53 protein-coding genes, 1 riboswitch and 1 other annotated feature (2 of these 55 cut by a window edge) are annotated in these 57,671 nt (G+C 37.3%); of the genes, 34 read left to right on the top strand and 19 right to left on the bottom strand.

Translation table 11 applies throughout. The features are described 5' to 3' along the window. The 3 genes from ACM5BR_RS16735 to ACM5BR_RS16725 all read right to left on the bottom strand — a co-directional run. Nucleotides 1-59, bottom strand: partial view of an alpha-helical endospore appendage domain-containing protein gene (locus ACM5BR_RS16735; RefSeq protein ID WP_416829170.1) — the 5' portion only. It extends 316 nt beyond the left edge of the window; only the first 59 of its 375 coding nucleotides appear in the window; the start codon lies at nt 57-59; its stop codon lies beyond the left edge, outside the window. Between the two features lie 350 nt (nt 60-409). Then, the gene (locus tag ACM5BR_RS16730) at nt 410-718 is read right to left on the bottom strand and encodes an alpha-helical endospore appendage domain-containing protein (protein ID WP_416829169.1); all 309 of its coding nucleotides are present in this window, start codon (nt 716-718) and stop codon (nt 410-412) included. A gap of 82 nt (nt 719-800) precedes the next feature. Next, nucleotides 801-2,003: a glycosyltransferase gene (locus ACM5BR_RS16725; RefSeq protein ID WP_416829168.1), complete on the bottom strand. Its 1,203-nt coding sequence runs from the start codon at nt 2,001-2,003 to the stop codon at nt 801-803. A gap of 152 nt (nt 2,004-2,155) precedes the next feature. On the opposite strand from ACM5BR_RS16725, the gene ACM5BR_RS16720 reads away from it, so the two are divergent. Further along, nucleotides 2,156-3,556: a glycosyltransferase gene (locus ACM5BR_RS16720; RefSeq protein WP_416829167.1), complete on the top strand. Its 1,401-nt coding sequence runs from the start codon at nt 2,156-2,158 to the stop codon at nt 3,554-3,556. Between the two features lie 57 nt (nt 3,557-3,613). Here ACM5BR_RS16720 and ACM5BR_RS16715 read toward each other — a convergent pair whose 3' ends face one another. The 3 genes from ACM5BR_RS16715 to ACM5BR_RS16705 form a co-directional block, all read right to left on the bottom strand. Continuing rightward, nucleotides 3,614-4,420, bottom strand: coding sequence for an AlbA family DNA-binding domain-containing protein (locus ACM5BR_RS16715; RefSeq protein WP_416829166.1), 807 nt, complete (start codon nt 4,418-4,420; stop codon nt 3,614-3,616). A 47-nt stretch (nt 4,421-4,467) separates the two neighbouring features. Beyond that, nucleotides 4,468-5,637 carry a MalY/PatB family protein gene (locus ACM5BR_RS16710; RefSeq protein WP_416829165.1) on the bottom strand — a complete coding sequence of 390 codons (1,170 nt, stop codon included), beginning with the start codon at nt 5,635-5,637 and terminating at the stop codon, nt 4,468-4,470. Nucleotides 5,638-5,936: 299 nt separating this feature from the next. After that, complete coding sequence (locus ACM5BR_RS16705; RefSeq protein ID WP_416829164.1) at nt 5,937-6,485, bottom strand: DUF420 domain-containing protein; 549 nt, start codon at nt 6,483-6,485, stop codon at nt 5,937-5,939. Between the two features lie 403 nt (nt 6,486-6,888). On the opposite strand from ACM5BR_RS16705, the gene ACM5BR_RS16700 reads away from it, so the two are divergent. The 8 genes from ACM5BR_RS16700 (at nt 6,889) to ACM5BR_RS16665 (ending at nt 17,639) form a co-directional block, all read left to right on the top strand. Then, a complete protein-coding gene (locus ACM5BR_RS16700) occupies nt 6,889-9,126 on the top strand; it encodes a PhoX family protein (protein ID WP_416829163.1) in 2,238 nt (745 codons plus the stop codon). A 198-nt stretch (nt 9,127-9,324) separates the two neighbouring features. Continuing rightward, nucleotides 9,325-9,975 carry a DsbA family protein gene (locus ACM5BR_RS16695; protein WP_416829162.1) on the top strand — a complete coding sequence of 217 codons (651 nt, stop codon included), beginning with the start codon at nt 9,325-9,327 and terminating at the stop codon, nt 9,973-9,975. A 485-nt stretch (nt 9,976-10,460) separates the two neighbouring features. Beyond that, nucleotides 10,461-11,594: a tRNA epoxyqueuosine(34) reductase QueG gene (gene queG, locus ACM5BR_RS16690; protein WP_416829161.1), complete on the top strand. Its 1,134-nt coding sequence runs from the start codon at nt 10,461-10,463 to the stop codon at nt 11,592-11,594. 57 nt (nt 11,595-11,651) lie between these two features. Beyond that, nucleotides 11,652-12,536, top strand: coding sequence for an amidase domain-containing protein (locus ACM5BR_RS16685; protein WP_416829160.1), 885 nt, complete (start codon nt 11,652-11,654; stop codon nt 12,534-12,536). A 76-nt stretch (nt 12,537-12,612) separates the two neighbouring features. Then, nucleotides 12,613-13,101, top strand: coding sequence for a tRNA (uridine(34)/cytosine(34)/5-carboxymethylaminomethyluridine(34)-2'-O)-methyltransferase TrmL (gene trmL / locus ACM5BR_RS16680; protein ID WP_416829159.1), 489 nt, complete (start codon nt 12,613-12,615; stop codon nt 13,099-13,101). Between the two features lie 335 nt (nt 13,102-13,436). Next, nucleotides 13,437-15,332 (top strand): PrkA family serine protein kinase, encoded by a 1,896-nt coding sequence (locus tag ACM5BR_RS16675; RefSeq protein WP_416829158.1) that lies wholly within the window; start codon nt 13,437-13,439, stop codon nt 15,330-15,332. 328 nt (nt 15,333-15,660) lie between these two features. Continuing rightward, complete coding sequence (gene yhbH, locus ACM5BR_RS16670) at nt 15,661-16,836, top strand: sporulation protein YhbH (protein WP_416829157.1); 1,176 nt, start codon at nt 15,661-15,663, stop codon at nt 16,834-16,836. Nucleotides 16,837-17,003: 167 nt separating this feature from the next. Beyond that, on the top strand, nt 17,004-17,639 hold the full coding sequence (locus ACM5BR_RS16665; protein WP_416829156.1) for a LysE family translocator: 636 nt from the start codon (nt 17,004-17,006) through the stop codon (nt 17,637-17,639). 92 nt (nt 17,640-17,731) lie between these two features. Here ACM5BR_RS16665 and ACM5BR_RS16660 read toward each other — a convergent pair whose 3' ends face one another. Continuing rightward, a complete protein-coding gene (locus tag ACM5BR_RS16660) occupies nt 17,732-18,106 on the bottom strand; it encodes a Na-translocating system protein MpsC family protein (protein ID WP_416829155.1) in 375 nt (124 codons plus the stop codon). 240 nt (nt 18,107-18,346) lie between these two features. Beyond that, nucleotides 18,347-18,488: riboswitch (cyclic di-AMP (ydaO/yuaA leader) on the top strand. 532 nt (nt 18,489-19,020) lie between these two features. On the opposite strand from ACM5BR_RS16660, the gene kdpF reads away from it, so the two are divergent. From kdpF to ACM5BR_RS16635, 5 genes are all read left to right on the top strand, one after another. After that, entirely contained in the window at nt 19,021-19,098 is a 78-nt protein-coding gene (gene kdpF / locus ACM5BR_RS16655; protein WP_416829200.1) for a K(+)-transporting ATPase subunit F, read from the top strand. A gap of 47 nt (nt 19,099-19,145) precedes the next feature. After that, the gene (kdpA, locus tag ACM5BR_RS16650; protein ID WP_416829198.1) at nt 19,146-20,819 is read left to right on the top strand and encodes a potassium-transporting ATPase subunit KdpA; all 1,674 of its coding nucleotides are present in this window, start codon (nt 19,146-19,148) and stop codon (nt 20,817-20,819) included. Between the two features lie 18 nt (nt 20,820-20,837). After that, nucleotides 20,838-22,871 (top strand): potassium-transporting ATPase subunit KdpB, encoded by a 2,034-nt coding sequence (gene kdpB, locus ACM5BR_RS16645; RefSeq protein WP_416829154.1) that lies wholly within the window; start codon nt 20,838-20,840, stop codon nt 22,869-22,871. A 21-nt stretch (nt 22,872-22,892) separates the two neighbouring features. Beyond that, the gene (kdpC, locus tag ACM5BR_RS16640) at nt 22,893-23,453 is read left to right on the top strand and encodes a potassium-transporting ATPase subunit KdpC (RefSeq protein ID WP_416829153.1); all 561 of its coding nucleotides are present in this window, start codon (nt 22,893-22,895) and stop codon (nt 23,451-23,453) included. Nucleotides 23,454-23,568: 115 nt separating this feature from the next. Beyond that, a complete protein-coding gene (locus tag ACM5BR_RS16635; protein ID WP_416829152.1) occupies nt 23,569-25,908 on the top strand; it encodes a histidine kinase in 2,340 nt (779 codons plus the stop codon). 39 nt (nt 25,909-25,947) lie between these two features. Here the strand turns inward: ACM5BR_RS16635 and ACM5BR_RS16630 are convergent, their stop codons facing one another. From ACM5BR_RS16630 to ACM5BR_RS16620, 3 genes are all read right to left on the bottom strand, one after another. Then, nucleotides 25,948-27,240, bottom strand: a complete 1,293-nt coding sequence (locus ACM5BR_RS16630; protein ID WP_416829151.1) for an ABC transporter ATP-binding protein — start codon at nt 27,238-27,240, stop codon at nt 25,948-25,950. Nucleotides 27,241-27,254: 14 nt separating this feature from the next. Further along, entirely contained in the window at nt 27,255-28,991 is a 1,737-nt protein-coding gene (locus tag ACM5BR_RS16625) for an ABC transporter permease (protein ID WP_416829150.1), read from the bottom strand. Between the two features lie 399 nt (nt 28,992-29,390). Next, on the bottom strand, nt 29,391-30,488 hold the full coding sequence (locus tag ACM5BR_RS16620) for an AI-2E family transporter (protein WP_416829149.1): 1,098 nt from the start codon (nt 30,486-30,488) through the stop codon (nt 29,391-29,393). A 197-nt stretch (nt 30,489-30,685) separates the two neighbouring features. On the opposite strand from ACM5BR_RS16620, the gene ACM5BR_RS16615 reads away from it, so the two are divergent. From ACM5BR_RS16615 to ACM5BR_RS16605, 3 genes are read left to right on the top strand one after another with little or no spacing between them, the layout of a single operon-like run. Beyond that, nucleotides 30,686-32,242, top strand: a complete 1,557-nt coding sequence (locus ACM5BR_RS16615) for a spore germination protein (protein WP_416829148.1) — start codon at nt 30,686-30,688, stop codon at nt 32,240-32,242. Continuing rightward, entirely contained in the window at nt 32,214-33,407 is a 1,194-nt protein-coding gene (locus ACM5BR_RS16610) for a Ger(x)C family spore germination protein (RefSeq protein WP_416829147.1), read from the top strand. Before ACM5BR_RS16615 ends, ACM5BR_RS16610 begins: the two co-directional genes overlap by 29 nt. Nucleotides 33,408-33,423: 16 nt before the next feature. Further along, entirely contained in the window at nt 33,424-34,521 is a 1,098-nt protein-coding gene (locus tag ACM5BR_RS16605; RefSeq protein WP_416829146.1) for a GerAB/ArcD/ProY family transporter, read from the top strand. A 33-nt stretch (nt 34,522-34,554) separates the two neighbouring features. On the opposite strand, the gene ACM5BR_RS16600 is transcribed toward ACM5BR_RS16605, so the two are convergent. Then, nucleotides 34,555-34,758 carry a YczF family membrane protein gene (locus tag ACM5BR_RS16600; RefSeq protein WP_416829145.1) on the bottom strand — a complete coding sequence of 68 codons (204 nt, stop codon included), beginning with the start codon at nt 34,756-34,758 and terminating at the stop codon, nt 34,555-34,557. 137 nt (nt 34,759-34,895) lie between these two features. Here ACM5BR_RS16600 and ACM5BR_RS16595 point away from each other — a divergent pair, with 137 nt between their 5' ends. The 5 genes from ACM5BR_RS16595 to ACM5BR_RS16575 all read left to right on the top strand — a co-directional run bounded on the left by ACM5BR_RS16595 (nt 34,896) and on the right by ACM5BR_RS16575 (nt 38,517). Further along, on the top strand, nt 34,896-35,927 hold the full coding sequence (locus tag ACM5BR_RS16595; RefSeq protein ID WP_416829144.1) for an AI-2E family transporter: 1,032 nt from the start codon (nt 34,896-34,898) through the stop codon (nt 35,925-35,927). A gap of 105 nt (nt 35,928-36,032) precedes the next feature. Further along, nucleotides 36,033-36,698 (top strand): PspA/IM30 family protein, encoded by a 666-nt coding sequence (locus tag ACM5BR_RS16590; RefSeq protein WP_416829143.1) that lies wholly within the window; start codon nt 36,033-36,035, stop codon nt 36,696-36,698. Nucleotides 36,699-36,802: 104 nt separating this feature from the next. Then, nucleotides 36,803-37,207, top strand: a complete 405-nt coding sequence (locus ACM5BR_RS16585; protein ID WP_416829142.1) for a DUF350 domain-containing protein — start codon at nt 36,803-36,805, stop codon at nt 37,205-37,207. Nucleotides 37,208-37,228: 21 nt separating this feature from the next. Continuing rightward, nucleotides 37,229-37,735, top strand: coding sequence for a DUF4178 domain-containing protein (locus ACM5BR_RS16580; RefSeq protein WP_416829141.1), 507 nt, complete (start codon nt 37,229-37,231; stop codon nt 37,733-37,735). 11 nt (nt 37,736-37,746) lie between these two features. After that, complete coding sequence (locus ACM5BR_RS16575; RefSeq protein ID WP_416829140.1) at nt 37,747-38,517, top strand: DUF4247 domain-containing protein; 771 nt, start codon at nt 37,747-37,749, stop codon at nt 38,515-38,517. A 27-nt stretch (nt 38,518-38,544) separates the two neighbouring features. On the opposite strand, the gene ACM5BR_RS16570 is transcribed toward ACM5BR_RS16575, so the two are convergent. Then, nucleotides 38,545-39,726, bottom strand: coding sequence for an MFS transporter (locus ACM5BR_RS16570; protein WP_416829139.1), 1,182 nt, complete (start codon nt 39,724-39,726; stop codon nt 38,545-38,547). Nucleotides 39,727-39,894: 168 nt separating this feature from the next. Continuing rightward, on the bottom strand, nt 39,895-40,662 hold the full coding sequence (locus ACM5BR_RS16565; protein ID WP_416829138.1) for a DODA-type extradiol aromatic ring-opening family dioxygenase: 768 nt from the start codon (nt 40,660-40,662) through the stop codon (nt 39,895-39,897). A 331-nt stretch (nt 40,663-40,993) separates the two neighbouring features. Between ACM5BR_RS16565 and ACM5BR_RS16560 the strand changes: the two genes are divergently transcribed. The 3 genes from ACM5BR_RS16560 (at nt 40,994) to tatC (ending at nt 43,075) form a co-directional block, all read left to right on the top strand. Beyond that, nucleotides 40,994-41,836, top strand: coding sequence for a sulfite exporter TauE/SafE family protein (locus tag ACM5BR_RS16560; RefSeq protein WP_416829137.1), 843 nt, complete (start codon nt 40,994-40,996; stop codon nt 41,834-41,836). Then, nucleotides 41,833-42,201, top strand: a complete 369-nt coding sequence (locus ACM5BR_RS16555; protein WP_416829136.1) for a DUF1634 domain-containing protein — start codon at nt 41,833-41,835, stop codon at nt 42,199-42,201. Before ACM5BR_RS16560 ends, ACM5BR_RS16555 begins: the two co-directional genes overlap by 4 nt. Before the next feature lie 133 nt (nt 42,202-42,334). Then, on the top strand, nt 42,335-43,075 hold the full coding sequence (gene tatC, locus ACM5BR_RS16550; RefSeq protein WP_416829135.1) for a twin-arginine translocase subunit TatC: 741 nt from the start codon (nt 42,335-42,337) through the stop codon (nt 43,073-43,075). Between the two features lie 71 nt (nt 43,076-43,146). Here the strand turns inward: tatC and ACM5BR_RS16545 are convergent, their stop codons facing one another. The 5 genes from ACM5BR_RS16545 to ACM5BR_RS16525 all read right to left on the bottom strand — a co-directional run bounded on the left by ACM5BR_RS16545 (nt 43,147) and on the right by ACM5BR_RS16525 (nt 47,457). After that, nucleotides 43,147-43,800, bottom strand: coding sequence for a lysozyme family protein (locus tag ACM5BR_RS16545; protein ID WP_416829134.1), 654 nt, complete (start codon nt 43,798-43,800; stop codon nt 43,147-43,149). A 273-nt stretch (nt 43,801-44,073) separates the two neighbouring features. Then, a complete protein-coding gene (locus tag ACM5BR_RS16540) occupies nt 44,074-45,318 on the bottom strand; it encodes a DUF445 domain-containing protein (RefSeq protein ID WP_416829133.1) in 1,245 nt (414 codons plus the stop codon). A 266-nt stretch (nt 45,319-45,584) separates the two neighbouring features. Beyond that, complete coding sequence (locus ACM5BR_RS16535; RefSeq protein WP_416829132.1) at nt 45,585-46,109, bottom strand: ferric reductase-like transmembrane domain-containing protein; 525 nt, start codon at nt 46,107-46,109, stop codon at nt 45,585-45,587. Further along, nucleotides 46,109-46,987 (bottom strand): FAD:protein FMN transferase, encoded by an 879-nt coding sequence (locus ACM5BR_RS16530; RefSeq protein ID WP_416829131.1) that lies wholly within the window; start codon nt 46,985-46,987, stop codon nt 46,109-46,111. Before ACM5BR_RS16530 ends, ACM5BR_RS16535 begins: the two co-directional genes overlap by 1 nt. A 2-nt stretch (nt 46,988-46,989) precedes the next feature. Then, a complete protein-coding gene (locus ACM5BR_RS16525; protein ID WP_416829130.1) occupies nt 46,990-47,457 on the bottom strand; it encodes a hypothetical protein in 468 nt (155 codons plus the stop codon). A gap of 271 nt (nt 47,458-47,728) precedes the next feature. Here ACM5BR_RS16525 and ACM5BR_RS16520 point away from each other — a divergent pair, with 271 nt between their 5' ends. Then, entirely contained in the window at nt 47,729-48,055 is a 327-nt protein-coding gene (locus ACM5BR_RS16520; RefSeq protein ID WP_416829129.1) for a YnfA family protein, read from the top strand. Between the two features lie 49 nt (nt 48,056-48,104). Continuing rightward, nucleotides 48,105-48,965: a YitT family protein gene (locus tag ACM5BR_RS16515; protein ID WP_416829196.1), complete on the top strand. Its 861-nt coding sequence runs from the start codon at nt 48,105-48,107 to the stop codon at nt 48,963-48,965. A 58-nt stretch (nt 48,966-49,023) separates the two neighbouring features. Here ACM5BR_RS16515 and ACM5BR_RS16510 read toward each other — a convergent pair whose 3' ends face one another. After that, nucleotides 49,024-50,619 (bottom strand): bifunctional metallophosphatase/5'-nucleotidase, encoded by a 1,596-nt coding sequence (locus tag ACM5BR_RS16510; RefSeq protein ID WP_416829128.1) that lies wholly within the window; start codon nt 50,617-50,619, stop codon nt 49,024-49,026. Between the two features lie 202 nt (nt 50,620-50,821). Between ACM5BR_RS16510 and ACM5BR_RS16505 the strand changes: the two genes are divergently transcribed. The 7 genes from ACM5BR_RS16505 (at nt 50,822) to ACM5BR_RS16475 (ending at nt 57,432) form a co-directional block, all read left to right on the top strand. Beyond that, nucleotides 50,822-51,760, top strand: coding sequence for a phosphate/phosphite/phosphonate ABC transporter substrate-binding protein (locus ACM5BR_RS16505; RefSeq protein WP_416829127.1), 939 nt, complete (start codon nt 50,822-50,824; stop codon nt 51,758-51,760). A 134-nt stretch (nt 51,761-51,894) separates the two neighbouring features. Beyond that, on the top strand, nt 51,895-52,668 hold the full coding sequence (gene phnC / locus ACM5BR_RS16500; protein WP_416829126.1) for a phosphonate ABC transporter ATP-binding protein: 774 nt from the start codon (nt 51,895-51,897) through the stop codon (nt 52,666-52,668). Further along, entirely contained in the window at nt 52,665-53,459 is a 795-nt protein-coding gene (phnE, locus tag ACM5BR_RS16495) for a phosphonate ABC transporter, permease protein PhnE (protein WP_416829125.1), read from the top strand. Before phnC ends, phnE (ACM5BR_RS16495) begins: the two co-directional genes overlap by 4 nt. After that, a complete protein-coding gene (gene phnE, locus ACM5BR_RS16490) occupies nt 53,456-54,259 on the top strand; it encodes a phosphonate ABC transporter, permease protein PhnE (RefSeq protein WP_416829124.1) in 804 nt (267 codons plus the stop codon). The genes phnE (ACM5BR_RS16495) and phnE (ACM5BR_RS16490) overlap by 4 nt, the downstream gene beginning before the upstream one ends. A 205-nt stretch (nt 54,260-54,464) precedes the next feature. Continuing rightward, nucleotides 54,465-55,112 (top strand): TVP38/TMEM64 family protein, encoded by a 648-nt coding sequence (locus tag ACM5BR_RS16485; protein WP_416829123.1) that lies wholly within the window; start codon nt 54,465-54,467, stop codon nt 55,110-55,112. Between the two features lie 198 nt (nt 55,113-55,310). Then, entirely contained in the window at nt 55,311-56,225 is a 915-nt protein-coding gene (locus ACM5BR_RS16480; protein ID WP_416829122.1) for a ketopantoate reductase family protein, read from the top strand. A gap of 115 nt (nt 56,226-56,340) precedes the next feature. Further along, on the top strand, nt 56,341-57,432 hold the full coding sequence (locus ACM5BR_RS16475; protein WP_416829121.1) for a nitric oxide synthase oxygenase: 1,092 nt from the start codon (nt 56,341-56,343) through the stop codon (nt 57,430-57,432). Between the two features lie 232 nt (nt 57,433-57,664). Next, nucleotides 57,665-57,671 (top strand) — a binding site (T-box leader) (it continues 202 nt past the right edge of the window).

Genomic DNA, 57,671 nt, shown 5'->3' with positions numbered 1-57,671 from the left:
GTCTTTGCTGTAGAAAGGGAAATAGTTGGTGTAACATTAGGAATATTCGGGAAAGACATTATATCACCTCTCTTTCTTTTAGTATCAATTTATTTTATTACTTGTCCTCTTAGAATGAGACGGCTTGTATACCCTTTTTCTATCACTCGTTATTTTTTATTTATATAAGACTGTGGGTGATAAAGGTTTCATCATCATGGTCGTGCTTGAAAACTAGCAGCCTTTGCAACAATATTACAGCTTTATGAAATAAAGCCTCCCCATTCATCATGTTTTAGTATGATGAACAGGGAGGCTAAGGTTTTTTAATGTATTGAAAATTCGAACTTCATAGCTAGATATGACAGCAATCTTTGCAAATAACTCTAGAAACAGAGGTGATAGAAGCTACCTAAAGGTATAAGTTTCCTTAAAGCAAATCAAGGATATTTTCAAATTTAAATTGAAGTAACATTTCCTTCTTAATGACATCACGAAGAGTTGTTTGAACAGATTTATTTACATCAAGCAGATTGGATAGGGTAACGAATGTAGGAGTAAACGTGTTTCTAGTCGGAGTCAATGTTCCAAGAACAAATTGAATTTTCTCTGCTTCAGCATTAACGATATGAGCGAGAGCTAATTCTTCAAATGCAATGGAAGCTAAAAGTAATGGAATCGTCTGTGCTGTAGAAAGGGAAATAGTTGGCGTAACATTAGGGATATTTGGGAAAGACATTATATCACCTCTCTTTCTTTCAGTTTCAATTACATTGTATTGATTACCCTTAAAGAATGACACGGCTTTGAAGCTATTTTTATCATGTTTTATTTTTAGGAGTATTTCTAGATAACACTGTTGTTATTAGAGTTTCATCATCACAGTCTTCTGCTAATTCTCCGAAAAGGTCTTGATGCTCTTTTATCAGCTTGTGCAAGGCATCTACAGGTGAAACAAATGTGTTTGACAGACTAGCGGCCTTTGCATAACATATTGCAGCTTCCTCAATCTGTCCCAGTTGTTCAAGACAGCATCCTTTATAAAACAAAGCTTGAAAGCTACCTACCCCCTTTAAGGTAAGGTATTGCAAATTATCTTCACCCATTTCGAGGCAGTGATTAAACACTTTTATCGCTTCTGTGTACCATTCTTTGAAAAATAAGATTATTCCTTTATAAAAATGTAAATCTACATAATCTGGATAGAGCAACGTCACCTTTTCGATACTGGGCCATGCCCCTTCAATGCTCCCAGAACTAATTAATATGGCATACTTTAATCTATATATTAAAGCAGGAGGTGTGTGGAGCTGTTTTAGGAAATCTAAAATGGCACGATTGACATGATCAAACGACTTACTATATTCTTTTATATTGTAATATTCACTTGCAATATGATAATGAGTCCAAGGGTTGTGGTCCTGTTGTTTAAGAGACTCTTCTAGCATACTCAAGTTTCGTTCAGATTTCTTTTTATTTTTATTCACAGAATCCAAATACCCATAATGATATACTTTAATGGGCGCAATTTTGATTTGAATCGTCTCCGATTCGGGAAGAATGTCATTAATATTGAGCATTTCATGGATATCGTACATGAATTTAAAGCCTTTATGATTTTTGAAAAGGCGAGTATGAGCAACATCGAATGTATTATTTGAATCTGGTTCTTCACCATAATAATTAACTAAGTGTATGGATAAAATATTGTCATCGGAGTATAGAACATCACGCAACTTATACACATCTGAAGAATCTACTTCCTCATCTGCATCCAGCCATAATATCCAGTCTCCTGTAGCACGATCCAATCCATAGTTACGGGCAGCTGAAAAACTTCCGTTCCAGGGAAACTCGAAAACCTTAGCTCCCAATGATTTGCAGATTTCAACCGTTCGGTCTGAAGATCCTGTATCTACAATAATGATTTCGTCCACTGCCCCTTGTATACTTTTTAAACAGTTTCCAATATACTTTTCTTCATCTTTTACGATCATACACAACGACAGACTTCGAAAGTCCATTTGTTTCCTTCCTCCTTATACATTATTAAAATCATTTTCTATAGTATGAAACGAACTAGGCAAAAGTGATTTTTTGGAAACTTACCAAACCGTATTCCATATAATGGGTGAGTGAAAAAGGAACCATATGATGAACTTGAGGAGGATACCGCTTGAAGACAGATACTCTCAAAATAAACTGGGTTGGTTCTCAATTTGCAGTTCATAGTCTCGCGATTGTAAACAAGAATATTTGTAAGTATCTTAGTCAGTATTTTATCAACCTAAGAAAGAAGATACCTGCGACAGAAATACCATTTCTCCGATCTTTCAGTGAAACGAAGGAATTTTTGCCTTTTCCTGAATCGGACATTACCGTTATCCACCAGTGGCCGCCCGATTGGTCGGATCCAAAAAGCAGGCATTGGATTTGTATGCAACCATGGGAATTTGGAGCAATTTATAGAGAGTGGTATATCCCTATGAAATATTGGGTAGACGAAATCTGGGTTTATAGCTTATACAACAAGGAAAGCTACATACGCAGCGGTATTCCTGAAAACAAAATTCATGTGATTCCACTTGGCGTAGACGAAAACGTATTTCATACTGGTGTTGAACCGCTATCTTTAGAAACGTCTTCCTTTCGGTTCCTATTTGTCGGAGGAACAATTGGACGGAAGGGAATCGATATTTTGCTTGAGGCCTATCTTAAAGAATTTACTGCAGATGATGATGTTTGCTTGTTTATTAAAGACACGGGGACCCAATCTGTTTATAAGGGAATAACGCTTGAGAAAGTAATCCTTGAGACTATATCTGATCCAAAGAATCCTCGTATTGTATATATGGATAAGGAGTTTTCGGAAGCAGAGCTGGCAGGACTGTATAAAGCGTGTGATTGCTTGGTTCATCCATATAGGGGTGAGGGATTTGGTTTGCCTATTGCAGAAGCAATGGCATGCGGTACTCCGGTGATTGTCCCAGATAAAGGGTCATGCCAAGATTTTTGTACGGAAGAAACAGCATTCTTTGTTTCCTCAAAGGAAGTTAATTTACCTGAGAAAAAAGTAGGTACTCTTAATACAGTTGATTATCCATGGTGGCTTTCAATTGATGTTCACGATTTACAGCAGGTTATGCGAGTTGTCTATGAAAATCGTACACAAGTAAAGGAGAAAGGACAAAAAGCCAGCCAGCATATTTTATCTACCTTTACTTGGGAGAAAACTGCACGGGCTGTATCTGAAAGAATAAAGCAGTTCGTACAGAAGGAATCCAATCTAAAATTAACTGATGAGGATATCATAAATATAGAGCTAGAGCATGGAAATGAATTATACGAAAAAAATCGTATGGAGGATGCGTTAGGGATATATCTTAATATTCTATCTATATACCATTCATCGCTTATGGCAAGGTATAATGCAGCAGTTATTTATATCATCCAAAAAAACTTTACCGCAGCGATTGAGCATCTTACCTATATTGCCGCCAACATGGAGAAAGAAAGCAAGGACTTTCAGGAGAACATCTTGCTTATGCTTAGAATTTGTCAGAAAGCTATACAGTAAAAATAAAAATGCCATCATAATACTTTTTATGATGGCATTTTTTGGATTTTTCAGATTCTAATCTTTTCTTTCAGTTTCAAAATATTTACGTAGGACGTTAACGGCTTCTACAACTTCAGTCATTTGATTTGCTAATGAATTAAGTTTCGAGGCTATATTTTGTGATTTTGAAACCGCATTGTCAGGATGGCTACTCGAATTTTCAGCAATATAGGAAATATCGTCTAATTGACCATGGATTCTTTGATTGAAATTTTCTAGATCTTCCCATATTCCTTTCATATCTTGATCTAATTTGTCTTTAATACTAATAAGATTATTGTTTAAGATGCTTACTTGCGATTTCGTCTCGTGTAAATCATCATTTAATTCTTTCGTTGCATTCTTAAAACGCTCTATAAACGCGCTACCTTGTAACTCTAAATACATATCTAACAGTTTCTCAGGGGTAATCGGATTATTCCTCCCGTCACCTCTAATTTGATAGATTCCTTTGTTTGTACAATACGGTTTATATGGACCGCTAGGAATTTCTATACGATAAAACGGTTTGTCTGTATCCTCATTTTCAACAAATACTTCAAGGCCTACAGGAGGGCGACATTCACCTGCTTTTGAGAGAATGGATAGCTTTTCTTTATCACCGATGGCACATCCGTATATGCTCCCGCGTTGTTGTCCATTTAAATCTGTATACTCATCTACTCCGACAAGAATCGTACCGCCAAAGGGGGAATTCGCAAACGATACTAAATCTTCTGGCTTCAGACCCTTCATATCTCGCTTGAAGTCAACGTCATATCCTTCTTCTTTATTTAACAGCTGTAGTGCTTTATTACTAATCAATTGAGAATTGCCGGCCAAAATAAGTACCTCCTACAAAAACTTTCTTAAAAATCATTTTCACAAATTTACTCACTCATTCGATTCTGAACCGCTGTTTTCAGTTGTCTCATTGCTTTTTCAACAATCTCATGCGAACAAGCAATATTCATGCGCATAAACCCCTCGCCATCTTTACCGAATGAGCTGCCGTCACTTAAGGCGAGTTTTGCCTCTTTTAAGAGAAATTCTGCTAGTTGTTTTGGTTCCATTCCAAGATTGCGAAAATCAATCCATAGTAAATAAGTACCTTCGGGAATGGTGACGTGAAGTTCGGGAATATTCTTGTTGATGTAATCTACTACATAATCGATATTTTCTTTCATATATTGCAAGCAATTATCCAGCCACTCTTCGCCTTCGTTATAAGCTGCTTCTGTTGCAACTAAGCCAAATGGACTAATGGAGCCAAGATGATATCGCTGGATCATATTAGAAAATTTCGTTCTTAATTTTTTATTTGGAATGATGACATTTGCGCTATGTAAGCCTGCAATATTAAAGGTTTTACTTGGTGCTGTGCAGATAATGGATTGATTTTTGATCTCTTCTGAAATCATGGCAAGTGGTGTATGAGCATGCTTTTCATAGACAAGGTCTGCGTGAATTTCATCTGAAACGATTAAAATGTTATGGCGTACACAGATATCGGCTAATTTTGTTAGCTCTTCTTTTGTCCAAACACGGCCAATCGGATTATGCGGGCTGCAAAGTATGAAAAGCTTCACGTTCTTATCGATTTTTGCTTCTAAGTCATCAAAATCCATTTCGTAGGTGCTGTTTTGAAAACGAAGTGGATTGACAATAAGATCACATCCCTGATCTTTTACAACCGAATGAAAAGGAGGATATACGGGAGTTTGGATGATGACTTTGTCACCTGGATTTGTAAATGCCTGCATTATAAAGCTCAATGCAGGAACAACACCAGGGGAGTATACGATCCAATCCTTATCTATTTTCCAGCTATGCCGTCGTTCCATCCAATTTACAATGGAATGATAATAAGAATCTGTTAGAAGCGTATACCCGAAAATTCCGTGTGCTGCTTGGTTCTTTAAGGCTTCTATAATAGGTGCTGGAGATAAAAAATCCATATCCGCTACCCACATTGGCAAGACATCAGATACACCAAAAATGTTTTCTAATCCGTCCCATTTAACTGAAGCTGTATGATATCGGTTATTTACATACTCCATCTGCACTCACCTTTCTAAATTTCTTTACTGGTACCTGCTATTTCATCAAACTTTTGAGAAATGTTATACAAGGAATGGTTAGCATACTATTCGACTGACTATATCCAATAGTATAGTGAATAGAAATCATTTTGTCATTTTAGGTGCAAGAGCTGATTTGCTAAAGTGATTAACGTAAGAGGGGAGCCCGAGCTCGGGTCTAAAAGAAGAAAAGCTGTCTCTGAAATCGACTTCTGAGACAGCTTTTTTGCAATAAGTACGTTTTGCATTATGCGAAACGTGTAAATTTATTAAAAAAATTAATAATATGGCGCCATTAGTAAATATACAAGTACGCCTGTGAAGCTTACATACAACCAGAGCGGCATAGTCCATCTTACAATTTTACGGTGCTTTGTAAGTTGACCGGTCCAGCCCCAGATTAGAGAGAAAAGAGCAAGTGGCACGATGATCGCTGCTAAAAAACTGTGAGTGATTAAGATAAAGAAATAGAAATAACGTAGAAATCCGTCGCCGCCGTAATGGCTAGGTGGTGCTAAGTATGCATGTGTTAAATAGGAAATACAGAAAAGCAATGTTGTTGTAAATGCTGCTAGAATAAAGCGGCGATGGAGCTTTATGTTTTTTCTTGTAATAAAGTATAAAGCTGAAAGTAAGAATACGAATGTAAAGCTGTTGAAAATGGCATTCATTTGCGGCAAGATTGTCAAATCAAAGTTTACTGTCCCCTTATGACCGAAAGGGCCAAAGAATAGTAATAGTATAATTCCGTTTACAACAACGGAAAGAGTTACGACAAACGCCGTATAATTACGATTGTTAGGGGACTCATTTTGCACATTATTCATAGATTAGCCTCCTATGTAATGTTATTTTTCTCTTCGTAAGAGAATTCTTTCTATAAACCATTCAATTATATCATGGTGGTTCATGCGAAAAAGTGACAAAAATCGTACATATTTTCTATGATTCCATAACTTTTTAATGTGTTTTCGTATCGATTTTTATTTTATCAAAAAAGAATCAAATACTCACGAATAATGACTTAGCATGCTTTAGAAATGAGTCCCATCCTGGGCCCTACTAACCTTAAATAGAGGGAGAAATATGACAAATGAATAGGTTCATTCATTCGTTTTGTAAATTTTCTATATTATTAAATTTATAACAAATTAACACATATTGTATATTTATTTAACATTAATGGTATTAAATTGGAATTGATAAAAAATGTAGAAAAGAGGCGAAAATATGAAAAAAAAGTTATTGTCTACTGGGATGGCTATCGGAGCTACAATATCACTTATGATTCCTGCTGTTTCTTCTATTCATGCACAAACAAATTTGAAGGTAACAAATGTTGAATTTATCGGCATGGATGCACCGGCAAATATATCCGATATGGCTAGAGTACAAACAAATGCAAAGGTGAAAGTTACATACTCTGATGGATCTACTAAAGAAGTACCACTGTCTTACAATAAACTCTTCCAAACGAATGACAAGGTTGCAACAAATCAAGGTGTAAAAATTGCTGCAGGGACACCAATTGATGCATTTGGCAACCCTATTATGGATAAGAGTGTACCTGGTGATGTAGTGCCGTTTATTTCCGATTCACCAGATGCGAACAGCTTGCTTAATCCTCAATCAGATGGTTCTCTTTCTCTCGTAACACAATATGAATACCAAACACTCGATCACTCAGGTAGCTCTGCTTATGGAAAGGTTCCTGCGTCTTTAACGGTTTCTAAGCTAAAGCAAAATATGGAAACAGGGGAATTGAAGTTAGAATCGGCTTCTAAAGTTGATACTTCTAGTGCAAATGGTGTATGGATTACATGTAACGGTTCCCTTACTCCATGGAATACCCACTTAAGCTCTGAAGAGTATGAGCCTGATGCACGTGCGTTCGAAGCAAATGCTACAACAGACCCAACAAATGTAAAATCATTTGCACAATATCACTTTGGGAATGATTCAAAAGCGAATCCATATTATTATGGCTTTATTCCAGAGGTTACGGTTAACTCTGATGGTTCAAGCAAAATCGTCAAGCATTATAGTGTTGGCCGTAAATCAAATGAGCTAATGAAGGTGATGGCTGATAAGCGTACTGCATTCTTTGGAGATGACGGCTCTTATACGACTTTATTCATGTATGTAGCTGATAAAGAAGCAGATCTATCAGCTGGTACATTATATGCAGCAAAATTCAAGCAAACAAGTACAGAAAATGGCGGAAGCGGTAAATTAGAATGGATTAAACTTGGACATGCAACGGACAGCGAAGTAAAAGCAATCATTGATACTGGTATTAAATTTAGCGATATTTTTGAAGTATCAGATACAGCAAAAGAAGGCTTTACTCCTGTTAAGACATATGCAAACAGCAATAAGGTTGAATATTTAAAAGTAAAACCAGGTATGGAAAAAGCTGCTGCCTTCTTAGAATCACGCCGCTATGCTGCCTATCTTGGAGCAACTGCAGAGTTTAACAAAATGGAAGGTGTAACAGCAAATAATACGGATCATAAATTGTACATTGCTATTACGGATGTAAGTAAAGGGATGGCTGATGGAGCAGGAAAGGACCCAGCCGATGATATTAAGCTTTCAAAAATTAATGCAGGCGCTACTTATGAACTGGATTTACAAGCAGGACAAAAGGATAAAAGTGGGAATGCTATAGCAAGTAACTATGTTGCTACTTCCATGAATGCAATAGTAGTTGGGGAAGATTTAGCTGCTCCTGATGCATACGGTAATACGGCAAATCCAGATAAAGTGGCAAACACTGATAACCTAAGTTATTCAGAAGAAATGAGAACTTTGTTTATTGGGGAAGATAGCGGTAAACATATTAATAACTTTGTATGGGCATATAATATCGATACGAAGAAATTGTCTCGTATTCTATCCGTTCCAGCTGGTGCGGAAGCTACAGGTTTACAAGTTGCAGACGATCGTAACGGTTTCTCTTATATTATGAGTAACTTCCAACATCCAGGTGATGAACTAGATACCTATAAACCTACGGCTATTAGTATTACTGCGTTAAAGGATGAAGTTAATAAATATATAGGCATTGACAAAGCAGGGATGGTTGGATATCTAAATCTAGGGAATATTCTTCACCAAGTAGCACAAGAAAATCCACCATTAGATAATGGTAATAATCAAGGTTCAGGAAACGATAATAACAATGGTGGACAAGCTTCAGGAAACGATAATAACAATGGTGGACAAGCTTCAGGAAACGATAATAACAATGATGGACAAACTTCAGCACCAAATAATTCAGATACAAATACACCTACACCAACAAACACAAGTGATAAGACAAGCGATAATGGTACAACAGCACCTTCAACTAGCAGCAAGCAGCTTCCTGATACTGCAACAACTGTTTATAGTATGTTAGGAATTGGAGCGGTTCTTGCTGCAATCGGAGCTTTCTTCTTGCGTAGAAAGAAAGCAGAAAAATAATGCTACTTAACGTGATTGAGCGTCCTGAAAAGGGCGCTCTTTTTATTTTGAATGTGAATTGTGTCAATATTGTGTCAACGTGTGCGATATTGGACGTTAGGATACAAAGCTTGTTATCATAGTATATATGTGTGAAAGTATGAAAAGACTGTTATACTTACGTTAATTGAATGAAAAATTAGTGAAGAGGTATAAAGAATGAAAACGAAAAATGCTTCCATTTTATTTATTGTTTTTTCTATAGCTTTATTAATTATGGCAGGTGCTATTGCCTTTACCATGATGCAGAAGAATAAGGAAAGTAAGAAAGATCCGTTTGATTACAGTGTTCAACAAACATTAGGAAAAGCGGATGCGCCTATTCATGTAGTTGAATTTGGTGATTTTAAATGTGCAGCTTGCCGTACATGGGATACGACTGTTCTTCCTCAGCTTAAGAAAGATTACATTGACACAGGAAAGGTACAACTGCATTTTATTAATTTTCCATTTGTCGGGAAGGACTCTACTTTAGCTGCCCAAGCTGGTGAAGCAATTTATAAGCAAAATAAGGATGCTTTTTGGAAATTTTATGATGAGATGTATGCTAGTCAGCAGAGTGAACAAAAGGAATGGATTACAGAACAGTTTTTAACCGATTTAGTGAAAACGAAGCTTCCAGAAATCAATCTATCTCAATTCCAACAGGATTTAAAGAGCAAAGAAATCATTGATGCTGTGCAAAATGACAAAGATATTGCTCTAAAACTTAATACACAAGGGGCTCCTACTGTGTATGTAGACGGTAAGCTTACGAATTCTTATTATGACAGCATTAAACAAGCAATTGACGAAAAAGAAAAGAAATAAAGTGTGTATCACGCTATTTTAGGGCAGTAACACCCCCACTTCAAGACTGCTTAGAGAAATCAGAAAAAGGCTAAGTAGGGGATAGCTGCCCGTAAAAGCCTGATTGGGCGGGCTAACCCTCGGTGGGGATGAGAAAAAACCCCCACCGAGGGAAGTTTCACTTTATAAGAAATACATCTGGAAAGGGCGTTCCATGGGCATGGGTCGCCCTTTCTGCTATAAAAAAATAGAAATTTTATATTTTTCGACTTTTTCCGCAAAAAGCATTGAGGATTTGTCGAATGAGTGCTATAATAATACTCGTGTTCTTAATAACGCATAGAGAAAAGGTAATGTTTATATAAAAGCCTTTCTATTCTTGCACTTATATTCTTCATAGCACTTGTTATCAACGCAGTGTTCCGTTTCTTAGATTAAACGGGATATTGCGTTTTTTATTGTTGTAAAATAAAGTGTAAGTAGAACTAGTCTGTGGGAGGACGCGAATGAATGCGGAACAATTGAAGCAGGAGCTTATTGTATATAGTAAGGAAATAGGGATCGATGCTATCGGGTTTGCAGGCGCTTCTCCTTTTGCAGAATTAAAGCAAAGACTGATTCAGCAGGAGGAGCTAGGGTATCGGTCTGGATTTGAAGAACCAGATATCGAAAAACGAACCGAACCGGAGAAGCTTCTACCAGGCGCTAGGTCAATCATTGCAATTGGGTTAGCTTACCCGTCTAAGCTTGCGAATGCACCTCGAAGTAAAAAAGGAGCATACCGCGGGATATTTTGCCGTGCTTCGTGGGGACAGGATTATCATAGCATTTTGCGAAAACGATTAGAGCAGCTTGAAGTATTTCTTAGAGAGCGAGTGCCAGATGCTCAAATCGTATCAATGGTAGATACAGGAGAATTGAGTGACCGGGCTGTTGCAGAGCGGGCAGGTATCGGTTGGAGCGGGAAAAATTGTGCAATCCTATCTTCTACATTCGGAACGTATCTTTATTTAGCTGAAATGATAACGAATATTCCGTTTTCTTCTGATACGAAGGCTGAGAATGAGTGCGGATCATGTAATAAGTGTGTAGAGGCTTGTCCTACTGGCGCACTTGTGCAAGGAGGACAACTTAACAGCCAGCGATGCATTAGTTTTTTGACGCAAACGAAAGATTTCATGCCGGATGAATTCCGTTCTATTATTGGAAATCGGTTGTACGGCTGTGATACATGTCAGGCGGTTTGTCCGAAGAATAAGGGGATTGATTTTCATGTTCATCCTGAAATGGAGCCAGATCCGGAGCTAGTGAAGCCGTTGCTAAAGCCTCTTCTCACTATAAGTAACCGTGAGTTTAAAGAAAAGTACGGGAGTATGTCCGGCTCGTGGCGTGGAAAGAAACCAATTCAACGCAATGCCATTTTGGCGGTGGCGCATTTTAAGGATGAATCGGCTATACCAGATTTGCTGCGTGTGATGAAGGAAGATCCTCGTCCTGTCATGCGTGGAACTGCAGCTTGGGCGCTAGGGAAAATTGGAAAGCGGAATGTATTGGATGATATTGTAAAGGCTAAGGAAAGAGAGACGAATGAACAAGTCCGGCTTGAGATGAAAAAGGGAATAGATTTGCTAACACAATAATTATGGTTATGGTACAACCCTCTTATCATATTGTAATAGGTAAGGGGGGAAGCACGAGTGAATGTGAAGGACCAATTACGGGCTTTAATGCAAAAGTTTTTAAAGACAGTGACAGGAAATGATGAATCGGAGGATATGCCTGCTGATTTACTAGCTATTGTAAAGCGAAGAAAAGAAGTGATGCAGGAGAGAAATGCAGAGGTAGTTAAGTGTAATGTTGTAGTTACAGCTGTGCGAGAATTGACAGTAGGAGATCGAAAAGAAATTCAATATAGTTTGCATATTCAATACTTTATTAAGCAAAACACCCTTATGTATGTGGAAGAAGAGAAGATGGATCGAATCCTTATTCTAGGTAATTTTCTTCCTATTATAGATAAGTTTCTTCATCAGCCGGAGATGGAAGTGCCTTCTGAAGAATTAAATCGTGAAATTACGAAAGGAAAGCAGCCATATAACTATAATCGTCTAGAGGCTGTTAAATATGCAGAGGCATGGTGGAATGGAAGAAATCCAGCATACAAAAATTTTCAAGACAATTGTACGAACTATATTTCACAATGCTTACGTGCTGGAGAAGTGCCGATGAAGGGGTACCCAAATGTTGGAAGCGGATGGTGGCAAAGCCAAAATCAATGGAGCTATAGCTGGGCAGTTGCACATTCCTTTCATGGGTACTTATCTCGAAATACCCAAGGGCTCCGAGCAAGGATAGTAGAAACCGCGGAAGAATTGAAGCTAGGAGATATTATTATTTATGATTTTGAAAACGATGGTCGCTGGAATCATACGACTATTGTGACGGCTAAAGATGCTAACGGTATGCCGCTAGTGAACGCCCATTCTGCCGATAGCCGCCGTAGGTATTGGGCCTATAAGGATTCTAGTAAGTATACACCGCGAATGAAATATAAGTTCTTTCATATTATAGACAACATGTGATTCCTATGCCTCACCTTTTCTCATTTTAAGCCGAAGTGTTATAATACCATGTAGAGAAAGGTAGAGGTGAATTAGAATGGGTATACATGTTGTTTTGTTTCAACCAGAAATTCCAGCTAATACAGGAAATATTGCCCGTACTTGTGCAGCAACAGGAACGGTTTTACATTTAATTCGTCCGTTGGGCTTTTCAACCGATGATAAAATGCTAAAACGTGCTGGTCTTGACTACTGGCAGTACGTTGATGTGAGATATTACGATAGCATAGAAGAATTCTTTGAAAAGAATCCAGAGGGAGATAAATATTTTCTAACGAAATACGGAGAAAAGTCGCATACGTCCTTTGATTATAGTGAGGTAAACAAGGATATCTATTTTGTGTTCGGCAGAGAAACAAATGGTCTGCCAGCTAATGTTATTCAAGAAAACTTTGATCATTGCTTGCGTGTCCCAATGACCGATAAGGTTCGCGCATTAAATTTATCAAATACTGCAGCAATTCTCGTTTACGAAGCACTGCGTCAACAGAACTATCCGGGATTAGATGAGAAGATTACCTATTAAGAATAAATAAATTTCAAAAAACAAAGAGGATGCCCTTTCTATTTTATAGAGGCATCCTCTTTTACTATGCAATTATAATCTGGATTTAGGTTTGTCGTTAAAGCCTGCTGTGAAGATTGCGCTTAAAAAGACGATAATTACCAATAAAATTAGAATGAATTTCATAGTAGTTCTCCTCCTTTTGGTTATCTTCCCAGTACTGCTAGCCTTATTGCAACTGTATTGTCTCATAAACTTCAAGATTTTGGCAATATGTATTCCTACGAATGTTTCGGGACATCCTCGCATAGTTTATAATAATCCTTTTTGTAACAAGAAGATGGGGAGGGCTAGCAATGGACATCTTAAAAAAGATTGAGCAATATAGAGAAGCAGAACAGCAGCTAAAATGGGAAGGAACATTTGCAGAGTATTTAGAAATTGTAAAAGAAAGACCTCAAGTAGCGCAAACAGCACATTCTCGAATTTATAATATGATAAAAGATGCCGGGATTGCGGAAATGGATAGTAAGAAGCAATATCAATTTTTCAGTAATCAGCTTTATGGGTTAGAGGATGCCTTAGAGCGACTTGTAGAGGAATATTTTCATCCATCAGCAAAGCGTCTTGATGTAAGAAAACGGATTTTACTACTAATGGGTCCCGTAAGCGGTGGGAAATCTACACTAGTTACGATGTTGAAAAGAGGGCTTGAAGCCTATTCGCTAACCGATCAAGGTGCTGTCTATGCCATTAAAGGATGCCCTATGCATGAAGATCCACTTCATCTTATTCCGCAGCATTTACGCCAAGATTTCCATGAGGAGTATGGAGTTCGGATTGAGGGGAATTTATCGCCTTTAAATGTAATGCGGCTTGAGAAGGAATACAATGGTCATATTGAAGATGTCTTGATTGAACGCATCTTTTTCTCAGAAGATCGCCGAGTTGGAATTGGTACCTTTAGTCCATCCGATCCAAAGTCACAAGACATTGCTGATTTAACAGGAAGTATCGATTTTTCTACCATTGCTGAGTATGGATCGGAATCTGATCCTCGTGCTTACCGCTTTGATGGCGAGCTTAATAAAGCAAATCGAGGCATGATGGAATTTCAGGAAATGCTAAAGTGCGATGAGAAATTTCTCTGGCATTTGCTATCTTTAACGCAGGAAGGAAACTTTAAAGCGGGCCGGTTTGCACTCATCTCTGCTGATGAATTGATCGTTGCCCATACGAACGAAACCGAGTATCGTTCGTTTATTGCCAACAAGAAGAATGAGGCGCTGCACTCGCGTATTATTGTTATGCCGATTCCTTACAATTTACGTGTAAGCGAGGAAGAACGTATTTATGAGAAAATGATTCGGGATAGCGATGTTTCAGACGTTCACATTGCTCCTCATACCCTTCGTGTTGCTGCGATGTTTACAATTTTAACTCGTTTAAAGGAACCGAAAAGGGCAGATATTGATTTAATGAAGAAAATGCGTTTGTATGATGGAGAACTTGTAGAAGGATTCAATACCATTGATGTAGAGGAGATGCAACGCGAATTTCAGGATGAGGGAATGGGAGGTATCGATCCCCGCTACGTCATTAACAGGATTTCTTCTACGATTATCCGAAAAGAGGTTCCATCTATTAATGCGCTCGATGTACTACGCTCCTTGAAAGATGGATTGGATCAGCATCCATCCATTAATAATGAAGATCGAGAACGATACATGAATTTCATTTCGCTTGCCCGTAAGGAATATGATAATATCGCAAAGAAAGAAGTGCAGAAAGCCTTTGTTTATTCTTACGAGGAATCTGCAAAAACGTTAATGGATAACTACTTAGATAATGTAGAGGCCTATTGTAACAAAGCAAAGCTTCGTGATCCATTAACCGGAGAAGAAATGAATCCAGACGAAAAGCTTATGCGTTCGATTGAAGAACAAATTGGCATCTCGGAAAACGCAAAAAAGGCGTTCCGAGAAGAAATACTCATCCGGATTTCCGCCTATGCACGTAAAGGAAAGAGATTTGATTATAATTCCCACGAACGTCTTCGCGAAGCCATTCAGAAAAAATTATTTGCCGACTTAAAGGATGTCGTAAAAATTACAACCTCCTCTAAGACACCGGATGAAAGTCAACTGAAGAAAATTAATGAAGTTGTCGCTCGCCTCATCGATGAACACGGCTACAACTCCACTTCTGCTAATGAACTTCTGCGCTATGTAGGAAGTTTGTTGAACCGATAACCTACTTACCCTTCAATCTAGATACAATGACGACGTAAAGGGAACGAAGATTCCCTTTTTCGCCGTTTTTTTTTAATACCGATACTAGAAAGAGAGATTATAGAGGATTACATTGCTTAAAAACGGAAAAAAACAAGCTATGTATTCTACAAAATAGTTGTCAATTATTTATGCATGCCGCATAAGATAGAGTAATCAACCATCAATGAAAAAAAGCCGACACAATACGTTATGCAAAGAAGTAGGAAAGTGTGAATTATATTTAATCAAAAAGCTTGATAGAGACTATATGCTGCTCATATTTTAATGAGGAAAAGGAGGGCAGAGAATGACCGATACTAGTAAACAGAATTACACGATTGCTCGCGAAGATTGGTCCCTCCATAGAAAAGGTCATGATGATCAACAACGTCATAAGGAAAAAGTACAGGAAGCGATTAAAAATAATCTGGCTGATTTAATAACGGAAGAAAGCATCATCATGTCAAACGGCAGGGACGTTGTAAAAATACCCATTCGTTCATTGGATGAATATAAAATTCGCTATAATTATGATAAAAATAAGCATGTAGGACAAGGGAACGGCAATAGTAAAGTTGGAGATGTTGTGGCTCGTGATGGAACCGGAAACGGTAAGCAAAAGGGTGCAGGTAAAGGGCAGGGAGCTGGTGATCAAGCAGGTGAGGATTATTATGAGGCAGAAGTATCACTTATGGAGCTAGAGGAAGCTCTCTTTCATCAGCTAGAATTACCGAATTTAAAACGTAAGGAAACGGATGAAAACAAAATAGAACATATTGAATTTAATGATATTCGTAAAACCGGGCTAATGGGAAATATCGATAAAAAGCGAACGATGCTAACTGCATACAAGCGGAATGCAATGACAGGGAAACCATCCTTCTATCCCATTCACCCTGAGGATTTAAAATTCCGAACGTGGAATGAAGTGCTAAAGCCGGAATCAAAAGCCGTCGTACTCGCGATGATGGATACGAGTGGTTCGATGGGAATCTGGGAAAAATATATGGCCCGTAGCTTCTTTTTCTGGATGGTACGGTTTCTACGAACGAAGTATGAAACAGTCGACATCGAATTCATTGCACACCATACAGAAGCTAAGGTTGTATCAGAGGAAGACTTCTTCTCAAAAGGAGAAAGCGGCGGAACCATATGCTCCTCAGCATACCGGCTTGCACTAGAACTCATTGAATCCAAATATACTCCAGCTCGCTACAATATTTATCCTTTCCACTTCTCAGACGGTGATAACCTCACATCAGACAATGCGCGTTGTGTATCATTTGTCAAAGATCTGATGAAGATAAGCAATATGTTTGGATATGGGGAAGTGAACCAGTACAATCGTCACTCTACACTGATGTCCGCATATAAAAATATTGAAGATGAGAAGTTTCGCTACTATATTTTAAAGCAAAAAGCAGATGTCTTTCATGCAATGAAAAGCTTCTTTCGGCAGGAGGCTGCGGAGAAAAGCAGTTAGAAGTCATTATAAGAAAATCTTGTGATGCAGTTCATGCATACACAAGATTTTTTTATGGAGATAAAAAACAATAAGATCTTGTAGTTATTTGTAGAATTTGTATAAATATAGTATGTTTATTATATAAATACATAGTTTGTATGTGTTTGTTGATAAGGGGGAGTTATATGTTTACAACTTATTTTACATATGTCATTTTAGGCATATCATTATCTCTGCCTGTAGGTGCAATGACGGTAGAGATGACGAAGCAAGGGTTAAAGAATGGCTTTTTTCATGGGTGGCTAGTAGGAATTGGTGGTATGACAATTGATTTCACTATGATATTGTTAATCTATTTTGGATTTTCATCGTTTTTAACGAATCCTGTAATAGAGTTAGTAATGTGGGTATTAGGCTTTCTCTTTTTGTTATACATCGGATGGGATAGTATAAAGAATGCAAACCACGATATAGCTTTAGGTGATGATGCTCCAAAGAGATCTTTCTTAAAATCGTATGCAAATGGGTTTATGATTGCGATTTCGCCAGCGAATCTTATTTTTTGGTTGGGTATATTCGGAACGGTACTTGCTGCTTCTTTAAGCCATGTGAATTCCTATACTTTTTTATTAGTTGCTTCAGGTATTTTAACAGGAATTTTAGTTCATGATCTTGGTTTATTGGCTATTATTCAAGTAACTCGAAACTTTATTAATGCAACGTTTATGAAATGGAGTTCTATTATTGCTGGGCTTATTTTAATTGGATTTTCTGTTTACTTTTTTTATAAAAGCATAGTTGGAATTTCACAGCTTCTCTAGTAATTCGTTAGAAGCTAGATTAAAAATTACAAGACAATCTGGGCTCGTTTTCGGACTTAGGTTGTTTTTTAATGTATTTTTATTTAAAGTGATCAAGCATTCCCTTCAAACATCTTCTCGATATTTTGATCCATTATGAATACTTCCATACGTTCTTCGGTTTTCGTACTTGTGTCACTATGGCTTGTAATGACTTTGCTATTTGTATATGTTTCTACAATTCTTTCCAAATCATTGCTATACATTTCACGTAAAACTTGGCGCATTTTTTTGACGAGACGTCTTCCAGCCTCATCATGGACGAGGTGTTTTTCTTCTACCGTCAATACCCCTTTAAAGCGAATAATAACCATATCTTCAATAATATAAGTTTTAGCTTCCTGTGGTCCGCGGCCAATTAGTTCTCGTTGAAATTTGATAAAAGCTTCACTGAGATCTGCTTCTAGTCTTTTCTTTGATTTCCCCAACTTTTTCTCCTCCTAAAAGTAGGTAAATAGCTATGAAGAGGCTGTAGGATTTACCTATATGCCTTATTATTTTCCAGATTCTGCGATTCAACCGTAAGTTTCTTTTCATAATACGTATTTCTCGGTAGCTTGTAAAGTACGTTTTTTTTGAAGGTTAATTTACACTGTATTTACAATATATTTCTAATATTCCTCTTTACAAGTAAAAAATTGGGTCGTATAATCAACTCGTAAAACAAAACTAAATAAGGGCTTAGTCTTGGGAAACCAAGAGCGGAGGAACCAATTTTTTGGGGTTAATTCTACTATTTGTAGAAAGGATGCTAGTACTCTTTCACCATCCTACCCGTCAGCTAACTTCGTAGGCTAAAGTGGAGGAGGTCGATAGACCGTCTTTAGTAGCGGCTTTTTATTGTATGTAACGATAAGATGCCCGTATTACATGCATGCCGGTCTTTTTGTTTTTCCAAAAAATGATCTGTATAGGGAGACAGAACGCAAAGAGGTTGTATAACTTGCTGGGCGTTAGGTAGACCAACGTATACTTTTTTTCATTATTAGAGTTTGGAAAGATGAAGAGGGATTCTATATGTCCGGAGTATAGAATGTATTCCTTCTAATCTCTTTATTACTCTATATGAAGATAAGTAAATGTTGGTCTATTTTTTATTCGTAATGTGAGAAGGAAATATTCTTAAAACCTGTTTCGAATTGAATGAAAGCTAGTTGTTGGAAAATTTTACTTAACTATAATGTTCCATAACAGCAATAATATGTATGATAAAGCTATGCAGAAAGAAAAGGAGAATTATAATGTGGAATGATTTCGTAACAATCTTATTGTTAGTAGTCTCATTTACTGTCCTTTGGGGATTTACGCTTTTTACTGAAAAAGCTTGAGGAGGCTTTCGAAGATGCTTATACCTGGAATAATTGGAGTTGTCATGATTGGATATTTACTCTATGTGCTAATAAAGCCAGAAAAATTTTAAATTGTAACAATAGCTAAGCAAATAGTGGGAGGAAAGAAAATATGACAATGGGACTGATTCAAGTTATTGTCACTTTGGTTATTGCAATACTGCTTATCAAACCAGTAGGGACATACCTTGTAAAAGTGTTCGACTATGAAAAAACAGGGCTTGACCGTATTTTTGGACCTGTAGAACATGGTATTTACCGGCTTATCGGTGTCAAGGAAGAAGAAAGAATGGGCTGGAAGAAATATTTGCTTGCCATGCTTCTTTGTAATTTTGTTATGTTACTGCTTTTGTATGGCATTTTGCGGGTACAAAAATATTTGCCGCTTAATCCGCAACAAATTGATAATATGCCACCTGCATTGGCATTTAATACAGCTATTTCATTTATGACCAATACGAACTGGCAGGCATATTCAGGGGAAAATGCTCTTTCCTATTTCTCGCAGATGGCTGCTATTACATTTCCGATGTTTACCTCTTCGGCAACTGGATTTGCAGTGGCGATTGCCTTTATACGAGGACTCGTTGCCAAGAAAGATAATTTAGGGAATTTCTATGTTGATTTCGTTCGCTCTATTACACGTGTGTTTCTACCATTATCCTTTATCATTGCATTGTTTTTCGTATTTCAAGGAGTACCGCAAACACTTCATGGTTCTGTTGATGCTACAACATTAGAAGGTGCGAAACAGACCATTACGAGAGGACCAGTTGCAACGTTAGAAGCAATTAAAAATCTAGGAACGAATGGCGGCGGTTATTTTGGAACGAATGCGGCACATCCATTTGAAAACCCAACGCCACTTACAAATCTTCTTCAAATTTTAAGTATGCTGCTTTTGCCAACAGCACTTGTTTATACGTTTGGAGTCATGGTTAAAAACAAAAAGCAAGGCTGGACCGTGTTTGCAGCAATGGGGATTATGTTTCTTGCTTTTCTGACGATTGTTTTTGTTGCCGAATATAATGGTACGCCTGCCTTGCATGCACTCGGTATAAACGGAAATATGGAAGGGAAGGAAGTTCGTTTTGGTATATCAGAATCAGCATTATTTACAGCAGTCACAACGGGAGCAACAACCGGAGCTGTTAATAATATGCATGATTCGTTGACGCCAATGGGAGGCCTCGTCCCTTTAGGAGAAATGATGCTTAACAATGTATTCGGCGGTAAAGGGGTCGGTCTTCTAAATGGATTGTTATACGTTATTTTGGCAGTCTTTATTTGTGGCCTAATGGTTGGTCGTACACCTGAATTTTTAGGAAAGAAAATAGAAGGAAAAGAGATTAAGCTTGCATCAATTGCGATTTTAATCCATCCAACGCTTATTCTCGTTGGAACGGCATTAGCCTTTTCGCGTCCAGAGTCTGTTTCAGCCATCTTAAATCAAGGATACCATGGTGTGTCTGAAGTGCTCTATGCGTTTACGTCTGGTGCTGCTAATAACGGATCTGCTTTTGGGGGCCTCTCTGCTGATACTAACTTTTATAATATTATGATTGGGTTAGTTATGCTGTTTGGCCGCTATATTTCAATTATCGCAATGTTAGCAATAGCAGGATCACTTGCAACGAAAAAAGCAGTTACGGCTACGACTGGAACATTTCACACTGACACACCTTTGTTTACCGGGATTCTAATCGTAATTATCGTCGTAGTAGGTGCGCTCACATTTTTCCCTGTTCTCGCACTTGGTCCAATTGCTGAGCATTTGGGAATGTTCCACTAAGGGTAAGGAGGATATAAGATGAATACAGAAAATAAATCAAACGGTATGGTTTTACAGGCCATTTTCGATTCATTTAAGAAGTTAAATCCACTCATCATGCTAAAGAATCCCGTTATGTTTGTAGTGGAAATTGGTACTTTCATCACACTCATTTTATCTATAAATCCTACCATTTTTGGTGAGAGTTCGGTCGGACGAGGATATAATGTTTCTGTTTTTCTTATTCTTTTGTTTACCCTTCTATTTGCTAACTTTGCAGAAGCATGGGCGGAGGGGCGCGGGAAAGCCCAAGCTGATACATTAAGAAAAACAAAATCGGAAACGAAGGCAAGACTACAACAAAAGGACGGCACGTATAACGAGGTACCTTCTACATCTTTACGTAAAGGAGATATCGTACGAGTAGATGTAGGAGAAATTATACCGTCGGATGGGGAAATTATTGAAGGCCTTGCTTCCATTGACGAATCTGCAATTACAGGCGAATCGGCACCTGTTATTAAAGAAGCTGGCGGTGATTTTTCATCTGTTACCGGCGGTACACGAGTTGTATCAGACTATATTATCGTTAAAATTTCAACTGATCCCGGTGAATCATTTCTTGATCGCATGATATCACTTGTAGAAGGGGCTGCTCGTCAGAAAACGCCAAATGAAATTGCCTTAACGACATTATTAGCAGTACTGACACTTATTTTCTTAATTGTGATTATGACGATTGTCCCTATTGCCGGCTATTTGCATATTTCGTTAGATGTTGCGACGTTAATTGCACTGCTCGTTTGTCTGATTCCAACGACGATTGGTGGACTACTTTCAGCTATTGGAATCGCAGGGATGAATCGTGTGACACAATTTAATGTGTTAGCGATGTCAGGAAAAGCAGTAGAGGCTGCCGGCGATATTGATACAATGATATTGGATAAGACAGGAACGATTACGTTTGGAAACCGGTTGGCTGATGAATTTATTCCCGTTGCTAGCGTTTCACAGTCTGAAATAACGTTGGCATCGGTAAAGGCATCTGTAAAGGATGATACTCCGGAAGGAAGGTCTGTAATAGAACTTGCACAAAAACAAGGCATGAAGTGGAGTGAATCAGAATATAAAGATGCAGAAATTATAGAATTTACAGCAGAAACACGTATGTCCGGCTTAAATTTAAATAACGGGATTGAAATTAGAAAAGGTGCTGTAGACTCAATTAAGAAATATGTAGTTTCAAAAGGAGGTACGATTCCAGAAGACCTCGATGAAAAAGCAAATGCCGTATCAAAGGCTGGAGGTACTCCTCTTGCAGTAGCAATCAATGATAAAATCTTCGGCATCATTTATTTGAAGGATATTGTTAAACCAGGACTAAAGGAACGGTTCGATGAACTTCGAGCAATGGGAATCAAAACGGTTATGTGTACAGGTGATAACCCTTTAACGGCAGCTACTATTGCGAAAGAAGCAGGTGTAGACGAATTTATTGCAGAGGCGAAGCCAGAGGATAAGATTGCTGCGATTAAAAGAGAACAAGAACAAGGAAAGCTTGTAGCCATGACAGGTGATGGTACGAATGACGCTCCTGCTCTTGCACAAGCAGATGTAGGATTAGCAATGAACTCTGGTACAATGGCTGCTAAGGAAGCGGCAAATATGATTGATTTGGATTCAGATCCAACAAAATTACTTTCCGTTATTGCTATTGGTAAGCAATTGCTTATTACGAGGGGATCCTTAACAACTTTTTCTATTGCAAATGACGTTGCTAAGTATTTTGCAATTATCCCAGCGCTGTTCATTCTTGCAATTCCGCAATTGCAATTTTTAAATGTAATGGGATTAGCTTCACCAAAATCTGCGATACTATCGGCATTGATTTTTAATGCTATTATTATTCCCCTTCTCATTCCTGTAGCAATGAAGGGCGCAAAATATAAGCCAATGGACGCGAATAAACTTCTTTCCCGTAACTTGTTAATCTATGGATTAGGTGGAGTTATTGTACCGTTTATTGGAATCAAGCTTATCGATATGCTTGTCGCTTCATTGCATCTAGTCTGAGGAATAGAGGAGGAATAAATGGTGAAATCAATATTTGTTGCGCTTCGAACAGCTATCGTATTCATGGTTATATGTGGATTATTGTATCCACTCGTTACAACGGGCATTGCGCAAGTTTTATTTCCAAAACAAGCCGAAGGAAGTCTTGTTAGCCAGAATGGTCAGATTATAGGGTCCTCGTTACTAGCACAAGATGTGAAAGGTCCAGGATTGTTTCATCCACGAGCTTCTGCTGCAAATTATGATCCTACTGCATCTGCAGCAACAAATGCAGCAGTCGCATCGAATGATTATGTAAAAACAACTGCGGATAAGGTAAATGCAATAAAACAAGAGAATCCTAATATAGGGACAGTGATTCCAGCAGATTTAGTGACAACCTCTGGTTCTGGATTTGATCCAGATTTATCAATTGAAGCAGCGAAAGCACAAGTACCGCGTATTTCAAAGGAAACTGGTATTGCAGAGGATCAATTACTTTCTTTGATTACGCAGCATACAAAGGGACGCCAGCTTGGATTGTTTGGTGAGCCTCGTGTGAACGTGTTGGAATTAAACATGCTACTACAGAAAATTAAATAATTGAAAAGAGATAGAAATATAGCTTTTCAGTATGAAATGGACCGTAACTAATTTTTCTTACGGTCCATTTCGTATAGACTAGCTGTGGTAATTCAAAGAAGAAAGGAGGATATGTATGAGCGAAGAACAATTTCGGAGGAAGGCACCTGAAGAGATTTTAAAATCCATACAAAAAATAAAGAAAGGGTACTTGAAAATTATTTTAGGCGCTGTGAGTGGATCTGGAAAGACATATCATATGCTCCAAGAAGGCAATACATTAAAACGAAAGGGAGTAGATGTTGTCATTGGCATTGTAAGTGCCTCTAATCGACCGAATACAACTGAACAAATCGGGTGCTTAGAAATCATTCCAGCTATTGCATGGGAAAAGGACGGCGAAATATACCAAGATATTGATGTGAATGCGGTTATTGAACGTAATCCAGAAGTGGTGCTTGTAGATGCATTGTCTCATTATAATCGTCCTGGAGCTCCTAATCTAACGCGATTAGATGATATAAATGTTTTATTAAGTAAAAAGATTAGTGTGATTACTACTTTTAATATTTATGAACTAGAGGGAGTGGGATATGAAGCAGGAAAGCTAATGGGGAAAAACATGAAAGTAGATTGCTTTATACCTGAAAATACACTTGCTTTAGCAGATGAAGTGAAGCTACTAGATGTAACACCAGAAGTTATCCTTACTCGTTTACAGGAAGGTGCGATTGAACAAAAGCATGAAGAAAGCAAAGGTCGTGATCATTTTTTTCAGCGCAGTAATTTAGCCGTGCTGCGGGAATTAGCATTACGTTTCTTTGCTAGTGAAGTAAATGAAACACTTGATGAGTATCGAGTACAGCATGGGATGATTGGAGCTTCTGGAGCTTCTGAAAAAATTGTAGTAATGGTGCAGTATTATTGGAATGGATCGATTTTAATTCGGCGCGGTCAGCAAATTGCAAAACGACTAGGTGGGGATTTGCGAGTTGTATCCTTTCAGCCGCGAAACAAAAAACTGTCGAAGGATGAGCAAGCCTTTAAGCATAGTATTATGAAATTAGTGGATAAGGTAGGAGGAGCATTTGAAGAAATACCGATTGATAGCAAGTTAACTGTTGCTGAACAAATTGTAGCATATGCAACCTCACAAAGTACGACAAGGATTGTTATGGGACAATCGAAACGCACACGCTTAGAGGAAATTTTCTACGGCTCAATTGTAAATAAGATTTTGCGAAAGGCGAGAAATATAGATGTGTTCATTGTTGCAGATCGCGCAAAACAAGGCGGGGAACGTGTGATTCCAGCAAAGACCGTATCGAAAGAAATGGATCCATATCGTCGTCTCACTCAAATGGAATTAGAGAGTGAAATTCAAAAAATAAAGCGTGGTACATTAAAGGTATATGTTGGGGCTGCACCTGGTGTTGGAAAAACATATACAATGCTTCGTGAAGCGAATGTACTGCAAAAAAAGGGAATCGACATTGTTATTGGATTACTCGAAACGCATGGTCGTAAAGAAACATTAGAACAAATTGGAACATTGGAAGTCATTCCGAGAAAGAAAGTTTCGTATAAAGGCACGATTCTTGAAGAAATGGATACAGCTGAGATTATTAAACGAAATCCAGAGGTTGTTCTAGTTGACGAGCTAGCTCATACAAACGTACCAGGAAGCGAGAGAAGAAAGCGTTATGAAGATGTAGAAGTGATTTTGGATGCGGGTATCTCTGTTATTTCAACTATGAATATACAACATGTAGAAAGCTTAAATGATAGTGTAGAACAAATAACGGGTATACGAGTGCGGGAGACAGTCCCAGATAGCTTGCTACGTAAGGCAGATGAAATAGAATTAATTGATATTTCTCCTAATGCCCTTAGGCAACGGATGCGTGAGGGATATATTTATGAAACGGTGAAAATTGAACAGGCGTTGGCGAATTTTTTTCAGAAGGGAAATCTGATTGCACTCCGTGAATTAGCACTTCGAGAAATTGCAGATGATGTCGATGAACGTCTAGAAGCTTGGGAACGTACACGTACACTTCGCGGGCCTTGGCGTCAACAAGAAGTCATTTTTGTGTGTGTAAATTTACGCCCAGATAGTGAACGATTAATACGCAGAGGATTTCGCATTGCATATCGTCTTAAGGCGACTTGGTATGTAGCATTCGTGAAGGATCATGAGTTATCAGTGGAAGAAAGGGTAGTGTTAGATCGTATTCAGCAGCTTACACTACGATTAGGTGGAACATTTGAACTGTACACGGCTGCTGATCGTCGGCATGTATTTAGTGAACTTGCCTATCAAATGGATGCCAAAGAGGCAACGCAAGTCATTATTGGTCAGTCTGCTAGAACCAGATGGGAAGAAATTAAAACCGGATCTATTGTCCAACGTTTACTGCGCGAGGTCCGGCATATGGATGTATTAGTTGTTTCTGATCATCATTCACAAACGTAAAGAAGCTGACTCTAATAGAGAGCCAGCTTCCTCTTTATCCTATTCGTCTTCAGCATCTAAATCTCCGATAAACAGTTGATTTGTATCCTCATCATAATCAAATAAGTCTGCATAGCGCCCCCAGTCGATAAGAGCGTCCAGTTGTTTCTCAGATTCTTCGGCATTAAAATGCTGGTTCAAAATCTCAATGAAAAACTCCCAGTTCATTGTTTTGTTTGCTTTTGAATGTAGTACATTTACAATGGTTGTCATCATCGGAATCCGTTCCAAAATTTGCTGTTTAAATAAATCCTTTCGTTCTTGTACAGAGCTTTCTGCAAATTGATAACCAATTTTTGTTAAGGATATATCCCCATTCATTGTATTGGTAAAACCTAATAAATCTGCAGAGTCAACGAGTGGAAGGAAGTCTTCTAGGTCTAGCATAAGTTCGTCTCCAGCTAGCTTATACAAATCGATTGTATCTTCATTTAAATCTTGCAACAACTCAAGAAATCCTGCAAGCGCTCCGCCTGGTACAGTAGAAGGGATTTGTGGCCATTTATTCGTATTTTTCTTTTCTGTGATATTCTTTTCTCTTCGAGTAAGAAGAGAGTATAAATGGTCGACAATGCTTGCAAACATTGGATTTTCTTTATCTCGAGGCCGTTCAAGCATGACAGAAATATCTGCAATAATGTGAGCAGGATCACGTGATAGAACAATAGCTCGATCTGACATATATACAGCTTCTTCAATACTATGCGTAACCATAATAATAGATTTTGTCGGGATTTTTTTCTCATACCAAAGGTCTAAAATATCATTTTTTAAGTTTTCGGCAGTCAGTACATCTAGTGCAGAAAACGGTTCATCCATTAATAAAATGTCTGGCTCCATTACAAGTGCTCGGCCAATTCCTACGCGTTGGCGCATACCGCCAGATAGCTCCTTCGGATAGGCATTTTCGAAACCTTCTAACCCGATCATTTCAATGATTCCATCGACCTTCTCTTTCTTTTCCTTTACAGATAAATTAGAGTTCTCTAAACCGAGTTCAATATTTTCCTCTACTGTTAGCCATGGAAAAAGTGCGAAGGATTGGAAGACCATACTACATCCAGGATTGATATTATGGATCGTTTCTCCATTATATTGCACGATTCCTTTAGAAGGGGGAACTAGACCAGCTATTATTCGTAATAATGTTGATTTTCCAGATCCTGAAGGACCTAGGATACTAACATATTCGCCTTCTTGAATATCAAGTGAAATATCTTCCAACACAACTTTGTTTTGCGATTTTTCTTTTTCATATAGCTTTGTTACATCCTGTACTTTAATGAGAGACATATGACCTTCCTCCTCTAGTCTAGATGATATTTCGTTTCTGCAATATGATACATTTTTCTCCAGAAAAAGCGATTCACTACTACGACCAGTAAGGCCATAACGAAAATCCCCCAAATAATTTGCGGCCAGTTTCCTGCTGTTGTCGCTTGAGTAATATAAGAACCAAGTCCAGTAGCTACGAGAGTATTTTGTTTCCAAGAGACAATCTCTGCTACAATGCTGGCATTCCAAGCCCCACCGCTAGCAGTAATCCCTCCGGTTACAAGATAAGGGAAAATACCTGGAAGAATAAGAGTTGTCCATTTCTTTCTTGTAGATAATTTTGTCATTTTTGAAGCTTCTCGAAGGTCGGACGGAATTGCCATTGCACCAGCAATTACGTTAAATAAAATATACCATTGCGTACCTAGCATCATCAGAGGTATGGCACCTATTTCAAAATTGACATTGTATTTTACATAAAGAATCGTTAAGAAAGGAAATGCCATGTTTGCTGGAAATGAAGATAGGACTTGGACAATTGGTTGTGCAATTCTAGATAAACGTGGACTAAATCCAATTGCAACGCCTACAGGAATTGTCCATAATGCTCCGAGAGCAGTCGATATAATGACACGTCCCATTGTTAATAAGCCAAGACCCACAACATGCATCATTTCTTTTAGACCTAGTGATGAAATATATTTAACACCTTGAATAGAATAGACCCCGACATAAATGATAATTACTAGAAAAATAATTGAACCAACTATACGACTTACTATTGGCTTTTTAATAATATTTGGCAGAGAGGGAAGTTTATCTTTATTTAATGTTTTGCGAGTTCGGTATAGTAATTCCTTTCGTCCTTCATCAAAACGATCACTCATTTTTTTTACAAAATTAGCACGTGTAATAATAGTAAGGACCCAAGAGGTTTGGGTTGAAACAGAAGCCGTCTGTTCATTGCGGAATTTCTGTGACCAAGTGACAACAGGGCGCCAAAATAATTGATCGACCAAGACAATAAGAATAATCATTGTCATAATTGCATAAAACATAGCTTTCATATCACCGGCAGCTATGGCAGTTGCCATGTAAGAGCCGATTCCAGGTAATTGAATATTATTATTTAAAACAGAAATGGATTCGGATGCCGCAAGGAAAAACCAGCCGCCGCCAAATGACATCATACTGTTCCAAACGAGTCCAATGGTCGCATGAGGAAGCTCCAACTTCGTAAAGCGCATCCAAGGGCTTAATTGACTCATTTTCGTAAATTCAGATAAATCCTTAGGTACAGATCGTAAGGAATAGTAAAAGCTAAGTGTCATATTCCAAGCTTGACCTGTGAAAATTGCAAAAATAGATGCACATTCTACACCGAGAAGACTGTTAGGAAATAAGGCCATAAATCCAGCTACAGTTGCAGATAAAAATCCAAGAACTGGAACAGATTGCAAAACATCAATGATAGGAATCATAATACGTTCTGTCCATTTATTCATAATAGCAATCTTTGCATACACTAATGTGAAAAGTAGAGAAGCTCCAAAGGCTATAAACATTCGCAGCAAGGAGCGACCTGCATAATAGGGTAAGAAAGCAGGGGACAAGTTAATGTCGATTGTTTGTTGAGGAGTGAAAGGTACTTTCATTCCTTTTCCTAACAGAATAAATAGATACAATAATCCGAAGATAGATAATAGCACTACGATATCAGCCCAACTGAATCGTTTTTCTTGCTTCGTTGATGATAAGGCTGCTTTCACGTTGCTTTCCTCCTTGTTTCATCAAGGTGTGTACATTGTATGGGCGAAGGATACACAGAATTGATGATTAGTCCATTTCTAATGTAAAGACAAATCTTTCATACCCCTTAAAAGGGGGAAACCCCCTTACTTAAGGAAAGCTTCACTTTATGTAGGATTTTTATCCCGCTTTAACGGGCAGTAAGACTCCAACTTCAAGGATTAGAGAAATCGAATACTTAGTGGAGTAGGGCTGCCCGTAAAAGTCCGATTGGTCGGGCTAACCCTCGGTGGGAAAGAAAACCCCCACCGAGGGAAGTTTCACTTTATCTTTTTTACAATAATAGTTTGGCGATTCTATTTTAACATTCTTGTCCTGAATAGTTATGTGAATCATTATGACTTTACATTTTTGTAATATTACTTTACATGGCCATTAACATTCTGATCCTTGCGAAGCTTCCACAGACGGAATGCATGGTGGACAATCACTTTTAAAACCGCATAGATTGGAATAGCTAGTATGAGTCCAAGAACACCGCCAAGACTGCCTGAAACGAGAAGCAATGAAATAATCGTTAGCGGATGAATGGATAAGGAGCGACCCATAATTTGTGGTGAGAGAATATTTCCTTCGATTTGATGTGCAATAACTACAACAATCAATACTTTTACAACCATTCCAGGTGACATGAGCATTGCAACGATAACAGCAGGAACGCTAGCAATAAAGGGTCCTAGAAAAGGAATAACATTTACTAGCATAGCGGCAACGGCAAGAACAAGTGAATAATCGATGCCAATAATAACATACCCAATATATAGCATAATGCCTACGCACATACTTATAAAAATTTGTCCTTGAATATAAGAACTAAGCGCTTTGTCCAAATCAAGCAATATTTGGTATCCATTTTCACGCTGTGATTTTGGAAGGAAACGGACAATTAGTTTTGGAATATTTTCCCCTTCCTTTAGCATGTAATACAAGATAAACGGAACCATAAGCAAAACCATTACAATGTTTGTAATAAGACCGATAAAGTTCACAACATTTGTTCCGATGTTCGCTAAGCTATAGGATAGATACTTATATACTTGATCCGTTAGATTGATTAACTTGCCATTTGTTTGAAAACGGCTAAGCCATTCATCATGTTGTAGTTCTATTATTTTCAAACGTGCAGAATCTAATAAATAAGGCGTATTATCTATGAGACTGGTCATCTGCTTTTGCAGAATAGGACCGAGGTTATAAACGATAAGAAAAATAATACTAGCTGCTACAAAATAAATAAGAAGGATTCCAAGAGATTTGTTTACTTTTTTAGATTCTAGAAAAGAAACTAATGGGCGAAATAAGTAGTACAAGACACCAGCAACTAAAAACGGAGTAAATAGAGTTTGAATGATGACGCCAATGGGATGGAAAATAAAATTAATTTTTGTTCCTACAAAAATAATAAGGAAAATGAGTAAAATTCCATAACCAATTCGGAACAATTTCGTTTGGGGCATGCTCTCACCTTCATTTCACAAATTATTAAATCTAAGCTTAAGCTTAACAAATCAAATTGAAATCAACTACTTCTTTTTCATATTTCAAGAGGGAGATTGTTATATGGGACGAAATACGAAAGTTTATTACATAAAAGGATTAAAACCGTGGAAATCTAGAGAGTAAGTAACCTAAGTTTTGGATGGTGAAAATAAAATTGAACTTTCATACTCGTCGTGTACATAAGAACAAAAATGAGTTAAACAAAAGCTTAGCTACTTCTCCCTTGCAGAAGCAAATGGATACCAATATGGAAATGTTACAGACCATTATGGGTGATAGTGAAGATATTATTACTCGAAAGATTACAATGAAGGGAGAAGAGGAATTCGCTGTAGTTGTACATATTTCAGGAATATCCGATGAAGAACACATCGAACGAACAGTCATTTCACCTTTACTTTCCGTGCAAATAGAATGTAAGAATCTACAAAAGGCTTTCATGCAAATGAAACAAGCTATTACAGCTTCAAATGTAAAAATAGGTGAGAATTGGAAGGATGTAAGTAACGCCATTCTCGCTGGGGATACTGCAGTATTTATAAACGGATGGAACCAGGCAATATTAGTTAATACAACTAAGATAGAGGCACGTGCAATAACAGAATCAAGCACACAAACAGTCATTCGCGGACCTAAGGATAGCTTTACTGAACATTATGGAACGAATGTAGCTCTTGTTCGCAGTAGATTGCAAAGTCCTAATGTTCGCCTCGAGACATTCAATATCGGTAAAGAAACACAAACAAATGTTGGACTTATGTATATCAAAGGGATAGCTAATAATGAAATAGTTGAAAAGGTAAACAAGAGTTTAAAACAAATCGATATTGACGGTGTATTAGAATCAGCATATATAGAAAGCTATCTTCGTGACGATACACTCAATCTATTTCCTACTTTACTAAACACTGAACGGCCCGATGTAGTAATTGGGAATTTATTAGAAGGGCGCATTGCGATTTTTGTTCATGGTACTCCTTTTGTGTTAATAGGCCCAGCAACCTTTATTCAATTTTTTCAAATCTCTGAAGACTATTATGGAAATCAATATATATCCACCTTTATTCGTAACCTTCGATTTCTTTCTTTTTTTATCTCGACATTCCTGCCAGCTATCTACATAGCTCTTGTTTCGCATCATCAAGGTCTTATACCGACTCTGTTACTTATTAGTGTAGCTCTGCAGCGTGAAGGAGTTCCGTTTCCACAAGTTATAGAGATGTTTGTCATGCTACTTGTTTTTGAAATTTTGCATGAAGCGGGTATTCGCATGCCTCGAGTAGTTGGACAAACACTATCAATTGTTGGTGCCCTTATTCTAGGGCAAGCTGCTGTACAGGCTGGCATCGTTTCAGCAATTGTTGTCATTATTGTAAGCATTACAGGGCTGGCAAAATTCACGATACCTAATCAAAACATGGCAACGGTCTCTCGTCTCTTTCGATTTTTCTTTTTATTACTTGCTGCCTTTCTTGGATTGTATGGAATTATTCTAGGCATTCTTGCTGTTGTCCTTCATTTGTGTAGTATACGTTCATTTGGAGTTCCGTATATGGCCCCACTCTCGCCATTAAGAATAAATGAATTGAAAGATGTATTTATTCGTCTTTCTTTACCAAGTTTGCTAAAACAAAGACCTTCTCCTGCATCAACTCAAAATAAAACCCGAGGAGATATACGTAATGATCCTAAGCAGGAAAATAAAAAGTAGTATCTTCCTTCTCATAGTAAGTAGCTTTCTAGTTGGTTGTTCCAATTATAAAGAGTTAAATCAATTAGCAATTGTTGTAGCTATGGGTATTGATTATAACGAAGAAGCTAAATTATATGATGTGACGCTTCAATTTGTAAATCCTCGAGGAGTTCCTACGAATGTATCACCTGGTGCAAGTGATTTAGCAGCACTCAATGTGAAAGGGAGCGGTCAAACGATAACAGAAGCTGTCGTTGAAACAGCACTAAAATTACCACGTAAAAATTTATACTATCATACTTCTTTAATTGTAGTAGGAGAAGCGCTTGCAAAAAAAGGTATATCTCCAATCATGGATATATTCGAACGTGAACCAAAAATTCGAACGAGTATTCCTATCATCCTTGCACGAGATGTAACTGCTAATGAGTTGCTTAACATTATACCTGTGTTTGATAAGATTCCGAGTAAATCACTTGTAGGAAAATTGGAAAATACTTCTGATACTTTTGGTGGTGGCAACAATGTAACTGTATATAAAGTAATATCTCAATTAAAAAGTCCAGGCAGTGAGCCTGTAATAAGTGGGGCAAGTGTAAAGGGTGATAAAAAAACTGGCTCAGCCAAAAGTAACCTAGAACATATTACAAGTACGCATACGTATTATAACGGAATGGGTATCTTTCATGATGGCAAATTGGTTGGATGGTTAGATGGTGAAAAAGTAAAAACGATTCCAATTCTGTCTGATAAGTTAAAAACAATGAATATTACAATACCTTGTGGTAGTAAGGAGCAATATCAATCGATTTTAGTAAGCCATTCGAATCGAAAAATCAAGGTAGAAATGAAACGTGATGTACCGGATATTGGTATTAATGTTTTTATAAGTGGATATTTAAGTGAGGCTTTGTGTAAAGAAGATATATCGAAAGAAACTGTTATAAATGACATTCAAAAACGAGCTGAAAATGTGATGAAAACAAATATTGAACAAGCTATACAAGAAGCTCAAACTCTACATAGTGATATTTTTGGATTTGGAGAAGTGCTGTATCGATCAGATCCGAAGACATGGAAACAAGTAAAGGGAAAATGGAATGAATTATTTTCGAAAGCTAATGTTGCAGTAAAAGTAGAAATGGATTTGGAACACACAGGAATGACTACAAAGCATTTTTAATGAGAGGAATGGTAAAGTGAAAGGAATTAAAATAAGTGGTACTCAGTTTATTTTCTTAATTGTTATGTTTGAACTGGGGAGTGCCTCCTTGTTAGATGTTGCTTCCCCTGCAAAACAAGATGCATGGATTGTATTATTAATAAGTGCATTGCTTGGTATGGTGAATTATCTTACTTATGTAGCGTTGTTTAACAAATACCCTACTGTTCCTCTTACAGGATATGTACGCCAAATTTGGGGAAAGTATCTTGGGTGGATTGTTGGATTCATCTATATCGTGTATTTCATGTATATCGCATCAAGATTACTAAGAGACTTTTCAGAACTGCTCATGGTATCTGCATATGTGCAAGAGTCGACTTTCATACTTGGACTTTGTATGGTAATTGTAATTATATATGGGGTTTATAAAGGTTTTGAAGTGTTTGTTAGATCGATTGGAATCATTGTTTTCATGTACTTAATGATTTTATATTGTATCATCACAGTAGAAGTAATAAGTGGTATTATTTCTTTAGATAATATAAAGCCAATCTTAGGAGATGGGTTAATGCCCGTTTTTAAACAAATATTTCCTAAGACACTAACGGTTCCTTTCGGAGAAATGATAACATTTACCATGCTATTGCCTTATTTACAAAATAAAAATCAAGCAGGGAAAGTGGGCTTAATTGGCATCTTGGTTAGCGGTATTCTTTTAGCAAATGATGCGCTGCGGCATATGGCAATAGTGGGCATAGATGTGGAACAAAGAGCGATTTTTCCGGTTTTAACGACAGCAAGTTATATTAACTTTGCTGGATTTATACAACGCATAGAGTCACTTGTTATTATTTTGATGATTATATTAGGATTTGTGAAAATTTCTGTCTTCTTTTTTTGTGCCATAATTGGTATTAGTGATTTGTTTCGAGTATCAACACCGAATACACTTATTTATCCAATTGGAATCATTATTCTGATTAGTTCTCTTATGATTGCTTCAAATTATGAAAGCCATATTCAGGAAGGATTAAAGTTTGTTCCGTTTTATTTACATGTACCTCTTCAAATCATCATTCCTTTTCTCCTACTGCTTACTGCAATTATACGAAAGAAACTGGCTTCACGATAGATATTTAAAGTATCTTCTATTATGTATCTTTCCTTATTTTCGCCGCTTTCGCGTAATAAACACAAATGAAAGAAGAAACAAAGTACCAAGTATATAATCCTCTGTTTCCATTCTATGTATTGCACCTAGTAAGGAATGTAGAAAGTATGTTAGCGGTTGTTGCTGCACTAGATCCAATAACAAAATTAAACTAAGCATGCCGGCAGATAGTACGATAGATATAAGCAATGTTTTCATAGCCGTATCCTTTTTCTTCTTATTATTTACAGATTTATTGTTTCTATACAGTAAATCATTTATAGTTATTGGTGTGTAATAAGAATAACTTATATGAATGATATAATACTAGTTGGTAGAGAGGGCGGGATGAACAATTGTTCTCATGGACAAGGAAATATCTCCAGAATTATGGCTTTCAACGAATTTTAATTTTATTGTTTTTAGCTCTCCTTTTGTACAGCCTACGAAGCATGATAAATTTCATTTTACTTACCTTTATCTTTACTTATTTAATGGATCGACTACATAAATTCATCTCATCACGGCTTCAAAAAATTATCCCGCTAAATCGTAAATTCACAGTGGCTTTACTATATATCGCACTGGCATTTGCATTATTCATTGTGATTTATAAATTCTTACCAGTTGTTACCTCGCAAATTATACAACTCGTAAAGCAATTAACGACGTTTTATAATCATCCACCCAATGATCCCGTTGTTCTGTATATCATAGAAACGATTAAGCAAGAAGGACTGTCTGGATACACAACACAATTTGTTGATTATATGTACAGATATGCAACAAATGTTGGTAAATTAGGCTTTTCTATCTTTTATTCACTCGTTTTAAGCTGTATTTATCTGTTAGAAAAACCGAAAATTATAGAGTTTACCAACCGTTTTCAGCATAGTAAGGTTTCAGTTTTCTACACAGAAACAAAGTATTTTGGTGAAAGATTTGCCAGATCCTTCGGAAAAGTGATAGAAGCACAGTTTGCGATTGCTTTTGTGAATAGTTTATTAAGCGTCATTGCTTTGTCTTTTATGCATTTTCCACAGCTGATAGGCTTAGGTCTTATGATTTTCTTTCTAGGGCTAATTCCTGTTGCAGGCGTGTTCTTTTCGTTAATTCCATTATGTACGATTGCATACATGATAGGAGGGGTAATGTATGTTGTCTACGTCATTATTATGATTACAGTTCTTCATATGCTTGAAGGCTATGTGTTAAATCCAAAGCTTATGTCAAGTAAGACAAATCTACCTATGTTCTACACGTTTATCATTCTTATTTTTTCCGAGCATTTTTTTGGAATTTGGGGGTTAATTATAGGTATTCCTATTTTTATGTTTTTACTGGATATTTTAGATGTAGAAACGAAAAAAGATGCAGATAAGGTATGATGGAAGATTTTTGTTTTCATTATTAAATTTTAACAGTTGTATAGAATATGTTACTATGAGGGTAGGAAACTTACATCTTTAAAAAACGATTGGAGGAAGTTATCCATGTCAATCTTCAAAAGATTACGTGATTTAACAATGTCAAATGTATATGCTCTTATTGAAAAAGCCGAAGATCCAATTAAGATGACAGATCAATATTTACGTGATATGCAAGAGGATTTAGCAGAAGCTGAGAAAAGTGTTGCAGCACAAATTGCCCTTGAGAAGAAATTCAAATTACTTTACGAAGAACAAGAAGCATTAGTAAATAAACGTGATGAACAAGCTAATTTAGCTGTACAGGCGAAAAATATTGATCTTGCACGCAGAGCGCTGGAAGAGAAGAAGAATGCAGAACAAAAACGTGACGAGTACAAGGCAAGTTACGAGCAAAATAAGGTAGCAGCTGAAAATCTTCGAACAAAGCTGGAAGAAATGCGTAAGCAAGTGACAGAACTAAAAAATAAACGTGAAACACTCGTAGCAAGAGTAAATGCTGCGAAAGCCCAAAAGAATATTAACCAGGCAATGTCTGGTTTTGATTCTAGTACTGCATTAGCAGGATTAAAGAGAATGGAAGATAAGGCACTTCAATTGGAAGCAGAGGCAGAAGCAAGCGGGGAAGTGTATCAAAAAGAAAAATCCCTTGATGAAGAGTTTGCAAACATGGGTAAAGATAAAGAAGTCGAAGACGAGTTAGCAAAGTTAATGAAGAAATATGAACAATAAGAAGTAGGTAAGCATAGTTTTATATTGTCACCTAAGCATGTTTGCATTTTAAGAAACATGCTTAGGTAATATATAGAAACTTACATGTGAGGAGAGAACAGGCAATGACGTGGATGAACGTTGTGGCAATGCTCGTTTGGACGATTGCGGGAACGGTAACCCTTTTCATACTTATGTGGATAGATTCTTTATTTACCAAATACAATGACTTAGCAGAGATGAAAAAGGGAAATACCGCGGTTGCAACACGCTTTGTTATGAAATTGTTTGCTCAAGGTTATATTTTGTCACAATCGATTTTAAAATCCAATGATTTATGGCAAGCATTACTCGCCTCCATTGTTTCCTTTATAATATTAGTCATTCTCCAATTTGTCGTGCAAATGATATTACATCGTATGGCAAATTTTGATTTAGATGAGGGAACATTGCAAGGTAAGGTTGCATTTGCTCTCGTAAGCGGTTCCTTGCATATAGTGGGAGCGCTTATTTTAGCTGCTTGTCTATAAAACTAGAGGGAGAGTAGACTTGTGAGTATATTTAATCGTATTAAAAATATTATGAAGAAGCCCGAGCCTCCAAAGCAGGAAAAGAGCGTATTAACATTAGTACCCGGAGACATTTTGGAAGTATCGTTAATTACCTACGAGATTATTGGTAAAACGAGTTTGAGAGATCGAAATGAAATCTTTTTAACTTTACAAGATGGCAATACAATAAGATATCTAAAAGTAGAAAGCAGAGAAAAACTGTATTATGAATTATATACACCGATTGATGGACGTCTCGATTCTATTCAAGAGGTACCGACAACAATCAATATGGATGATGTAGCGTATCATATGGAGGAGCAATTTAGTGCTCAAGTAATGAATCAAGGAAAAACTCCATTTTCATCCTCCGGTGAACAATATATTTGGGAATTTCAATCTGACAATCACAAGTTATTGCGGCTTGAATGGCAGGATGGACGTATGATGATGTATGAAGGAGAATCTATCCTGACTGCTGATGTACAAATTATACGAGGAACGTAGGAGGGACGATTATGCTAAAGCGGTTCGTTACTAGTTTGAAAGCAGCCATTGCAGTTGTACTTGTTTCTTCGTTATTGTTTGGCTGTGCGAACCAGCAATCGGTTAGTTCACTCTATCCTCTCGATTCAGCCGTAAATAACGGAAACCAGCAATCATTTGTTTATCGTGCCGAAAATAAGACTGTCCCTGAGGTGGCTAGCCAGCTTAGTGATCAGAAAAAACCTGAACAAAGCTCAAAAGTAGACGAAAATCAAATGTTTCTTGTCTACCCTGATGAATTATACAATATTCAAAAGGATAAAGATAAACCGACTGATACTTTAATCGAAGTTAGCAATAAAGAGTTTGTTCGAAATAATTATAGTCCTTCCTTTTTAGAAGGGTATTTGTTAGCGAGTGTATTAGATCGTGTATTTTTCCAAAACGGTTCGAATTATGGTGACTATCGCGGGTATACGAATCGAAATACCTATAAGCCGCGTATTGATTATCACACACCAACGGCAGACGAAAAGAAAACACTTCCTCCTCTAACCAAGCAAGGGGTAGGGAATATTATTAAACGAAGTGATTCTGGAGGGGCCGGTACATCAGCAGGATCCCAAGGTACTATTACGAATAAGAGCACACCGTCAACGGATGGAAACCAGGGGAAGGTAATTAAATCGGATACACCATCTAGTAATGTAGGACCAAAGCAATCCAGCATTACGCCCCCTAAGAGTAATTCACCTCCAAAGACGAAGGTTGGAAGCTCAGGAACGATAACAAAACGTAAATAATTAAAACAGGAGCGATGATTGAGACAATCATCGCTCCTGTTTTTCTGTTGATGAATAAGTTGAGACGAGATAATAGCTAAGCATGGCAAGTAAAATAATAAACGTACTATAAAAATAAAGAGAGCGAAATCCAATACCAGCGGCAAATCCAACGACAATCGATCCAGTCCCTATACCTAAATCAAATATGGAGAGAAAGGTAGCAGTGGCTAAGCCTTTTCGAGAAGGGGCAGCCTTTTGAATGGCAATTGTTTGAAAAAAGGGAAACACTGTTCCCCATCCTAAACCAATTAATGCTGCAGATAGAAGAAACAATTGTGCTGAATTTGCAATACTTAAAACAACCATTCCTATAGCAAACAAAAGAATGGAAGGGTAGATTACTTTGCTTGCACCATATTCATCAAACCATCTTCCGGTAAAAGGTCTTGAAAGGACGAGCACAATTGCATATACAACAAAAAAGTAGCTTGCCGAACTTGCTAAACCTATTTCTTTCGCATAAACAGATACAAAGGAGAGGATAGAAGAATAAACGAGCGCAAACAACAAAGCTACTAGTGAAATGCGAATGGCAGAAACCTCAACTAGGTTCGAAAATGAAAATGCTGCTTTTCGTAAGGAACGATCCTTTTTTGATATATCGTTTGCAACTTTGATTGAATAACCAATGATAAGTGAAAGGAATGCAAATACCGAACCTATAGTAAATAAGTAGAATATGCCAAAGCTTTGATAGATCGTTAATCCTAGAAAGGGACCTAATACCATTGCTAAGTTCGTTGACATTGCAAAATACCCCATTCCTTCCCCTCTCCTGGAATCTGGAATGACATCGGCTACAATAGTTCCCGTCGCCGTTGTTGCCATACCAAAACCGATTCCATGAAAGAAACGTAGAACTAATATGCCTATAATCCCATGTGGAATATAATACAAAAGTGAGGCAATAAAGAAGATTGCTAATGAAATAGTAAAAAATGCTCGCCTACCTATTTGTTCAATCCACTGACCAGCAAACGGACGAATAATGATAGCAGCAAATAAAAATACGGTAACCATTAAGCCTGCAGAAGAAGCAGAGCTATGTAGTGTTTGAATGGAATATATAGGTAACGTAACGAGTAGACAATAGAACACTAAAAACAGAAAAAAATTACTAAATGAGACACGTATGAAATTTGGTGTCCATAACTTTGGTTTTGTCATGGATGGTCCTCCTAAAAGTGATAAGTTCCTATGTTTGTTTTTGTAAGTTATTTACCTAGGTAAATTTATCATAGGAAGAGAAAATGAGTCAAGCACTGAAAGCTAATAAGATAGAAATGATGGAAAAGAACGTGCTACGATGATAGCACGTTCTTTCATTCTGGCAAATTAAAATTCAAAGCACAAATAGCTTAATGTACCAAGATCATACGTACGGTTAATAATCTTTGCTTCTTGATCCGGATTTCCGCTTCCCATTGCAATAAATAGTGGTACAAAGTGTTCTGGGCGTGGTACTGCAAGGCGAGCATTAGGTGCTAATTCTGCATATTTGAAAAGGGACTGTAAATCTTTTTTCTGAATATGATCGATTAACCAATCATCAAATTCAACAGCCCATTTTTCAGGTGTTGTTTGATCCCATTCGATCATACGTAGGTTATGAACGGTTACGCCGCTACCGATGATAAGAATATCTTCTTCCCTTAATTCACGAATCGCTTCTCCGATTTTATATTGTTCAGCAGGAGAAAGATAAGGATGAATGGAAACCTGTACAACAGGAATATCAGCTTTTGGATATATTCGATGTAATAGTGTCCATGCCCCATGATCTAAACCACGTGACATGTCTTTTCTAACAGGTATTCCACTCTGTGTTAGCTTTTCTGCAAGTACGGCAGCAACCTCAGAAGAACCTTTCGCACGATATTTAATGGTATATAATTCTGGTGGAAATCCTCCGAAATCATAAATGGTATCATATTCATTATCAGAAGAGGAAATAGTAAGTTCGCTGCTTTCCCAGTGAGCTGTAAAAACAATGATTGCCTTTGGACGAAGTTGTTCGCCAAGATCAGCTAGAAACTGTGTATAAGGTGTTTGTTCTATCGCAAGCATGGGAGATCCGTGTGCTAAAAATAAAGATGGCATCATCCTAATTAGCCTCCTTAATTGTAAATTAGTTAATTACTTTATGTAAGTAAGTTTACAATAGTAACTATATTCCGTCAAGTGAAAAATTCGTATTTCTTCCAATATATCTTCCTGTAAAAATTGATACAATATAAAGTGAAACTTCTAGAGGTTTAACAAAGGTAATTCATGGCATTAAATTACCTTGAATAGACTTTATTTACGTACTATAGTATGTACGTAATGACAAAGAGAGTAGAGTATATTTTTTACCCATGTAATCATAAATATCAAATTCATCCTACTCTAAAAAAAGTATTTGTTTTGCATTACATTAATTGATAAGGGGAGAATGTACTTGACACTTCTAGCACTTCAAATACTAGGAATGGCTATTTTTGCAGGAATCCTTGGTTCTATTCTGGGATTAGGAGGAGGCATTATTGTTACGCCGATTCTAACGTTATTATTTGGAATAGACATTGATCATGCAATTGGAGCAAGTATCATTACAGTTATTGCAACGTCAAGTGGAGCGGCCATTGCTTACATACGCGATCGAATTACAAATATTCGTATAGGAATGCTCTTAGAGATTGCAACTACGGTCGGTGCAATTTCAGGTGCGTTTATTGGTGGTCTTGTTTCACCGAAATTTCTTTATATTACATTTGGCCTTCTTCTTCTATACTCCGCAGCTGCTATGATAAAGAAAACGAAGAGTGAACTGCCAGGAGATGTTCCTACACATCCGCTAGCGAAAAAGCTTAAGCTAAATAATAAGTACTATGACAAGGTGCTACGTAAAGACGTCTCTTACCAAGTAGATAATGTGTATGGTGGTCTTGGGGTTATGTATGGTGCTGGTATTATTTCAGGGCTTCTTGGTATCGGTAGTGGAAGTTTTAAGGTGATGGCAATGGATATATTTATGAAGCTTCCTTTAAAAGTTTCAAGTGCAACGAGTAATTTTATGATGGGGGTTACCGGAGCAGCAAGTGCTGGGGTTTATCTTGTTCGCGGAGATATTGATCCGAAAATTGCTGCACCAGTTGCGATTGGCGTTCTAATAGGTTCTACTATTGGGGCCCGATTGATGCAATTCATGAAAAGTAAAACCATTCGAAAGATATTCATTCCAATTCTTGCGTATATTGCAATACAAATGATGATCCAAGGAGTGGGATTGAAATGATGCAGCAAGAGAGAAAACAAAAACAACCAGTTGATATAGAAGTAGTTGTTAGTTTATTTATTCGAATTGGCGTTATCATGAGTGGAACAGTGATTATAACTGGGATGCTTATGTTTTTACTGTCAGGTCACAGCGGTTATCCAGGCGATACATATCCTACTTCAATTCGAGAGATTATTATGGGATGTTTGTCATTAAAACCTTATGGTATTATGTTAACAGGTTTGGTCTTGCTTATCCTCACACCAGTACTTCGTGTAGCGGTAACTATTATTGTTTTTTTAAAGGAAAAGGATTATATATACGTTGCTATAACCTCTATCGTATTTATTATTCTTATCATTAGTCTAGCTCTAGGAAAATGATAGTATGGTAGTACTGGAAGGTATTTAATCTCCCTCTATTTAAAGGCAGTAAGGTCAAAATGGTAAAGGTTGACTGGAAAGAAAACCCTGAGGTAAGGAAAGCATCATACTCTATGTTAGGAGTTTATAGCCTATGAATCTTGAAGAATTCCATTATGTTGAACATATTGAAGAACTTAGGAAACGTCTTATTATTACGATTACTTCTTTTGTTATATTTTTAATTTTGGGGTTTGCAGGGGTAAAGCCGTTGTATCAGTTTATTACGAGAAATTTAACGACAAAGCTGGTTGTTCTTGGACCAGGAGACATTTTATCTCTTTATATTACATTAGCAGCGGTAATAGCTATATTATGCACCATACCAGTTGCGGCCTTTCAGTGCTGGCTTTTCGTCAAACCAGCGCTACGTGAATATGAGAGAAGAGCAACACTTATGTATATACCTCTATTATTTATACTATTTGCTATTGGTCTAGTTATCGGTTATTTTTTTGTATTGCCTAATATTCTTTCCTTTATTACGTTTCTTGGTGGAGATGTGTTCCGAGAAATGTATACAGTGGAAAAATATTTTGGTTTTATCATGCATCTTGTTATTCCATTTGCTCTAAGCTTTGATATGCCTGTTGTGTTTATGTTTCTTACAAGCATTGGCCTTGTTAAACCAATGTATTTACGTAAAGCCAGAAGATATGCATATTTTATTTTAGTTATTGTAGCATGCTGTATTTCTCCGCCAGAACTTGTTTCTCACTTATCTGTAAGTGTTCCGCTTATTCTTTTGTACGAAAGCAGTGTACTTGCTTCCTTTCTTGCATATCGAAGTAAACAAAAGCGTGAACAAGCTTATATGACAACCATAGAGGGGTAGTAAAACAAACTTCTATAAACAAAAAAAAATCCTAGCTATAAATGGCTGGGATTTTTTGGTTAGTTTAAAAATTATTTAGCAAATGCTATCTTTGCATTGTTTGTTTGCATTGATTTCTCAACAACGGCTAACTTCTGCTGTACTTTCGATGCGTAAGTGAAATCTCCGAAGCAATATGGATAGCGAAAATTACCTTTAAAGCCTCCGCATGTATACATGGTTGGATTTTTCTCCACTTGCATTTTCGAATATGCTTTTGCTAATTCTTCCGTATGCTTAAATCCATTTTCAGCTACAAAGTGAATATAACCGGGTCCCATATTGTAGCTTTGAATAATTGTGTCCATGTCAACATTGTTTTTTTTACCAAGCACATACATTTGATAAAAATGAGACACACCTTGTTCAATACTTTCTGAGGGATTGAGAATTGCATTTCGTTTTAAACCAGCCGATTCTGATGCTTGCATCGGATCATTGCCCTCTCCACGACTTTCTTGGTACATAATGGCTAGTAAAACATTGGTAAAATCACCGAGCTGATATTTATTTAATTCTTTTTGAATTTCGGATTTATAACCGAGTACTTTCGTTGGGGAACCGGCTGAATCAGTCGATTGGAAGTACGGGAAAATCATTACGTTGTTATTTAACCAAATCATTAATAAAAAAAGTACAATAGGCAGTAAAAAGAGGGGAATGAATCCCCGCTTTATTACTTTCATGCTAGAATCCCTCCGTTGCTACCGAATATATATATTGAAATTACATCCTAATGTATTGGTAATTATAGTTACAATCAAATTGACAAATGAATGATGATTATGTAGTTCGTTATAATAGTAACACACATCATGGCGAAGTCTTATTACATGTAGTTTACAAAATGTTGAAAAATGTTGAGGAAATATTGAGTTTATTCGACAAATTTTTTAGAAAGATATAATTGTGTAATAGAAAGCATCCCTCCTCATTTTTGAGGAGAGATGTTCTACTTGTCATGGAAGCAAAGCTTTGAAGATTGTTAAGCCAATCCCAATTAAAAATCCACAAACAGCCCCGTTTACTCGAATCCATTGAAGATCTTTACCTACGTTTTGCTCCATCATAGATACTAATGTTTCGTTATCAAGCTTATCTAAATTTTCTTGAACAAGTTTTCCAATTTTTGAATGGTTTTTTTCAATAAGAAGAGCAGCTTGTTCTTGAATCCAGTTTTCCATTTGTGTACGGTAGGAAGCATTGTTTTTCAGATTGTCCCATAAACGAAGGAGATATGGAAAAGTATCTACAACGCTACTATCATCTAATGCTTGTATCATATTATGCTTTATTTTTGAAAATAAGTCCGTAAGTTGGCTTGTGCCATCCCAGCTTGAAAGGAGTTTATCTTTCCATGTATCAATTGTAGCTAGTAATGCTTCATTTTCTTTTGCTTTTTCAAGCTCATCTCTAATTGATAGTAATACACTCGTTCTATTTTCATTATTATCGTTTTGTAAGCTTGTAATACCACTCCGAACAAAATCTTGAATGATTTGCCCCAGTTTGTCTTCGTCTACAATATTTATAAATGATTTCAGAGCAAATTGTAAAAATCCGTCTAGTTCAATATTCATCAATGCCTTCATAGCTGCACTTCCGAGCTTATGGCGTGCATCGTCCTTTTCCACCCAGTGTTGTACTTTATTTAGCAAAAAGTCTAGTACGTTTTCTTCATAATGATGGAGAAGAACGGTATCAATTGCGGAATGTAACAAAAGGTTCGTATCAATTGAACGGAGATAAGAATGTAACTCTTTTGCAGCATAGGCAGCTACTTTTTTTTCATCAATATGCTGTATGGCTTGCTGCAGGACCTTTGCTATTCCTTTTTTTAATGAAGGCTTTTCCAGTTCTAAATCAATTGCTTCTACTATTTTATCGACAATATGAATTTTCTGTAATTTATTGGTAATGCTTTCTTTCGTAAGCCATTCATTTTCAAGCATATGAATAAGACCGTTTGTTACTCGCTGCCGATTTCGTGGTAGAAGGGCAGTGTGTGGAATTGGAATACCAAGTGGATGGCGAAAAAGTGCTGTAACTGCAAACCAGTCTGCTAATCCTCCTACTAGTCCTGCTTCAAATCCTCCCTGTGCAATTGCTCCGACTACAGATTGTTGAAATGGTAATGTTGCAAGAAAGCCGGTTCCCATAATCCCTAAGGAAACGCCTGCTATCTGTTTTGTTCGAATTCGCATACTTTGTTTTTCACCCTTTACAAATACCTTACTATATGGGATACGATTGTATGATACCAATGGAATCCCATATGTTACTTTGTTTTCTTTATTATAACGTATTTGACTGTTACATATGAATAGAATTGCATGTGTGGAAGGAAAGATCCTAAATTGAATAGGAAAGATGTAGTAGAAGCACTGTACCGGGAGATTAAGAGAGTAGGTAATGCATTCAACGCAAAAAGGGGAAGGCTAATCTTTTTTGATTAGCGCAATCACCCTTATTATGCGGTTGCTTCTGAACTGTGACGTTTCATAAAGATCCAGCTGAAGGTAATAACCGGAATTAAATTGATTAGCATGATCATTGTAAGCTTAAAATCTGTTCCGATCAATACAGAATGAATCGTTACGAGAATGTACATAATCGGTGTAATGGTATGGAGTTTACGCCAAATTTTGATACCAATTACTTTTCTCACTTTTGTCGTCAAAATTGTAATGGTTAGTAAATAAAGCGAGATAATACCTAGTGCCATTGGAAGCGGCTTATAGCTAGTAGAGAACGGGATTAATAAATCACTCCACGTAAATTTCACGTAAGTATCAAAGAATAGAAATCCAAGATGAGCAAGGACGAGAATATATGCCCAGTTCGATAATGGTTCATGGAGGTTTAGCCATGAATTCATTTTCCGTTTTTTCCGTTTTAAAATCTGGGTATATAGTCCTATAATGGTTGCCAAATATAGTAATACGTATGCGACTGTTCCTGTTGCACGAATAAAGTACCAAATATATTCACTCATTATTCTTCCTCCTTCCATAAAGAGCCGTCTTGGTTCACAAGTACAGCATGTATTCCTTTTCTATGAATCCATTGCTTACCTTTCTTTTCTCCTAATAAGAGAACTACCTTTGCCCATACATCTGCTTCGACCGCTGTTGGTGCGGTAACAGTTGCAGAGATAATTGGACTTTTCGCACAATGACCTGTTGAAGGATCAATGAGATGGTGATGATACTGCCCGCCCACTAACCATTTTCGTTTTGCGGACGTTGATGTAGCAAGTCCTCCTTCTGTAATATCGATGGATGAAATGAAACCATTCTTAGAAAATGGATTTTCAATATCGATGTGCAAGGATTGTGGCAGCATTCCAAAAATTCGTATATCACCGCCAATATTGATAAAGCCATCTGCATGTGGTTCTAGTAGAGCTGCAATATAATCTAAGGCCCAGCCCTTTGCTATGCCGCCTAAATCAATTCTAGTATGAAGAGTAACAGTTCCTTTTGCTGCATCTAAAGTAAAAGGAGGTTGTGGAACGATTTCATGGAATGAGAGTGGATGTGTTTCCACTTCCTTGTCTCTAATCTGTTCTATGGACTTTGTATACCCTTCCTGTTCTAAAGAGGTTAAAATGCCTGGATTAAACATTCCATCTGTATCGTTGTAAAATTCTTCTGCTTTTTGTAGGATCTCAAATAAGGAAAATGAAACTTCTCTTTCTTGGCCTATATATTTATTTAATTGAGAAAGCTCGCTGTCTGGTCGAAAGCGACTGCATGTATTTTCAATGGCCTCAAGCCAAATTTCTACTTGATGTAGAATTTCAGAATCTAAATAGGAAACAATTCCAAGTTCAACTGATGTACTCATGGCGCGAAAGGAATATTTGTTCATGATTAGCTTCCCCCAGTTGTTGAGCTGTAGTGCTTGCTTCTTGAAGGAGTGCTACTATATCCTTGAGATGAATGCACGCTGCTTCCTTGAGAAGAACTTGAAGTGATCCCACTATCTGAATTCGTGCTACTAGAACTTCCGTCATTCGAACTTGAATTAGAATTGGAGCTGGAGCTGGTAGAATTTCCATTATCAGAATTCCCGCTAACTGAATTATCATTGCTAGTGTTGTTACTATTTCCAGTATTTGAATTATTATCTGAGCTAGAATTAAAATCAGAAGGACTGCTATTAGTTTGTTCGGAATTTGTGTCAGGTGCCGGACTTGTTTGTCCTTCTGCCTGTGTTTGATTTTGGACCTTTTCACTTTGTGCCGTAGTACTTGTATATCCTAAATAAGAAACCATACCTGCGACAAGAGAAACGCTGCTTATTCTAACACCCCAAGTAATCAATTTCTTTTGGTTCATGGTAATGAACTCCTTTTTGTTTTTTTGTCCTCTTATGTATCGTATGATAATGGTTAATTTTTAAAATAATCTTAAATTATGAAAAAAATTATGTTTGTCATACGAATTACAAGTAGTTTGTCTATGCTTTATTGACATTCCATCTTTTCGCAGATGTTTGTATAATAAGAAGATAAGGAATGGTATATGTCGATGAAAGTAGAACAAACACGACTTGTATGTTGCTAAATGCAAAGGTACATATAAGAAAATCGTAAAGGAGTGTTCCGAGATGGCTCAGTCCTTTCTTTTATTTATTTTTGCAGGACTTGCTGAAATTGGCGGAGGGTATCTTATCTGGCTCTGGCTTCGAGAAGGATACGGTGTTAGTTATGGTGTAGTAGGTGGCTTGGTTCTCGTCCTATATGGAATTATTCCTACCTTTCAACAATTTCCATCTTTTGGACGGGTATACGCTGCATATGGCGGTATTTTTGTTGCTTTATCACTTCTGTGGGGATGGGCTGTCGACCGTAAGTCACCTGATTTTTATGATTGGATTGGGGCAAGTATTTGTATTGTTGGTATGAGCATTATACTATGGGCACCGCGGCATTAATAGTAAAGGGGGAGTATCTTTGAAGATAGAGGAACAAATAAAGATGAAAATGAATCATAAAGGTATATCAATACGTAGTATAGTAAAACGAGCCTTTTTTGTTACGCTAGGTGCTTTATTGATGGCAGTTGGACTGGAGGTTTTTCTAATCCCAAACAATGTAATAGACGGTGGGATTACGGGTATTTCAATTATGCTTTCACACCTAACGGGGTTGCCTTTAGGCATTTTTATCTTTGTCATCAATCTCCCATTTTTCTTTATTGGACGTAAGCAAATTGGTAAAACATTTGCTATAACCACGTTATACGGAATTATTGTTTTGTCTGTTAGTACTGTATTATTACATACTGTACCAAAGCTAACGGGAGATATATTATTGGCGACTGTTTTTGGTGGAATTATTGTAGGGGTTGGAGTAGGATTAGTAATTCGCAATGGCGGTTCCTTAGACGGAACGGAAATAACGGCTATATTAATTAATAGTAGGCTTCCGTTTTCAGTAGGAGAAATTATTATGTTTTTTAATATATTTATCCTTGGAAGTGCAGGATTCGTATTTGGCTGGGACCGTGCGATGTACTCACTAATGGCATATTTCATTGCATTTCGTACGATTGATGTTGTGATTGTAGGGCTGGATGAATCAAAATCTGCATGGATTATTAGTGATCAGCACCAAGAAATTGGCGAGGCCATCTTAGCACGATTAGGTCGTGGTGTTACCTATTTAAGTGGGGAAGGTGCTTATACGGGTGACGACAAGAAAGTCATCTTTGCAGTTATCACACGGCTCGAAGAAGCAAAGCTTAAGTCCATTGTTGAAGAAAAAGACCCATCGGCCTTCTTAGCTGTAGCGAATATTTCAGAAGTCCGGGGAGGCCGCTTTAAAAAGAAGGGTATACACTAATACAAGCAAAAGGAATGACGGTTATCAGTCATTCCTTTTATTTGTATAGAGGGGCATCTTAGTAAGCAGGATCCGCGATAACTTTCCAATTATGATTTACTGTAGCTTGTATGACTTTATTTTCGATAATGTAGTTTGCAATCAGCTCTGCCATATCCATCGGAATTTCTTTTATCACAGGTTTATTTTGATACATCATAAAGTTTCCACCACCGCCTGCACGGTAGCTGTTCATTACAACGTCAAATTCCTGATCTAGTACAATTGGTTTTCCTTCGTAGTCTAGCTTTTGAACTCGCTTTCCAACAGGTTTAGAAATGTTTAAAATATACGAAATACCTTCCCACATATCATAATTATAATGTTGTGGCTTTGGTTCCATATAAGCGGGATTCACAACAATATCTCCATCGTTATTTACCATAAAATATTCTGCAGATTGTTCAAGAGCATCCTTAATATCACGCCCTGTAATTCGAATGACCTTTAACGTATTTGGATAAATATAGTTGGATACAATGTCACGCATCGTAATATTTGAAGGGAATCCCGGTGCATGATTATGAAAAAGGGCAGTGTTTGAGATGGAAACTTTTGCAACGTCCATTTGCACTTTATTAATAAATTCAATAAGAGCATTATCCTGCAAGCGTACTTGCATCGCATCCTTCACAATCATATTTCCTTCTATTTTTCCAATAGGCTGATCAAGCCATTGCTGTGTCATTTCTTCATACGAGGCAGCAAGCTTCAGTACATCTTCATCCGGCGTAATATTCTCCGTTGATAGTAATTCTGATTCACTGCGCGTAATGTTCCATTGGAAACCATTATGTTCGAATGTTACGCTCACTTTCCCTAGTGCATGGCCGTTAAAGCTAGGTTGTATTACCGTCACTCCATTTACTTTCTCACTAGCTATCGAACGATGCTGATGACCTGTAAGAAGGATATCAATCCCTTCAATTTCGTAACACATCGCATATCCTTGATTTTCGCCAGTTAACTTCTCAATTGGTTTTCCTGTTTGCAGGTCTCTCTCGAATCCACCGTGATAGGAGACAATAAGTAAATCTGGTTTTTCATACTCACGGATGTATTGTACCCATTTTTTTGTGGAGGCAAGAGCATCTTCAAATGAGAGTTCCGTTATATATTCTGGATTTTCCCAATTTGGAATGTAATGGGTGGTCACGCCTAGAATCGCAATTCGAATATCCTGATTTATCGTTTTAATTAAATAAGGTGTACCAAAGAATGGTTTACTAGACTGTTTATCTAGTATATTCGCTGATAGATAGGGGTAATTCGATGACGTTACTGCATGCTGCAATATATCCATACCATAATTAAACTCGTGGTTACCGATGATGGCAGCATCATAACCAATGTAATTTAAAATAACGGACATTAGATTTTCCATATGTTGCAATGACTTAGCATAATGATACATAAGGGGAGTACCTTGAATCAGGTCGCCATTGTCAATCACAATAACGGATTCATTCTGTGATCGTTCTCGTTTAATGAGTGTGGAGATTTTAGCAATGCCGACTTCAGCTGGTTCGTTATTGCCGTATTGAATGGGATATATATTACCATGAATATCGCTTGTCTCTAGAATGGTCAATTGTATTTGCTTACGCACGCTCACTTCGTTGCCTCCTTATAGATAGTTAAAAAGGGAAATAAGTAATCTGTAATAATAGTATAAAATGGGATGAAATACATTTTGTAAATGTAATATGTAATTTTTGTATAATTATTGTGGATTTTAGATTTAAATGGAAATTCTGTGATATATTTCTGCTTGTGACTATGAAAATCTAAAAATAGTAAAAAATGGGGGTTACAACATGTTCAAAAAGGTTTTTGCAATTGGGGCATCTCTTGCACTAACGGCAGGTATTCTAGCAGGCTGCGGAACAAAAGATACGAGTACAGCCAGTACAAAACCAGCACAACAAGGTTATGTTCCAAAGTCCTTAACAGTTCAATTCGTACCATCACAAAGTGCTGATACACTTGAAGCAAAGGCAAAGCCATTAGAAAAATTATTAGGTGATAAGCTGGGAATTCCAGTAAAAGTAAGCGTTTCAACTGATTATAACACGATTATTGAAGCAATGGCATCCAAACAAGTAGATGTTGGGTTTTTACCACCAACTGCTTATGTATTAGCTCATGATAAGAAAGCAGCAAACGTAGCTTTGCAAGCACTACGCTATGGTGTTGATGATACAACAGGTCAACCAACAAAAGATTTAGTAGACTACTATAAATCAGAATTTCTTGTGAAAAAGGATTCCCCTATTAATGATATTAAAGACTTGAAGGGCAAGAAGATTGGATATCAAAACGTAACATCTTCAGCTGGCTATGTATGGCCTGCAGCTGTTCTTCAAGATGCAGGAATCGACCCGTTAAAAGATGTACAACCTGTAACGTTAAAAGGTCATGACCAAGCTATTATTTCTTTATTAAATGGAGATGTAGATGCAGCAGTTGTGTTCCAAGATGCACGTAATACAGTGAAAAAAGATTATCCGCAAGTATTTGATCAAACAAAAATTATTAAGTTTACAGAAAAAATCCCGAATGATACCGTTTCTGTTCGTTCTGACATGGATCAAGCTTGGGTAGAAAAAATCCAACAGGCATTTATTGATCTTGGTAAAGATCCAGAAAGCCAAAAAATTATCAGAGATATTTATTCACATGAAGGATATGTGAAATCAGATGACAGCAAATTTAATATCGTGCGCGAGTACAATACAAAAGTAAAAACAAAATAATGATAAAACGTATGTAAATCAGGGAAAAGTGGCCAGCCATATTGTATGTCATTTTGATATGCAATATGGTTAGCCTTTTTTCTAGTTATGCCATACACAATTCTTTCATATTTAACAGAAGGTAGGTTACGTATGTGATTGAGTTTCATGATGTTTCGAAAGTATATCCGAACGGAACAATTGGATTAAATAAGCTGAATTGTACAATTCATAAAGGAGAATTTGTCGTCATTGTAGGACTTTCTGGAGCAGGTAAATCAACGCTATTACGTTCGATAAACCGTCTGCATGAAATTACTACTGGTGACATCAAAATTGATGGGAAATCTATTACAGCAGCAAAGGGCAAGGAGCTTCGCCATATTCGCCGTGATATCGGCATGATCTTCCAAAGCTTTAATCTTGTAAAACGTTCTTCTGTATTACGGAATGTATTATCGGGTCGTGTTGGCTATCATTCGACATTACGTACGGTGTTTGGTTTGTTTCCAAAGCAAGATGTTGAGTTGGCTTTGCATGCTCTTGACCGTGTAAATATTTTAGAAAAGGCATATTCGCGTGCGGATGAATTATCTGGTGGGCAGCAACAGCGTGTTTCAATTGCTAGAGCTCTTGCACAAGAGGCTAAGGTTATCCTAGCAGATGAACCGGTAGCTTCACTTGATCCGCTTACGACAAAGCAAGTTATGGATGACTTAAAGCGAATTAATCAAGAACTTGGTATAACAACGATTGTGAACTTACATTTTATTGATTTAGCAAGGGAATATGCAACGAGAATTATTGGCTTGCGTGCAGGAGAAATCGTTTTTGATGGTCCTGTAGAGGAAGCTACAGATGATGTATTCGCTGAAATATATGGTCGTCCAATTAATAAAGATGAGCTGTTAGGAGAGGTTGCCAAATGAGTGACGGAGCTTCGAAAGTAAAAATGCCAACTCCTCCAAGTAAGCTAAAGCATATCTTCACGGCAATTTTGTTACTAGCCTTGTTTTTAGCAAGTGGAAAGCAAGTGGATGCTTCCTTTTCAAAGCTCGCAGAGGGATTACCGAATATTATGGATTTACTAAAGCAGATGGTACCGCCTGATTGGAATTACTTTGCAAAGGTAACAAATGCCATGCTAGATACGATACGTATGGCTATTCTTGGAACTACGTTTGGCGCTATTCTTGCTATTCCATTTGCTTTATTCTCAGCAAATAATATTGTTCCATCTCCCTTCGTATACGGACCTGTTCGGTTTCTCTTAAATCTAATTCGTACAGTTCCGGATATCCTGCTGGCGGCGATTTTCGTGGCAATTTTCGGGATTGGAGCGTTGCCTGGTATTTTCGCTCTTACCGTTTTTTCGACAGGATTAATTGCTAAGCTGTTATATGAAGCAATTGAAGCAATTGATAAAGGTCCGTTAGAGGCAATGACAGCGGTAGGAGCAAATAAAATTCAATGGATTTTCTATGCAATCATTCCGCAAATTACAGTGCAATTTATTTCCTTCGTTCTGTATACGTTTGAAGTAAATGTTCGGGCGGCTGCTGTTTTAGGTTTAGTAGGGGCAGGAGGAATTGGATTGTACTATGAGCAAACATTAGGATTTTTACAATATCAACAAACCTCTTCTATTATTATTTATACGTTAGTCATCGTGTTACTCATTGATTACGTTAGTACTAGCTTACGGGAGAAACTACTATGATTACGAATACGAAAATGATACAAAAACCTAGAAAAATAAGTTTATATCGTTGGCTTATTGCTGCCTTGCTAATTCTTATTTATATTTGGGCATTTTCGGGAATGCCGATTCATGGAATTAAACCGACAGCAGCAAGGGTTACTACTTCAATCCTGTCAGGCATTTTTCATCCGGATTGGAGCTATGTGCTGCTTCCTGATGGAGAGGACTTAGTTCATGGATTAATTGACACACTAGCTATTGCAGTGTTAGGAACATTTATTTCAAGTATCTTGTGTGTACCGTTTGCATTTTGGGCAGCTACCAATATGAGCAAAGGAAAGGTTATCTCTGGATCGGGTAAATTTGTACTTAGCTTCGTTCGCACGTTTCCAGAAATCGTTATGGCACTTTTATTCATAAAGGCCGTAGGACCAGGCTCCTTTGCGGGAGTTTTAGCACTTGGATTGCATTCAATTGGTATGCTGGGAAAACTATTCTCCGAGTCTATTGAAAATATGGATTTAGGTCCTACCGAAGCTCTTATCGCGACGGGTGCCAATAAAATTCAAGTGCTTTGGTATGCGGTGCTGCCACAAGTATTGCCTGACCTTCTATCCTATACATTGTATCGCTTTGAAATCAATGTTCGTTCTGCTGCGATACTAGGGGTAATTGGTGCGGGTGGTATCGGTACGCCTCTCATCTTTGCTCTTAGCTCACGTAATTGGTCGCGTGTCGGTATCATTTTACTTGGTATTATTATTATGGTAACTTTCATTGATTGGATATCAGGGTATATTAGAAGAAAATTTGTGTAAATGTATTCTTTCCTTAAGGACTGGCAGACGCTAGTCTTCCGGCTACTTTTAGGTAGTAAGACTTTCATTGATGGAACGTTATAAATGCATATCGCTCCTAACAAAATCGTTATTTTGTTAGGAGTTTATTTTTTATTGTAAAGTCGGTATTATGGAAATGGTAACCTATTCTGATAGGATTGTAGAATAGAGAGGAGCAACTCACTTGAAGCAGTACTGGAAAGAAAATAAAGCTTATATTTTGCTTGGGTTGTTTGTGATCCTCTGCCTGTTCGTTACCTATAATACAGGCATCCTATCTAAAATAGATTTGGATTATCTTAGTCATTGGATAAGGCGAGAAGGAATATTAGGCATGCTGATTTTTATAGCAGCTTTTACGATACGTCCGATTTTCTTTATCCCTATGCTGCCTCTTACAATGTTTGGGGGTTATACATTTGGTGCTGTTACAGGTGCCATCTTAAATATTATTGGAGCAGGCAATAGCGCTGTGCTTGCATTCTATATTACTAGAAAAATAAAAAACGAAAAGATAAAAACGTTTTTGCAAAAACATAGAAGACAAGATATAAGTGAAAAAATTGAGAATAACGGATTTCGTGTTGTGCTCTATATTCGTTTGATCCCATTCATTCCGTTTGATAGCATTAATTATGGGTTGGGATTTTCAAATGTAAAACCTCGTGATTACATAGCTGCAACCTATATCGGCATTATCCCTGGAATTTTTGTTGCTAATTTTGTTGGTAATTCCCTTCGTAACATATGGAGTATACAATTTGTAATTGCTATAGCTTTATATGGATTCGTTTTGATCATTCCATTTTTCTATAAGAAGATTAAAAAATAAAATAGGTTAAGAAATAGTATAAGAAGAGATGGATAATAAGTTAGAAAGAGAGGTAAACAGCCTATGTTTATCTCTCTTTTTGGTTGTATCCTATATCTTCCATCCGTATAATGTTGCTAAGAGTATAGTAGTATATATGTTTTTCTATGATTATTAATCATCTGAAGGATATTGCATTTTCATAAGGGGGATGGAAAGGTGAAATTTTTAGTGGTAGGTGCTGGAGCAGTAGGTGGATATTTTGGAGCAAGATTAGCTGAAAAGGGAGAAGATGTGACGTTTTTAGTTCGTGAAAAAAGAAAAGAACAATTGCAAGCAAGAGGATTGCGAGTAAAAAGCATCCACGGAGATACAATCATTCAGCCCAAATTAATCGTAGCAGGAGAGCCAGGGTCCTTTGATGTCGTTCTTATCGGAATAAAGGCCTACCATTTAGAGCAAACCATACAAGACATCAAGCCATATGTACATAAGGAAACCGTCATCATTCCAATGCTAAATGGCATGGGGCATATTGATATGTTGACGAGTGCCTTTTCGAAGGAATCAGTAATCGGTGGATTATGTTTTATTGAATCTACTTTGTCGAATGAAGGTGATGTCATGCAAACGAGTCCGATTCATCAATTTGTATTTGGTGAATGGAATGGAGAAAGGACAGAGAGAATTCATAATATAGAGAAGGCATTTCAAGATACTCGTGCTATGATAAAAGTAAGTAATAATATTATCCGTGACATGTGGCATAAATATTTGTTTATTACTACTTTTTCAGGAGTCACTACTTTATTTCAAAAGTCAATTGGTCCGATACGAGATGTGAATAGAGGGATACAATTGATTGAAAGCTTATTAAAGGAAACAGCACAAATCATGCGAACAATACAAGCTCCTATTATAGATAATATTGAAGAAAAACAAATGCAAACAATGGGAGAAATGGACTATGATATGAAGTCTTCTATGTTGCGAGATATGGAAAAGGGTTTATCCGTAGAGGTAGAAGCACTACAAGGGTATTTGCTAACGCTAGCAGAAGAGCATGGTTTGTCAGCACCTACTTTACAAAGCGTATATGTAAATCTGAAGTTGTATGAGAAAGATATGGAGTAAACTCTGTAGTTTATCCAGGGTGCGCACGCAGGGTTTCTATTATGCCTTGAAGTTGAAGTGTTATTGCCCTTCCATCACGGATTAAGTAAAGACATGCAACATGAAGGAGGATCCCGTGTATACGAAGCATAGACTTTTTCAAGAAGCAGAACAATTTATTACAGCCTGTTATACAGAACTGAACAAATCAATCGAAGAACGTGAAATACGGTTACGTGAAATAGAGCAGAGGATAAATGAGTACGGTACTTATGAGCATACGTTTGAAGAGTTGGAACATGGAGCTAGAATGGCATGGCGTAATAGCAACCGTTGCATCGGGCGTTTGTTTTGGAATACATTAACTGTTTTTGATAAGAGGAAGCTGCAAAAAGAAGATGAAATATTTGATGCCCTATTAGAACATATTACATATGCAACGAATGATGGGAAAATTCGTCCAACTATCACGATATTTCAGCAACAAGAGAATGACCAGGATCATGTGCGGATTTGGAATCATCAGCTTATTCGTTATGCGGGTTATGAAACGGAAAATGGAACGATTGGTGATCCAGCATCTATCGCTTTTACTCGTGTTTGCGAAGAACTTGGGTGGCGCGGAGAGCGAACTCATTTTGACATATTGCCGCTTGTCATACAAGTCGGTAGCAAGATGCCAGTTTGGTACAACCTTCCTCGTGAGCTAGTACTTGAGGTACCGATTGTGCATCCAGAGTTACAATCATTTGCTGAATTGCAGCTTTGTTGGTATGCAGTTCCGATAATTAGCGAAATGAAGCTTGAAATAGGAGGCATTACCTATACAGCTGCTCCGTTTAATGGCTGGTATATGGAAACGGAAATTGGAGCACGAAATTTAGCAGATGAAACTCGTTATAATATGCTGCCGAAAGTAGCTTCTTTGTTTGGCCTTGATATGTCTAGACAGGCAACTCTATGGAAAGATAAAGCACTAGTTGAACTTAATATCGCGGTACTTCATTCCTTTAAAGAAAAAGGAGTTAGTATCGTGGACCATCACACAGCTGCAGCACAATTTCAGCTTTTTGAAAGTGGAGAAAGCGCGGCAAATAGAGATGTCAAGGGAGATTGGACATGGCTCATTCCTCCTGTTTCTCCAGCAGCTACGCATATCTTTCATAAATCCTATTCAAATGATATTGTATCACCTAAGTATTCCTATCAAGATAAACCGTACGCATAAAAGAAGGGGTTCCCAAAGGAAGAATGGGGGCCCCTTACCTTTTATCATCCATATACAGCGTGTACGCGTGCAATGCATGATATATTCTTTACTAGCGAGATAAGTCCCTTTTCACAAGGGATTCCCGCAGAAATGTTTGTTAGAGAAGGAATCGATTAAGGTTAGCATGCATGATTGACAGGGGAAAATCTTACGTTTATAATTTCATTTATTATACTCATATAAATGAATAACATATG

The organism is Ectobacillus polymachus (assembly GCF_048159605.1).
Taxonomy (GTDB): domain Bacteria; phylum Bacillota; class Bacilli; order Bacillales; family Bacillaceae_G; genus Ectobacillus; species Ectobacillus polymachus.
The sequence above is the reverse complement of the archived record's forward strand: the minus strand, read 5'-3'. Positions and strand labels throughout refer to the sequence as shown.

Excerpts from the sequence above, each read along its gene's own strand:
- ACM5BR_RS16730 (WP_416829169.1), bottom strand. The coding sequence starts at position 718 with ATGTCTTTCCCAAATATCCCTAATGTTACGCCAACTATTTCCCTTTCT.
- ACM5BR_RS16725 (WP_416829168.1), bottom strand. The coding sequence starts at position 2,003 with ATGGACTTTCGAAGTCTGTCGTTGTGTATGATCGTAAAAGATGAAGAA.
- ACM5BR_RS16710 (WP_416829165.1), bottom strand. The coding sequence starts at position 5,637 with ATGGAGTATGTAAATAACCGATATCATACAGCTTCAGTTAAATGGGAC.
- ACM5BR_RS16705 (WP_416829164.1), bottom strand. The coding sequence starts at position 6,485 with ATGAATAATGTGCAAAATGAGTCCCCTAACAATCGTAATTATACGGCG.
- ACM5BR_RS16700 (WP_416829163.1), top strand. The coding sequence starts at position 6,889 with ATGAAAAAAAAGTTATTGTCTACTGGGATGGCTATCGGAGCTACAATA.
- ACM5BR_RS16695 (WP_416829162.1), top strand. The coding sequence starts at position 9,325 with ATGAAAACGAAAAATGCTTCCATTTTATTTATTGTTTTTTCTATAGCT.
- queG (WP_416829161.1), top strand. The coding sequence starts at position 10,461 with ATGAATGCGGAACAATTGAAGCAGGAGCTTATTGTATATAGTAAGGAA.
- trmL (WP_416829159.1), top strand. The coding sequence starts at position 12,613 with ATGGGTATACATGTTGTTTTGTTTCAACCAGAAATTCCAGCTAATACA.
- ACM5BR_RS16675 (WP_416829158.1), top strand. The coding sequence starts at position 13,437 with ATGGACATCTTAAAAAAGATTGAGCAATATAGAGAAGCAGAACAGCAG.
- yhbH (WP_416829157.1), top strand. The coding sequence starts at position 15,661 with ATGACCGATACTAGTAAACAGAATTACACGATTGCTCGCGAAGATTGG.
- ACM5BR_RS16665 (WP_416829156.1), top strand. The coding sequence starts at position 17,004 with ATGTTTACAACTTATTTTACATATGTCATTTTAGGCATATCATTATCT.
- kdpF (WP_416829200.1), top strand. The coding sequence starts at position 19,021 with ATGCTTATACCTGGAATAATTGGAGTTGTCATGATTGGATATTTACTC.
- kdpA (WP_416829198.1), top strand. The coding sequence starts at position 19,146 with ATGGGACTGATTCAAGTTATTGTCACTTTGGTTATTGCAATACTGCTT.
- kdpB (WP_416829154.1), top strand. The coding sequence starts at position 20,838 with ATGAATACAGAAAATAAATCAAACGGTATGGTTTTACAGGCCATTTTC.
- ACM5BR_RS16635 (WP_416829152.1), top strand. The coding sequence starts at position 23,569 with ATGAGCGAAGAACAATTTCGGAGGAAGGCACCTGAAGAGATTTTAAAA.
- ACM5BR_RS16630 (WP_416829151.1), bottom strand. The coding sequence starts at position 27,240 with ATGTCTCTCATTAAAGTACAGGATGTAACAAAGCTATATGAAAAAGAA.
- ACM5BR_RS16620 (WP_416829149.1), bottom strand. The coding sequence starts at position 30,488 with ATGCCCCAAACGAAATTGTTCCGAATTGGTTATGGAATTTTACTCATT.
- ACM5BR_RS16610 (WP_416829147.1), top strand. The coding sequence starts at position 32,214 with ATGATCCTAAGCAGGAAAATAAAAAGTAGTATCTTCCTTCTCATAGTA.
- ACM5BR_RS16600 (WP_416829145.1), bottom strand. The coding sequence starts at position 34,758 with ATGAAAACATTGCTTATATCTATCGTACTATCTGCCGGCATGCTTAGT.
- ACM5BR_RS16590 (WP_416829143.1), top strand. The coding sequence starts at position 36,033 with ATGTCAATCTTCAAAAGATTACGTGATTTAACAATGTCAAATGTATAT.
- ACM5BR_RS16585 (WP_416829142.1), top strand. The coding sequence starts at position 36,803 with ATGACGTGGATGAACGTTGTGGCAATGCTCGTTTGGACGATTGCGGGA.
- ACM5BR_RS16575 (WP_416829140.1), top strand. The coding sequence starts at position 37,747 with ATGCTAAAGCGGTTCGTTACTAGTTTGAAAGCAGCCATTGCAGTTGTA.
- ACM5BR_RS16570 (WP_416829139.1), bottom strand. The coding sequence starts at position 39,726 with ATGACAAAACCAAAGTTATGGACACCAAATTTCATACGTGTCTCATTT.
- ACM5BR_RS16565 (WP_416829138.1), bottom strand. The coding sequence starts at position 40,662 with ATGATGCCATCTTTATTTTTAGCACACGGATCTCCCATGCTTGCGATA.
- ACM5BR_RS16560 (WP_416829137.1), top strand. The coding sequence starts at position 40,994 with ATGTACTTGACACTTCTAGCACTTCAAATACTAGGAATGGCTATTTTT.
- ACM5BR_RS16555 (WP_416829136.1), top strand. The coding sequence starts at position 41,833 with ATGATGCAGCAAGAGAGAAAACAAAAACAACCAGTTGATATAGAAGTA.
- tatC (WP_416829135.1), top strand. The coding sequence starts at position 42,335 with ATGAATCTTGAAGAATTCCATTATGTTGAACATATTGAAGAACTTAGG.
- ACM5BR_RS16545 (WP_416829134.1), bottom strand. The coding sequence starts at position 43,800 with ATGAAAGTAATAAAGCGGGGATTCATTCCCCTCTTTTTACTGCCTATT.
- ACM5BR_RS16540 (WP_416829133.1), bottom strand. The coding sequence starts at position 45,318 with ATGCGAATTCGAACAAAACAGATAGCAGGCGTTTCCTTAGGGATTATG.
- ACM5BR_RS16535 (WP_416829132.1), bottom strand. The coding sequence starts at position 46,109 with ATGAGTGAATATATTTGGTACTTTATTCGTGCAACAGGAACAGTCGCA.
- ACM5BR_RS16530 (WP_416829131.1), bottom strand. The coding sequence starts at position 46,987 with ATGAACAAATATTCCTTTCGCGCCATGAGTACATCAGTTGAACTTGGA.
- ACM5BR_RS16525 (WP_416829130.1), bottom strand. The coding sequence starts at position 47,457 with ATGAACCAAAAGAAATTGATTACTTGGGGTGTTAGAATAAGCAGCGTT.
- ACM5BR_RS16520 (WP_416829129.1), top strand. The coding sequence starts at position 47,729 with ATGGCTCAGTCCTTTCTTTTATTTATTTTTGCAGGACTTGCTGAAATT.
- ACM5BR_RS16515 (WP_416829196.1), top strand. The coding sequence starts at position 48,105 with ATGAATCATAAAGGTATATCAATACGTAGTATAGTAAAACGAGCCTTT.
- ACM5BR_RS16505 (WP_416829127.1), top strand. The coding sequence starts at position 50,822 with ATGTTCAAAAAGGTTTTTGCAATTGGGGCATCTCTTGCACTAACGGCA.
- phnE (WP_416829125.1), top strand. The coding sequence starts at position 52,665 with ATGAGTGACGGAGCTTCGAAAGTAAAAATGCCAACTCCTCCAAGTAAG.
- phnE (WP_416829124.1), top strand. The coding sequence starts at position 53,456 with ATGATTACGAATACGAAAATGATACAAAAACCTAGAAAAATAAGTTTA.